Genomic DNA, 54472 nt, shown 5'->3' with positions numbered 1-54472 from the left:
CTGTCAGGCGGAGAACGGCTGAGGGCGGCCCTGGTCTGCGCTATCGGGACAGGCGCCGTCCAGGACGACCGTTCGCCTCAGTTGCTGCTGCTTGACGAGCCCACCAACCATCTCGACCTCGCGGCGATCGAGGCGGTCGAAGGCCTGCTCGTCGCCTGGGACGGCGCCTTGGTGGTCGTCAGCCATGACGAGGACTTCCTCGACGCGATCGGCGTTCAGCGCCGGATTGTCCTGGGTGGAAGCTAGCCCCAAGCTTCCATGGCTCCGGCACGGCGAGCGATCGGCGGGTCGTTCAGCACGGTGCGGGGTTCGGCCTCAGCGCGCCCGAAGAGCCAGCCCTGGGCGTAGTCGACGCCGAGGTCGCGCAGGATGTCGGCCGCCGCCTGGGTCTCGACCATCTCGGCCACGGTCGTCAGACCCAGCGAGCCGCAGAGCTCCACTAGGTGTGCGACCATGGTGCGGGCCCGCGCGTCCTCCTCGAGGCCATGGATCAGCTTGCCGTCGATCTTGACCGTATCGACCTGCAGTTTGCGGATGTAGTCGAAGGACGCCGCCCCCGCGCCGAAGTCGTCGATGCAGACGCGAATGCCGGCCTCTCGCAACAGGGACAGACGGCGATTGGCCTCGGCGATGTCGGCCAGGGCGGCGGATTCCGTGACCTCGACGATCAACCGGCGGCGCAGGTCCGCGCCGTTTGCGGTCAGACGCAGGAGATTGCGGATGTAGGCGTCGTCGGCCAGTGACGCGCCGGAGACGTTCACCGCGATCTTGAGCAGGCCCGAGCCCGGCTGGGTCAGGCGGCGAACGACCTTTTCGAGCACCACCAGGTCGAAGCTTTCGATCAGCGCCAGTTCTTCCGCCATGCGGATGACGCCGGCCGGGCCTTCCGGCGAACGGAAGCGCGACAGGGCCTCGAAATGGTGCACGGCGCCGGTCCGCAGATCGACGATGGGCTGGTAGTGGACCTCGAAGGCGCGGTCACGGACCATGGCCCGGAACGTCTCGGCCTCCTTCACGGCGCGGGACAGGGCGTCGCTGAAGGCCACGCCCGTGGCGCTGAGCCCCCCGTCCTTCAGACAGTTCTCGGCTGCGAAACGCAGGGCGCGCAGCACATTGACCGGCGGGGCGTCCGTGACGTCGGCGCTGGAGGCCGAGACGTCGAGTTCCAGCCCCTCTTCCCGGCCCAGTCGCATGACCTCCTCAGCCAGGTCGCCCGCCGTGCCGCCGTCTCTGAGCAGGGCATAGCGTTCCGGGGCCAGGCGCGCGGCGGAATCGCCGCCGATCGAGGCGGACTGAAGCGCCGCCTCGACCTTCTCGGTGGCGCGTTCGCCGGCGTCGCCGGCCTCGGACAGACCGCTGACGTCGATGAAGTCCACTGCCATCTGGGTGGGCGCCGCATGCTCGCTGATCTGACGCATCTGGGCGATCAGCCCATCCGCATCCAACATCGGCGTCACCGGCGGGGCCACCGCCTCACCCTGCCAGGACAGGGCGCAGGACACCGCCGGAGCCAGATCGGGCAGGCGGAACAGGCTGATCGCGGCCGGGCGGGCGCGACCGTCGCCGGTCAGCATGCGAACCGACAACGGCCCGAGCCGACGACCTTCGCCAAGATCGCCCATCATGGCGCGGAGCGCGCTTCGGTCTGGCGCGACCAGCAGGTCCGGCAACGAGCGGCCGACCAGCCGTTCCGCCGGCGTCTGAGGCGCCGGACCGGCTCCGAGAGCCATTTCGACCCGCCCGTTCGCATCCAGTTCGATCAACAGATCGGACGCCGCGAAGGCCATACCCAGGAATCTTTGACGAGCTGACATCGGCGCAGAATGCGCCTCAATCCCTTAAAACCGTCGATATCGAACCGGTTAACGCCGCCCGGCGGTCAGGCGCTGCGATTCAGGGTGATGGCGGTGCCGTCCGCCGTCGCGGCGTAGCCGGCGGCGCCGTAGCCCGCGCCGGTCGCCCGGGACGCAGCCACTTCTCCGGCGATGGCCTGAACGATGCCTTCGGATATGGTCCGCGCGGCGGTGACGGCGGCGGCGTGAAGCGCCAGCACGGCCTCGAACCGCTGGGTCGCCTTGATCAGGCCCATCCGGTCGGACGCCGACGCATTCGAGGCCAGGGCGGGCTGGGCCTTGAGCAGGGCCGACTCGCGGCGATACTGATTGGCCAGGTCCTGGGTCTGGGCCAGACCCTCGACGATGTCCTGGGGACGGCGCGCGGCGAAGGCCCGGGTTTCCGTCTCCAGACGCCGGGTCAGGGTTTCGGTCAGTTCGGTCAGCCGCCGGACATGGCCCGCCGCCTGGAAGTCTGCGGTGCCCGACGTCATGCGGCGTTCTCCTGAGCCTTCAGCATCTCGTTCATCACCAGGCCGGTCACGCCGATCCCGCCGGCCTTGACCATCTTCTGGGCCATGGCGTCCAGCAGGAAGCCGCGCCAGGTCGCCTCGGCGTCGCCGCCGCCGAACGGGGCCTCGGTCGATACACCCTCGAACATGGGCTTCAGCATCTGCGACAGGAAGGAAGCCTCGAACTGTTCGGCGGTCTTGCGGGCCCGGGCGACCTGGGCCGGATCCGGCGTGGCGGCGATGGCCGTGGCCGTGACGGTTTGGGCAATCATCACATCACCTCGATTTCGGCCTGGAGGGCGCCGGCCGCCTTCACCGCCTGCAGGATGCTGATCATGTCGCGCGGCGACACCCCCAGGGCGTTGAGGCCGTTGACCAGGGTCGACAGCGATTCCGAGCCGCCGACGATCCGCATTTCACGCCCCCGCTCCTCCTCCACGCTGACGTCCGACTGGGGCACGACGGCGGTCTGGCCCTGGCTGAAGGGCGCGGGTTGGACGACCTGCGGGCTTTCCTGGACCGAGACGGTCAGATTGCCCTGGGCGATCGCCACGGTGGAGACGCGCACGGCCTCGCCCATCACGACCACGCCGTTGACCTCGTCGATGATCACCTTGGCCGGCGCATCGACCATCACCGGCAGGTTCTCGACCCGGCTGATGAAGCCGGCCATGCCCAGTTGCGCCGGCGGGCGCAGGGCGATGACGGTGCCGTTCTCGGCCAGGGCGGTTCCCGGATAGGTCTGGTTGATGGCGGCGGCGACCCGCTGGGCGGTGGTGAAGTCCGGATTGCGAAGGGTCAGCCGCGCCTCGTTCATATTGGCGAACTGAAAGCCGGTTTCGCGCTCGACGGTCGCACCGGAGGCGATGCGGCCGGCGGTCGGCACGCCGCGCGTGATCGACGAGCCCGAGCCGCCCGACGCCGAAACGGCGCCGGTCTGGATCGAGCCCTGAGCCACGGCGTAGACCTGGCCGTCCGCGCCCTGAAGGCTGGTGACGAGCAGGGTGCCGCCCAGAAGGCTCTTGGCGTCGCACATCGACGACACCGAGACGTCGATGCGGGACCCCGGCGTGGCGAACGGCGGCAGTTCGGCCGTCACCATGATGGCGGCCATGTTCTTGGAGTTGGCGTTGGAGCCGCGGATGTTGACGCCCAGACGCTCGGTCATCCCTTCCAGGGACTGGCGGGTGAACGGGCAGTTGCGGAGGCTGTCGCCCGTTCCCGCCAGACCGACGACCAGCCCATAGCCGACCAACTGGTTGGCGCGGACGCCCTCGACCGCGGCGATGTCCTTGATGCGCGACTGGGCCTCTGCCGCGCCGGGAACGACGGCCAGAGCCAGTGGAGCGATCAGGGCGGCAAGCAACTTCTGCATCGTCAGGAGGTCCCGAGGCGAATGACCGTCCGCACGAAGCGAGTTTTGTGCCACAAGAAAAAGATCGTTAAATCAATAATCAAGCGATCCCAATCCCCGTCACAGGCGGCAAAAGCTGCCGGGGCGTTAACCAAACGGTGACAGTCCCCGCCCAAGGTCGGATCCTCTGTCGGAGCGCCCCGCATGAAGGTCACCGGTCCCACCGGTCCGAATCTGTCGCCACCGTCCCGCCCGGCCCGTCCGGCGAGCGGCGGCTTCAGCGTGGCGGGCGCGGCCGGCGGCGGAACGGCGGCGCCGGCGATGTCGGCCGGCGCTGCGGGCGGCGTCGCGGACGTTTCGGCCCTGATGGCCTTGCAAGGCGTGGAGAGCGCGACCGAGCGACGACGTCGGGGAATTCGGCGCGGGCGCGGTCTTCTGGATCGCCTGGATGAGCTGAAGCTGGCCATGCTCGCCGGTGAGGCGGGCGAATCAAGCCTCCAACGTCTGGGTCGCGACATCGGAGAGGCGCGCCCCGACGAGGAGGATGCGCAGCTTCGCAGCCTTCTGGACCAGATCGATCTGCGCGCCCGCGTCGAGCTGGCCAAGGCCGAAGTTCGCCGCACCGCAACATAAAGGCCGATTTTATTGAGGAATTTCGTCTCGCCCGACCGGTAGTGAGGACGAAATGTCACGTCGCGCCCAGCCTCGCGCAATCCCGCGATCACGGACGCGCGAACCGCGTTGCTCCGCCCCACCTCTTCCGCCTATAGGCAGGCTGCCCGCAGGGGGGTGTTTTGACTACGAGCGTGAATGCGATGACTGCATCGCCGTCTGCTGTAATCGGGGATCCGGGCGCGTATCGCCCTTCCGACGACGAGCCGTTCATGAATGAGCGGCAACTGGCCTATTTCAAGAAGAAGCTGCTGACCTGGCGCGACGACATCCTGCGGGAGTCGAAGGGGACGGTCATCAACCTCAAGGCCGAGACCGAGAACCATCCGGACCTGGTCGACCGCGCCTCTTCCGAGTCCGATCGCGCGCTGGAACTCCGGACACGCGACCGCCAGCGGAAGCTGATCTCCAAGATCGACGATGCGCTGCGGCGGATCGAGGACGGGTCCTACGGCTACTGTGAGGACACCGGCGAACCCATCGGTCTGGGACGGCTGGAGGCTCGGCCGACCGCCACCCTTTCGGTGGAGGCCCAGGAGCGGCATGAGCGCCGCGAGCGCGTCCACCGCGACGACTGACACAAAAAGCCCGCGCCGCCGATCAGGCCGCGCGGGCTTTTCGTTTGCAGTCTGAAGACCGATCAGGCGTTGCAGGTCGCCAGTTGCTCGGCGGTCAGGGCCTGACCCTTCCACACGAATTCGGTCACGGCGCCGAAACGGGCGACGACGCGACGGCAGGCGCGGGCGGCGGGCTGGCTGGCGCCGCCCGTGGCCGTGCAGCTGGCGCCCTCGCAGCGCCAGGCGGCGCCGTCGATGATGGTGCGATCCGAGGGCGCCTTGGCCGCGTCGGCCAGGACGGCGCGCGTGGCGGCCGGAGCCTGGGCCGAAACGGGGGCGGCGGCGAACAGGGCCGCAACGATCAGAAGGGTGCGCATGGGGAGACCTCCGCAAGGTTGTGGAGCGTCGTGACGCTCCGGCGGCCCCCTTTGTCCGTCCTTATAAGAAACTGTCAAGACACATTAGCGGCGTTCAGTTATCACTGATTATGTCAGGCCGTGCGGCGGATCGTCGCCTGAAGCTGATCGATCGCCTCCTCGACGGTGTTCGCCACCGTCCAGGCGTCGAGGAAGGACGCCGGCGTCATGCCCTCCTCCACGCTGTGCCGCATCAGGGCGAAGAAGGTTTCCCAGAAGCCGTTGACGTTCAGGAAGATCACCGGCTTGGCGTGCAGGTCCAGCCGCTTCCAGGACAGCAGTTCGACGATTTCCTCCAGGGTGCCGACGCCGCCGGGCGCCACGACGAAGGCGTCGGACTGGTCATACATCAGCTGTTTGCGCTCATGCATGGAGGTGACGACGACCGTCTCGACGTCGTCGAACAGCCGCTCGCGGCTGCGCAGGAAGCCGGGCATGATCCCCAGCACGCGCCCGCCCGCCGCATGGGCCGATCGGGCCGCGGCGCCCATCAGGCCGACGCCGCCGCCGCCATAGACCAGACGCCAGCCCGCCTCGGCGGCCGCGGCGCCGAAGTCGTGGGCGGACTGGACATAGTCGCGATGGGCGGCGTCCGAGGCGCCGCAGAACAGGCAGACGGAAGGTCCGTCAAAGGGGGCGATGGCGACTTCGGGCAGGGACATGGTCACTCGGCGACAGAGGGAGACAGAGCGGCGTCGGCCGGTCTATCTGGAACTCCAGCCTTATCCCCGGGACGCTCAGGATGAAACGGTCGATCTGCATCTCCCTGTTCGCCGCCGGCCTGGCCGCGTGTTCGTCGCCGGAGTGGCGGGAGGGCCGCGCGGCCGGGGCCGCCGCCAGCGAATGGGCGGCGACGCCCGCGATCGTCTCGGTGGCGCGATCGGCGCAGGGCGTCCGGATAGGCGGGGTCACCGAGGCGGAGGCGCGGGTGGTGCTGCGGGCCGGCGACGGCGCCGCCTACGCCACCGGCTCGGACGGGGACGGCAGGTTTTCCCTGAACATGCCGGCGCCGGCGATCGACACCCTGTTCGTCGTCGAAGGCCAGAGGGGCGAGACCTCGGTCCGCGCGCCCTATGAGCTGCTGATCGGCGCCGCGCCCGGCGGACCGGCGGCCCTGCTGGCCGACGGGGCGCCGACGCGCCGGATCGACCCGAGCGGCCCGCTGGATGCGCTGGACAGCGACGGGCGGGCCTTGGCGGCTTCGGGCAGGGCCGGGCCGGGGACCGAGGTTCGTGTCCGCATCGACGGCCGCCCGACGATCGTGGCGCGCGCGGGGCCGGACGGGCGCTGGTCGGCGCCGCTGGCGTCCAGCGGCGCCGCGCCCCTGACCGTGACGATCAATGAGCGTCGCTACGTCTATCCCGGCCCCGGCGCGGCCACGGCGCCGTTGCTGGAGCCGGCGGGCGAAGGCTGGCGCGCCGTCAGACGCTTGGGCGACGCCTCCTGGCAGAGCAGCTGGTTGCCCCGCGCCCTGCCCTGACGGGTCAGGCCGGACCCTTCAGGGCCTGATAGGCCGCTGTGAAGGGCGCGTAGAGCACGGCGAGCTGCAGCGCCGACGAGATGGCGTTGATGACGCTGTACGCCACGATCATCGGCCAGGCCTGGGTCAGGATCGCCGTCAGATCCAGCCCGTCAAAGGCGGCCAGGTTCTCCATGCTGCCGAAGATCAGGGTGGCGGGGAAGGTCACGATCTGGATGAGCAGGCTGACGACGAGGGTCATGACGCAGGCCAGCAGCGCCATGCCCAGCAGCGGCCAGAACCGGCCCCTGGTCAGGCGGAATGAGGCGAAGGGGGCGATGCGCTTCTCCGCCACGGTGATCGGCACGGCCAGGGACCAGCGGACCGCCAGCCAGATGACCAGACCGAAGCCGGCCAGGCCGCCCAGCACGATGATCAGGAACATCCACGGCTGTTCCATCGCCACCGCTGCGGCGCCGACCCCCGCCAGGACCGCGTAGATCGCCGTGATGACCGCCGCCATGGCCAGACCCAGGATGATCTGCACGGCCAGAACCCGGATTTCGTCCATGCCGAAACGCACATAGCCCCAGGCGCGGGCTTCCGGCCTCAGCACCGCGCGGGTCACCGCCGCCGACAGCACGGCGCCGAGGATCAGTCCGGCCGGCAGCAGCAGGGCCATCATCGCGCCGAACGCGCTGAAGACCTGGATCACCTCGTCGAAGCTCGGCTCCGTGTTCCCCTCCATGCTGACGCTCAGGGCCATCAGGCTGGCCAGCTGCGGCGCGGCCATGGCCAGCATGATCCCGCCGCCGACCAGATAGACCAGCATCCAGAAAACCAGGCTCAGCGGCGCGCGCCGCACGACGCGAAAGCCCTCGAAGGCGGCGTCGGTCGCGGAAAAGCTCATTGTCATCCTCCCGGCGCGCTGCGGCGCCTCTCAATCCGGTTCAGGTCTAGAGCAAAATCGGACCTGACTGACGCAGTCAGTCGGGGCGTGGATTTTGCTCCAGATTGATGCTGGAGCATTTTTTTGGAATCTGACTGATTCAGTCAGATGCAAAAATGCTCTAGCGCGAAGGTTCGGCCGCGTCTCGCGCGCTTTCGGGCGGCAGGGCGCCGTCCGCCAGTTGCCGCGCCGCCGTGGTCAGCGCCCCGGCCCAGAAGGCGATCAGCCAGCCGGAAAACGGGATCATCACCAGCAGCGCCAGAGCCGCCCAAGGCGCCATCGGTCGAAACGCCTGGAAGACGTCGTCCAGGGTCTGGGGATCGGAGGGCCAGACCCCGCCCGTCGCCAGGAAGACGCCGACCAGCCCGGCCCCGAGCAGGCCGACGATCAGGATTGCGGCGACATAGTAGATCAGGAGAAGCAGCAGGTTCAGGCCGACCAGCTTGGCCGTTCGCCCCTTGCCGATCCTCCAACCCTCCTCGAAGGCGAAGCCGCCCGTGATCATCGCTGCGGGCATCAACAGGCTGAGCCGGGACCAGCCGACCAGAATCACCGCCAGAACGAGGACGCCGTACAGGAAGACGCCGCTGACCGCCGCCGCCTCGCCCATGGCGAAAAGGGCGAAGCCGAACGCCGCGCCCAGGACGGCGACCAGCAGGATGAAGGCGTAAAAGCCGGCGATCAGGGCCACCGCCATCACCCCGACCCGCACCTCGTCCATGCCCGCACGCAGAAACAGGAAAGGGTCGGTTCGGCCGGGCTTCAGCGTCGCGCGCATGGCCGCCGTCCAGACCACGAGCGTGATGGCCAGCTGGGCCAGGTTCAGGGCCCAGATCGCGGCCTGAAAGCCCACCATGGCGTTGATCCGCTCGACCTCCGCCTCCGATCCCATGGTCATGAACGAAATGTCCCGCAAAAACGGGATCAATACGAACCAGGCGCCGAGAGCCAGCAGCATATGCAGTGCGCCCCAGCCCAGCACCGCCACAGGTTGACGCCGGAACAGCCGGAATCCGGCCCCCAGGGCGTCGCCCATCGAGAAGTCCGCCCTCCCCGTCGATCGTTTCGTCATCGTCCCCTCCCCAAGGTTCTGCTTATGGCGCCGGCCTGCCCAGCGCGCGCCAGGCGCGGCTCAGAAATCCCGCCGTCCACGGCGCCTGAACGAGGGCCAGAAGGACGGAGGTCACGGCCCAGGCCCAGAGGCCGCGCCCGCCGAACGTCGCCAGCACGGCCAGCCAGACCAGGGTCGGCGCCGCACAGGCCAGCAGACCCAGCCAAAGGCCCAGCATGGCGCCGTTGGTGGCCCCGGTCGCGGCCAGACTGGTCATCCGCCCCCAGGCCAGGGTCGCCTGGGCGTAGAGGCTGACCCGCACCGCCATGATCGTGGGCAGAGCCAGCAGCAGCAGGGTGATCGTCGCCAGCAGGGCCAGTTTCCAGGCGGGCCCGACCCGGGCCCAGTCGCCGTCGCTGATGGCCGAAGCGTTCAGCCCGGCCGCCCCGAACAGGGCCAGGGCCGCCAAGACGACGATCGACAGGATAATGGTCATGAACAGCCCGACCAATGCTGTCGCCCCCAGCAGCCGCAGCTCCAGCCGTCGAAACTGGAACCCGCCCCGGCCGAGCCCCTGAGCCCGGGCGGCGTCCAGCCCCAGAAGGCCGATGCGCGTGCGCGCCCCGAACGCCGCCAGTCCCGCCACGGCCGCCAGCACGGTCAGGCCGACGCCGGCCAGCCCCGGAATGGCGCGGGAGGCGGTGAACAGGAGCGCCGTCGCCATCAACGCCGGTCCGGCGCCGCGCCACATCTCCGGCAGGCCGCGCGCGGCCTCGACCAGGGCGTCCGAGGCGGAGAACCGGTTGGGCTCGGCCTTCGTCGTCATCGTCTGAACCGTCGATCCGGTCACGCATCCTCCATCGCTTCGCCGCAGCTATAGCGGCTGAACCGACCGCCTGTCGCGGGGTGTCGCCTGACGAAACCCCGTCAATCTCCGTGCCTCCTTGCGAAGGCCGGGATCCGGGAGGGAAACCATCCGCTTTGAAATACTGGAATTGACGATCGGGACTCACCGTCTGGATCCCGGCCTGCGCCGGGATGCACGGTGAGGCGGCCAGAGATCGGAGCTCAATTTCCCCTCGCTGACAGACGCTCAAATGCCTAGAAGGCCCGCCATGAGCACCTCCCCTGCACCCGTACATGTCATCGGCGGCGGCCTCGCCGGTTCAGAAGCGGCCTGGCAGATCGCCGAACAGGGCGTGCCGGTCATCCTGCACGAAATGCGCGGCGTGCCCGGCGTGAAGACCGACGCCCATCACACCGACGGTCTGGCCGAACTGGTCTGTTCCAACTCCTTCCGGTCGGACGACTGGGAGTACAATGCGGTGGGCCTGCTGCACGCCGAGATGCGGGCGCTGAACTCGCTGATCATGGCCTCGGGCGACGCCCATCAGGTGCCGGCGGGCGGCGCCCTGGCCGTGGACCGGGACGGGTTTTCGCAGGCGGTCACGGCGAGGCTGGAGGCCCATCCCCTGGTCACCGTCGTGCGCGAGGAGATCGCCGGACTTCCCCCCGAGGACTGGGACAACGTCATCGTCGCCACCGGACCCCTGACGTCTCCGGCCCTGGCCGAGGCGATCCTGCAGGCGACGGGCGAGGAGAGCCTGAGCTTCTTCGACGCCATCGCCCCGGTCGTCCACGCCGACTCGATCGACTTCGACATCGCCTGGCGCCAGTCGCGGTATGACAAGGAGGGGCCGGGCGGAGACGCCGCCGCCTATGTCAACTGCCCGATGACCAAGGATCAGTACGAGGCCTTCATCGACGCCCTGCTGACCGGGCCCAAGGCCGAGTTCAAGGACTGGGAAAACGTCCCCTATTTCGACGGCTGCCTGCCGATCGAGGTGATGGCCGAGCGTGGCCGCGAGACCCTGCGGCACGGGCCGATGAAGCCGGTCGGCCTGACCAATCCGCGCGATCCGACGGTCAAGCCGCACGCCATCGTGCAACTGCGCCAGGACAATGCGCTGGGGACGCTGTTCAACATCGTCGGTTTTCAGACCAAGCTGAAACACGGCGCCCAGGCCGAGGTGTTCCGCATGATCCCCGGATTGCAGGACGCCCAGTTCGCGCGTCTGGGCGGACTGCATCGCAACACCTTCCTGAACTCGCCGAAGCTGCTGGATCGGCAGCTGCGGCTGAAGGCCCGCCCGGCCCTGCGCTTCGCCGGTCAGGTGACGGGGGTCGAGGGCTATGTCGAGAGCGCCGCCATGGGCCTGCTGACCGGCCGACTGGCGGCCGCCCAGGCGCTGGGCCGCGATCTGGCTCCGCCCCCGCCGGAAACCGCCATGGGCGCCCTGGTCGAACACATCACCGGCGGGCACATGGAGGGGTCGAAGTTCCAGCCGATGAACATCAACTATGGCCTCCTGCCGCCGCTGGAGGCCCCGCGCGTCGACGCCGAGGGAAAGCGCATCCCGCCCAAGGATCGCGGCCGGGCCAAGAAGCGGCTGATGAGCGTCCGGGCGATCGACGCCCTGAAGGCGTGGCGCGACGGGTGACGTCGGCAAGCCCGGTCGACCCTTGAACGGTCAGGGCCGGGCGGGTTCGCCTCGCTCTCAGGCCGGCCTTGCGCCGTGGGCCGATCGGGACCCGCATGTCCGGACAGCGGGGCGATCGTGCGCCGCCGATGCAGCCTGTGCGGCGTCCGGCATGGGCCCTCGGGACAAGCCCGAGGGTGACGGAATTGGGCAAGCGGGATCGGCTTCACGGCGGGGGCCTGAAGGGTGCGGGAGGGGCGGAGCGCCGGGCCTCGCCCGGTCTGTAGGATAGAAGTACCGTTTTCGACGAAGGCCTGATGTCGCTCCGCGCGAGGCCTGGACGGGAGGAGCGACGGGGGGCGCTGATTGGCGCCGGCGTCGAATAGCCCCCCGGCGGGCGGGTCGGCCGGCGCGGCCGATCCCCGGAACGGTCGGGATTTCAACTCCGACCCAGCCTCGGCTCCGAAAAGGTTCCCCTCCGCGGTCGAGGCGGCGAGGCCCGTGTGAACAGACCCCGCCCCCGCTGTCTCGCCTCCACCGCCCGCAGGTCGCCGGCCGACGGCCCTCCCGTGCGGTGAAGCGGGGGTATTATGGACGAGGTTCCACCTGCGCCCGGAAGCGGGCTGCAAGTTTCGGGGAAAGGTGAGGGAAATCAGCGAATCCGGGCGTTGAAGTGTGATGGAAGGAACCCCTGTTCCGACACCCCTCCCTCTCCCGGTTGGGAGAGGGATTGAGGCTCGCAGAGCGAAGCGATGCGCAAGCCGAAAGGGTGAGGGGACAATCGCTGCAGTCGGCGTGAGCCGTGTCACCGCCCGTGCGACGGCTGTCGCCGACTTCGACACCGTCCCCTCATCCGCCCCTGCGGGGCACCTTCTCCCAACAGGGAGAAGGGAGAAGGTCGCCCTCTCTCCCGGTTGGGAAGGAAAGCTGAGGGGCGACCGGGACGCCCTTTCCGTTCAGGAATGGGACGGCGGCTAGCTCTTGACCCGCCAGGTCGCGCCGGTGGGGCCGTCCATGACGACGACGTTGAGCTCGGTCAGGCGGTCGCGGATGCGGTCGGCGGCGGGCCAGTCCCTGGCGGCGCGGGCGGCGACGCGGTCGGCGAGCAGGGCCTCGACCTCGGCCTTGAAGGCCGGATCGCCGCCTTCGAACCAGTCCGTGGGCGACATCTGAAGGACGCCCAGCAAGCCGGCGGCCTCCACGAGAGTCCAGCGGGCCATGGCCAGGTCGCGCGGGTCGGCGTCCGGGTCGTTGAGGGCGTCGCGCAGGGCGTTTCCGAGGGCGAACAGACGGGCCACGGCCTCGGGCGTGTTGAGGTCGTCCTCCAGGGCGTCGAGCACCGGCGCCAGGTCCGCCTCGGCCAGCTCCAGTTCGGCGGCCCGCATTTCAGCGTCGCTGGCCTCCGCGTCGCCCAGGGGCTCGAAGGCGAACCCGGCCAGGGCCGCATCGGCGTCGCGCAGCACGCCGTAGAGGCGGTCCAGGTTCTTGCGGCTCTGGTCCAGCAGGGTCTGGTTCCAGTCCAGCGGCTGGCGGTAGTGGGCGCTGAGCAAGGCCCAACGGACGACCTCGCCCGGCATGTGCTGAACCAGGTCGTGCAGCAGCAGGACATTGCCGATCGACTTGGACATCTTCTCGGCATCGACGGTCAGGAAGCCGTTGTGCATCCAGTAGCGGCTGTATTCCTCGGGCGCGGCGTCGCCATGGGCATGGCCGTGGGCGCAGACGCCCTGGGCGATCTCGTTCTCATGGTGCGGGAAGACCAGGTCGATGCCGCCGCCGTGAATATCGATCGGCAGGCCCAGGGTCTGTTCGATCATGGCCGAGCATTCGATGTGCCAGCCGGGGCGACCGTCGCCCCAGGGCGAGGGCCAGGACGGCTCTCCGTCCCTGGACGGCTTCCACAGGACGAAGTCGTGGGCGTTCTTCTTGTAGGGGGCGACCTCGACACGGGCGCCCGCGATCATGTCGTCCAGGTTGCGGCCGGAAAGGGCGCCGTATTTCGGATAGGAGGAGACGTCGAACAGGACGTGGCCCTCGGCCGCATAGGCGCAGCCGGCGTCGACGATGGCCTGGATCTGGGCGACGATGGCGGGGATATGGTCGGTGACGTGGGGTGCGATATCGGGCGGCGAGACGTTGAGCGCCGTCATGTCGGCGAGATAGGCCGCCTCGTACCGCGCGGTGACCTGGCCGATCGGCACGCCCTCCTTCGCGGCTTTGGCGTTGATCTTGTCATCCACGTCGGTGACGTTGCGGGCGTAGACGACGCTGTCGGCGCCGTAGGTCCGGCGCAGCAGACGCACCAGGACGTCGAACACCACCGGCGGCCGCGCATTGCCGATATGGGCGTAGTCATAGACCGTCGGGCCGCAGACATAGAGGGTCACCCGGTTCGGATCGCGCGGGGCGAAGGCCCGCTTGCGGCGGTGCAGGGTGTCGTGAAGGTGCAGGGTCATCAGGTCGGCGCAGTTCGCTCTGGGTTCGTCCTTTTGGGCAACGCGGTCGCTTGCAGGACGTCGGGGAAGTCCCATATAGCCGCCCAAGCTGATAATGCGTCGTTTCCGACGTACAATTCCGACGTTCAAGGCGAAAGCGTCCCTCCCCCATGACCGCCACCCCGATCAAACCCGTTCTCGTCGCCAACGCCGCCCGCCCGTCGCGCGAGCAGGCGCTGGAGGCCGTGCGGACCCTGATCGCCTGGGCCGGGGACGATCCGGCGCGCCCCGGTCTGATCGACACGCCGAAGCGGGTGGTGGACGCCTATGGCGAATGGTTCGACGGTTATGAAGCCGACGCCGCCGCCGAACTGTCGCGCACCTTCGAGGACGTGACCGGGTACGACGACATGGTCCTGTTGAAGGACATCGAGGTGGAGAGCCATTGCGAGCACCACCTGGCCCCGTTCCTGGGGAAGGCCTCGGTCGCCTATATCCCCGGCGAGAAGGTGGTCGGCATCTCCAAGCTGGCGCGGGTGGTCGAGATCTTCGCGCGGCGGCTGCAGAACCAGGAAACCCTGACCAACGACGTGGTCGCCGCCATCGAATCGCACCTGGCGCCTAAGGGCGTGGCCGTGCTGATCGACGCCCAGCACCAGTGCATGACGACGCGCGGCGTGCACCACCGCCACGTCTCGACGACCACCACGCGATTCACCGGGGCGTTCAAGGACGATCCGGCCCTGGTCGAGCGGTTCCTGAAGCTGGCCAAGGGCTGATATCTCCGGCTGGGACGAAGCGCCGCAGCCCGGTTCGCGGAAGGATTTTGCGCCGGCGACGGGAAAATCCGCGTCACGCGCCGAGACCGCTTTACAATCGCCCGCCGGGACGCCAAGACGGTGCCGAAACCTGAAACGCTGGTCCATTGTACGGACCCTCGACGGAAAGACGACAAGGCATGGGCTCGAAACTTTCAGGACCTCCCGGCTCTTCGGGCGGCAGGACGATCACTCAAAATTCCGACATCAACGTCACGCCGTTCGTGGACGTGATGCTGGTGCTGCTGATCATCTTCATGGTGTCGGCGCCGCTGGCCACCGTGTCGATCAACCTGGACCTGCCGCCGGCCACGCCGCCGCAGAACCCGACCGAGCAGAAAGACCCGGTCTATGTGACCATCCAGGACTCGGGCTCGATCTTCCTGGCCGATCGCCAGACCACCATCGAAACCCTGGCCGCCGACCTGTGCGCCGCCCTGCAGCCCAGCCCGAACTGCCAGGACGAGCGCGTGTTCATCCGCGCCCAGCCGGACGTGACCTACAACCAGTTCATGGAGGTCATGAACGACCTTCAGGGCAACGGCTACTTCAAGGTCGGCCTGCTGAACGAAGACATCGAATAGGCCGTTCAGCCCATTTCACGGATCAAGGCCGCCTCCTCCGGGACGCGGCCTTTTTTCTTTGCCGGAGGGACAGGATGACCCGTGACGAGATCGAGGCGCTGATCCTGGCCCTGCCGGAAGTCGAGCGCGCGGTCACCCATGGCGAGCCGTCGTTCAAGGCGGCGGGCGGCGCCGCGAAGGCTGTCGAAGGCGCATCCACATATCGCGGGTGAAGCGGCCGCTTGACCTGACGTCGCGTCAGTCGCCCATAGTCCATCCTGATTAAAAACGGACACGCGACATGGACGCCATCACCGTCACGGACTTCATGCGACCGGCCGCCGACGGGTTTCCCCTGTCGATGCAGCTGACGACGGCGGCGACGGCGACATCGGCGGTGCTGATCAGTTCGGCCACCGGCTTTCCCAAGGGGTTCTACAACCGGGTGGCGCGGCGGCTGGCGGAACGGGGCGCGGTGGTCCTGACCTATGACTATCGCGGCATCGCCGGGTCGCGGCCGGACGATCTGGCGGCGATGAAGATGGACTATCCCGACTGGGGGCGGCTGGACATGCCGGCGGCGGCGGCGGCGCTGGGCGAGGCCGCGCCGGGGCTGCCGATCCTGCATCTGGGGCATAGCGTCGGCGGTCACTTCGTCGGCTTCATGCCCGAGCCCGGCCTGATCGACCGGCATGCCTTCGTCTCGGTGGGGACCGGATACTGGGGCAGACATCATCGCAGCTACAATCCGGCGGAGCTGTTCTTCTGGCATGGCTTCGGGCCCTGGAGCCTGAAGCGGCACGGCTATGTGAAGGGCGGCGGTCTGTGGGCCGGGACCGACCTGCCGCGCGGGGTGTTCGAGACCTGGCGGCGCTGGTGCCTGGCGCCCGCGTACTTTCGCGACGAACTCGCCGGGCGGCTGCGGCCCCATGCGTTCGACCGGGTGACCGCCCCGATCCGGTCCTGGGTGTTCACCGACGATCCGATCGCGACGCCGACGACGGCGCGGGACCTGCTGGGGGTCTATCCGAACGCGCCGGCCGAGATCGTCGTGCGTCGCCCCGCCGATCAGGGCGTGCGGCGCATCGGCCATGACGGGGCGTTTCGGGCGGGAATGGAGCCGCTGTGGGACGAAATCCACGACTGGCTGGTTGCGGGGTGAGCCGGACGGCCTAGGTAGACGGCTTCTCCCCGCGTGCAGGAGCCGCCCCATGACCGACCAGCCCACGATCCTCCTCGACGGCCACGCCGTGCCCCTGCTGGGCTTCGGCACCTGGCAGCTGGAAGGGGAGGTCGCACGTCGAATGACGGCCGAGGCCCTGCGGATCGGCTATCGCCACATCGACACGGCCTGGATCTATCGCAACGAGAAGGAGGTCGGAGACGGCGTCCGCGACGCGATCGCCGCCGGCCATGTGGCGCGCGAGGACATCTGGCTGACGACCAAGATCTGGGTCGAGCATTTCCATCGCGACGCCCTGCTGCGACAGGCCGAGGAATCGGCGGCCAGCCTGGGGTTCACGCCCGACCTGCTGCTGCTGCACTGGCCGAAGGCGACGCCGGCGCTGGAAGAGACGATCGCGGCCCTGAACGCGGCGAAGGACCGGGGCCTGACCCGGACCATCGGCCTGTCCAACTTCCCCTCGGCGGAGTGGCGGCGGGCCCAGGCCCTGTCGGACGCGCCGCTGGTCACCAATCAGGTGGAGTACCATCCGTACCTCAAGCTGACGAAGCTTCTGGCGACGGCGAAGGATCTCGGCGGATCGATCACGGCCTGGTCGCCGCTGGCGCAGGGCAAGGTGGTCGACGATCCGGTCCTGAAGGAGATCGCCGGCGCCTATGGCAAGACGGTCGGTCAGGTGGTGCTGCGCTGGCTGATCCAGCAGGACGTCATCGCCATTCCCCGCACCACCAAGGTCAGCCGGGCGGAGGAGAGCTTCGCCGTCTTAGACTTCGTCCTGACCGACGAGGACATGGACCGCATCCACGCCCTGGCCCGTCCGGACGGCCGCCTGGGCGACTGGCTGGACGCCGCCTTCAAATGGGATGAAGAATGGGCGTAACGGCGAACGGGGCGTAGGCCCCGCAGATGTGGAGTGGGAGGATGGGTTCGGTTCTCGGCTTTCCCGGCGTCGATCCGCTGGATGCGGCGATCGGCCAACGTCTGAAGTCGTGGCGCGAGAAGCGCGGGGTCTCCATCGAGGACCTGGCCTCGGCGCTGGACCTCACGCCCGAGGCCGCGCGGCGGGCCGAAGCGGGGCGCGCCCACCTCGATTCCTGCCAGATCAACGCCGCGACGATGCGCCTGGCCCTGCCGGTCTGGGCCCTGGTGTCGGACACCCGGGCCTACTGATGGCCCGCGCCTGGCGGGGACTGTTCGGTCTGGTCGGCCTGGCGGCCCTGGCGCTGCAATATGTGCTGATGTGGATCACGCCGCAGCTGGACGCGCTCCAGTTGACGCTGAATTTCTTCAGCTATTTCACTATCCTGACGAACGTCCTGATCATGTCCGGGATGCTGCTGCCCGCCGTCCTGCCGAACAGCGCCGCCGGTCGCGTCCTGGCGAGCCCGCGCGTTCGGGGCGGGGTGACCCTGTATGCGGCGGTGGTCGGGCTGGTCTATCATTTCCTGCTGCACGCGACGTGGGATCCGCAAGGGTGGCTGCTGATCGCCAATGTCCTGCTGCACTATGTGATGCCGGCCGCCATGGTGCTGGACTGGCTGATGTTCACGCCGAAAGGACGACTGGCGCCGGGGCATGCTTTGGCCTGGTTGGCGTTTCCGCTGGCCTACGGCGCATGGACCCTCGCTCACGGACTGACGAGCGGCTGGTGGCCGTACTGGTTCATCAATGTCGACGCGCTGGGCCTGGGGCGCGCGGCGGTGAACTTCGGCGGACTGCTGGTCTTCTTTCTGGGCGCGGGGTTGCTGCTGGTGCTGATCGACGGCCTGATCAAACCGCGACAAAGCGGCGCCGCCGAGGGTTTGGACTTCAGCCCGCCGGATCGATCGCCTATCAGTAAGCCTGACGGTAGCTGACGCTGGCTGGCGACGGGCTTGCCCCGATCGACCCGGCGAGGTTCGGCTTCCTCCCGTCCGCCGGCCTCCGGCGTCGCAGGAGCGGAGAGTATGAGTTTCGACGCGGTCCGATCGCCAGCCGCCCCCGCGCCGAAGCGGATCGACACCGGAATTCGTTGGGAGGTGGCGCGCGGCGGCCGCATGCAGGCGAACGGCACGCTCGTCGTGGAGGAGCCGACCCTGGTCCTGCTGGCGCAGTCCGACGACGACGCGAAAGTGCGCGAAGACCTCGTCCGGATCCGCCTGGGCGGTCAGGTCTGCCGACGGTTTCAGAACCAGAAGGGCGTGCTGGAGGTTCACTGGCAAGGGTTGAAGGTGCACGAGGTCGCCCTGCTTGCCCACGGACCGTTCGAGACCGAGTTCAACATTCGCGAGTTCTATTTTCCATCGACCTTCGCGTTCAAGGTCCGCTTCGAAAGCTCCAGGATCCTGTCCAAGGACCGGTTCAGCGACTTCTCGTCGGAACTGGTGACCCTCGATCCGCCGACTATTGAAGGCGCAGAGGATACGGACCGGGGGGCGGCTGCTCAGCTTATCGCGACCGGCAAGGCCATGGCGGAATCGATGGGCCTGGTCCAGGGGTATATGACCCCCCACCGCGCATTGGCGCTTCAGACCCGGATTGTGAGCGCGCTGCGCGACCGGACGCCCTTTTCGGTTGTGCGGCTAGGCGACGGCGAGGGGCGGCTGCTGGGCTATCCGACCTTCTTCACCGACGTCGAGGTGCTGATCCAGGTGCTCTATTACCACTTCGGCCCGACGTCCGTGGATGAGATGCGGGTCCGTCGCCCCGAAGACTGGCTGGAACACTACGCCGGTCTGCTGAAGGACATGATCTCGGAAAGCGTGAAGAGCGCGGACGTCCTCGGCCTGCCGGTCGCGAATTTTTACTCGCGCCAACCCGTCGCCGCCTACTTCGGCCACGCGGCCTATGCCTGCGCCATGTTCCACGGCCTGTCGCTGGCGCGGCGCAAGGACCCCGAAAGTTTCTTTGGGACCAACATGTTCCAGATTCTGGCGGCGGAGGGGCTGCTGCTGCGCGAGGCGGCCCAGGCCGCCGAGGCGGTTTGCATGGTGGGTCCGTGGCCGATCACCGAGGCGGTCGGTCAGGCGCTCGGACGGGCCGATCTGGAGCATATTCAGGTTCCCGGCCACGCTACCTGGCGGGGCGAATCCGGACACGGGCAGTTCCCGGACCTGTATCTGTATGTCGAGGACCAGATCGTGCGGCGTGGACGACTGGGCGGCCAGCTGTTCCTGATCGGCGCGGGCATTCTGGGGAAATACTATTGCGACCTGATCCGCAAACGAGGCGGCGTCGCCCTGGATGTCGGCTCGGTGCTGGATTCCTGGGCCGGAAGAGGCCTTCCGTACGCCCTGGAGAATGTCGAGGTCACGCTGGAAAAATACGGCTGAAGGCCGAGCCGGGCGGGTGACATGACCCGCGTCCGAGCCTATGCGAGGCGCCGAACAAGACCGACATGGGTCGAGGGTGGCGCAGTCCAACCCGGCTCTGATCTCGGTCCAGACTCATGTCGGAGCCCGCCGAATGGCCTATAAATCCCTTCGCGACTTCATCGACCGGCTGGAAGCCGAAGGGGAGTTGGTGCGGGTGTCGGAGCCGGTCGCCACCCATCTGGAGATGACCGAGATCCAGACCCGGCTTCTGCGCAACGGCGGGCCGGCGGTGATCTTCGAGAAGCCGGTGATGCCGGACGGCGCGATCAGCTCCATCCCTTGCCTGGCCAATCTGTTCGGCACGGTGAAGCGGGTGGCCATGGGCGTCACCCTGGAAAAGAAGGCGCGGACCACCGCGGCGGAGTTGCGCGAGGTCGGGGAGTTGCTGGCCTTTCTGCGCAATCCGACGCCGCCGCGTGGTCTGGGCGACGCCGTGGAGATGCTGCCGCTGATGCAGACCGTCATGTCGATGCGGCCCAAGGTCGTGAAGACCGCGCCGGTGCAGCAGGTGGTGCTGAAGGGCGACCAGATCGACCTGACGACCCTGCCGATCCAGGGGTGCTGGCCGGGGGAGCCGGCGCCGCTGATCACCTGGGGCCTGGTGGTGACCAGGGGGCCGTCGGACGAGCGCGAGGACGACTTCAACCTGGGCATCTACCGCATGCAGGTGCTGGGCAAGGACCGGGCCATCATGCGCTGGCTGGCCCATCGTGGCGGCGCGCAGCACTACGCCCGGCACAAGAAGGCCGGAAAGCTCGAGCCCCTGCCCGCCGCCGTCGTCCTGGGCGCCGATCCAGGCACCATCCTGGCGGCCGTGACACCGGTGCCGGACACATTGTCGGAGTATCAGTTCGCCGGTCTTTTGCGGGGCGCCAAGGCCGAGCTCGTTCCCTGCAAGACCGTGCCTCTGATGGTCCCGGCCCAGGCCGAGATCGTGCTGGAAGGGCATGTCCTACTGGACGAGCACGCGCCCGAGGGGCCGTACGGCGACCACACCGGCTACTACAACTCGGTCGAGACCTTCCCGGTCTTCCAGGTGACGGCCATCACCATGCGCCGTGATCCCATCTATCTGACCACCTTCACCGGCCGCCCGCCGGACGAGCCCAGCGTCCTGGGCGAGGCGCTGAACGAGGTCTTCATTCCCCTGCTGCGCCAGCAGTTTCCGGAGATCACCGACTTCTGGCTGCCGCCCGAGGGGTGCAGCTACCGGATCGCCGTGGTGTCGATGAAGAAGGCCTATCCGGGCCACGCCAAGCGGGTGATGCTGGGTGTCTGGAGCTATCTGCGCCAGTTCATGTACACAAAGTGGGTCATCGTCGTGGACGACGACATCGACGCTCGCGACTGGAAGCAGGTCATGTGGGCGATCTCCACCAAGATGGACCCGGCGCGCGACATCACCCTGATCGAGAACACGCCGATCGACTATCTGGACTTCGCCAGCCCCGAGAGCGGGCTGGGATCGAAGATCGGACTGGACGCCACCGACAAGTGGGAGCCGGAGACCAGGCGCGAATGGGGCGAGGAAATCCGCATGGAGGCGGAGGTCGTCGACCGCGTCTCGGAGATGTGGGACCGCCTGGGATTGCCGGGTGACGGAACGCCGATCTGGAAATAGGCTGAGGCTTCACGCATGGGGGAGCGGATGAGCCAGTTCGACTATTTCGTCAGCTTCTACAGCATCGTGCTGGGCCTTTCGGTGGTGGAGCTGCTGACCGGGGTGGCGCGCACCATCGAGGGGCCGCGTATTCCGCTGAAGTCCACGCGCCTGACGCTGCTTCTGGCGGTGTTCGTGACCCTGGATATCAGCTCCTACTGGTTGCAGGCCTGGATGCTGTATCGCTCGGCGCCGCTGTCGATGAGCGTCATCCTGCATGGACTGCTGGCCGCCGGGTCCTATTTCCTGGCCGCCTATCTGGTGTTTCCGAAACCGGGCGAAACCCGAACCCCTGACGCCCACTTCTGGGCGCGGCGCCGGTGGGTGTTCGGCCTGATCCTGTTCACCAACGTACTGAACGTGGGGACCATAGTGCTGCTCGGCGGCGGTCTGGGCGTCATGGGTTCCGCGCCCTACATAATTTTCGTCTCGACCTTCTACATCGCCTGCGCGGTCGCGGTGGTCACCCGGCGCCGCAGGATGGTGGTGGCGGCGCTTATCTGGCTGGTCGCCTTCTCGCTCCTGGCGATCGGCTGGGAAGCCGCGAACCTGGCCGGGGCCGGGCGCTGGACGCTGCCCGGCGCATCAGGGCCGAACTGACGGGCCAGCACCTGACGAGCGCTGTGCGGAGACTGCGGAACTGGACGGCGCCGGAACCGACAGCAGCGAGCTCGCAGAAGGCATCGCCCCTCTGCGTATCATTCCTGACACAATCACGTCATTTTGTGCACCGCACCATGAAAATGGATGATGACGAAGCCGTAATGTTTGATAGCGTCGAGGGGTTGATCCGTTGTGGGAGGCTCCTCCGTGAAGTCCGCTGCCGTCGTCGCCCTGTCCCTGCTCATCGCCGCGCCCTCCGCTGTCGCCGTAGCGCCCAGCCCGGCCGAGGCGCAGGTGCTGGCCGGATCGAACGCCGCGCGTCGGGTGGCGCCTCGCCGTCCCGGGCTGAGCGATCGTGACCGGGAACGGCTGTACGCCGCCCAAGACCGTCAGATCGAGCATGAAACCAAGATCGCCGAACTGACCGCCATCACCGAGGCCGGCGGAGTCCTGAGCGAACAGCAGACGCGCGAGCTGGCGCAGCTGCAGCGCCGCCTGGCCGACACGGTCGAGGACATCGAGCGCCTTGAAGCCAAGAACGAGCGGCTGGGCGGCTGAGCCGCGTTGCGCCGTCGGGGCCATCTCGACGCGCCCCTGACGTCCGGTCATGACGCAGGGCGGAATCCGCGTTCGAACGCGATCGCCTTCGGACCGATTTCGCTCTAGGTTCGCCTCCGCAATGTCGGGGGCGACGTCGTCTTGAGTGCGTTTGAATACTTCTTCAGCTTCTACGGCCTGCTGCTCGGCCTGTCGGTGGCCGCCGTGGTCGGGGGATTCGCCAACGTCCTGCATGAGCGGGCGCGGGTCCGTTTCGGCTGGCTGACGCCCCTGCTGGCCGTGTTCGTGGCCGTGGACATCGCCACCTTCTGGAGCCAGGCCTGGGTCATCTTCCGGGGGGCGCCGTTCAACCTGGCCCTGCTGGTGGTCGGCCTGACCATCGCCGCCGTGTTTTATGTGGCCGCCAGCATCACCTTTCCGCGCATGTCGGCCGACAGCAGCGAGCGGGTGAATCTGGACGATCACTTCTGGGCGCATCGACGGACGATTTTCGCCTGCGTCATGGCCGCCAACCTGATCGTGGCCCTGTTGCTGATCCCTCTCGCCCTTGTTGACGAAGGATTTGGGCGGGTGGCCCAGTCGGTGAGGCTGTGGGCCGGGCTGACCTTTTTCGTCGGGGCCACGGCGACGGCGGCCTTCTCTCGCCGCAAGCGAGTGGTCAGGGCGGCGCTGGTGCTGCTGGTTCTGTACCACTGCTGGAACGTCGGCCTGGGCGTGATGAGCCTGATCGCTTCCAACGGCTGGTCGCCGCCGACCGCCTGAAGTCCTGAACCCGGGAGACGGCGTTGAGCGCCTTCGATTTCTTCTTCTCCTTCTACGGTCTGATCCTGGGCCTGTCCGTGGTCAGCCTGGCGATGGGAGCCTCACGCGCGTTCAAACACCGACGCACCGTCGCCGTCGGTTGGAAGACGCCCTTGCTGGCCACCTTCGCGGCCCTGGACATCGCCACCTTCTGGGACGCGGCCTGGACGAACTTTCAGCATCTGCCGTTCAGCTATGGACTGCTGGTGGCGGGACTGGTGGTGGCGGGGGTCTATTTCATCGCGGCGAATCTGGTCTTTCCCGAGCCCGAGGATGAGGCGCGCAGTCTGGACGACCATTTCTGGGCGAACCGCCGCGCGGTGCTGTTGCTGCTGGTCCTGGCGAACGTGCTGATGATGGCGGCGGTGGCGTGGGCCAATATGGCCCGGGACGGCGCGGGGGCGCTGATGATGGCCTATGGGCTCAACATGGTCCTGTACCTGGTTCTGGTGGCGCCGGCCGCCCTGTCGAGGCGGGCCTGGGTGATCGGACTGACCTTGGGACTGCACGTCGCCCTCTATCTGGCCATTGCGGTCGGGTCTGCGGTGCAGGCCTCGAAAGCCGCGCCGACGACCCCAGCCGCGGTTGCGGCCGAGGCCGGACGGTGAGCGTCGCCGCCCCGACGACTTGCCGAGGATCGCACATGCGCCCAGTTTCACCCCCCATGCGCCGCCTGTTCCTGCTTTCCGCCGCTGTTTTGTCGCTTGCGAGTCCCGCCATGTCCCAGTCCCCCTCCCCCGTCGCCAACGCCGCGCCGTGGGACCAGCCCTTCCTGCCGCCCGCGCCGGAGTGGGACGGCGCGTCGCGGGCCCTGCTGCGCGACGCCTCGGATCCCTGGGTCACGGCGTTCGAGGCCGATGCGTCGCATGATTTCAGCCCGACCTATGTCGACACCCGCGCCTGGTTCGACCGGCTGGACTCGGCGTCGGACCTGATCCGCATCGAACAGTTCGGCGTCTCGCCGGAAGGACGGCCGATCTATGCGGTGATCGCCTCGAAAGACGGGGCGACGCTCGATCCGTCCAAGCCCGTCGTCCTGGCGCAGGCCGGCATCCATCCGGGCGAGATCGACGGCAAGGACGCGGGCATGATGCTGCTGCGTGACATGGCCTTCTACGGCAAGGACGCCCTGCTGGACCGGGTCAACCTGATCCTGATCCCGATCCTGAGCGTCGACGGACACGAGCGGTCGGGCGCCTATTCCCGGCCCAACCAGCGTGGGCCGCGCATCCAGGGCTGGCGCAACACGGCCACGAACCAGAACCTGAACCGCGACTTCCTCAAGCTGGACCAGCCCGAGATGCGGGCCCTGATGGGGCTGATCCACAAATACGATCCGGACCTCTATATCGACATCCACGTCACCGACGGCATCGACTATCAGTACGACATCACCTTCGGCTTCAACGGCGAGGACGGCGCCTTCACCCGGTCGCCGGCCGTGTCCGACTGGCTGGACGAGGTCTACAAGCCGACGCTGAACGCCGCGCTGGAGGCACAGGGCCATATTCCGGGGCCGCTGGTGTTCGCCATCGACGACCGCGATCCGAAGAAGGGACTTTCGGACGGGGGCCTGGGCGAGCGGTTCTCGAACGGCTGGGGCTCGGCGGCGCACATCCCGACCGTCCTGATCGAGAACCACAGTCTGAAACCCTTTGAGCAGAGGGTGCTGGGGACCTACGTGCTGCTGGAGCACGCCCTCAAGCTGATGGCGGACCAGGGCGAGGCGGTGCGCGCGGCCAAGGTCGCCGACCGGGCCCTGCGTCCGGCGGAGATTCCGGCCAACTTCGTCCCCGAGCGCGAGCCGTCCTCGACCCGCGCATTCAAGGGGATCCTCTACGAGACCTATGACAGCGCGGCCTCGGGCCGGACCGAACTGCGCTGGCTGGGACGCGCCGATCCGGAGATGTGGCAGGTTCCCTTCTACGGTTCGCAGCCGAGCCTGACGCTGAAGCGGCCGAGGGCCTACTGGGTGCCCTCGTACCGCGCCGATGTGATCGAGCGGCTGAGAACCCACGGCGTGGAAATGGAGACCCTGATCGAGGCGCGCACCACGACGGTCGAGATGCTGCGGCTGGACGGCGCCCGGCCGGCGCCGCGACCCAATGAGGGGCATGTGGGGTTCAGCCTGACCGGCGTGACGAGCGAGACGAGTGACTGGACCTTCCCGCCCGGCTCCGTCCGGGAGTCGACCGACCAGCCGATGGGCGACATCGTCGTGTTGCTGCTGGAGCCGCAGTCGTCCGAGAGCCTGTTCGCCTGGGGGCTGTTCCCCGAGGTGCTGAGCCGGGTCGAATATATCGAGGCCTATGCGGTGGCGCCGATCGCCGACCGCATGCTGGCGGCCGACCCCGCGCTGAAGGCCGAGTTCGAGGCGAAACTGGCGGCGGATCCCGCCTTCGCCGCCGACGGCGATGCGCGCCTGTCGTGGTTCTATGAGCGCACGCCCTTCTACGACCAGCGGTACCGCCTCTATCCCATCGCCCGCGAGAACTGAGCCCGACCATGACCGATCTGCAGGCCGCCGCCTTCCATCATGAAGCCATCCAGGCCGTGGCCTTGTGGACCGGGCTGTGTCTGATCCTGCTGCTGGTGCTGACCTATCGGGTGTCGGCGCAGCGTCGGAAGCACCGGGTGTCGCTGGGCGACGGCGGGCATGAGCCGGTGAATGTGGCGGTCCGCGCGTTCGGCAATGCCGTCGAATATATCCCCATGGGTCTGGTCGCGATCACGGTTGTGGCCATGCTGGGCTGGACGGCGGCGGTGATCCACGCCTTGGGCGCCGCCCTGTTCCTGGGTCGCATCCTGCATGCGGTCGGGATGCACAGCGCCAAACAGCCCGCGCCCGGGCGGCTGTTCGGCATGGTGCTGACCTATCTGGTGTTTCTGGTTTCGGCGGTGCTGCTGATCGTCGGAGTGTTTCTGTAGGCTACACGCCCCAGGCGGCGCCGCCGGCGCCGTAGGCGTCGATGGTCTGGAACAGGGCGATCACCAGGTCCTGTTCCTCGGCCGTCAGTTCCGGTTTCCAGACGTCGAAGATGAGGACGATGCGGTCGCGGTCGCTGGTGTTGGCGGCTTCGTGCTCGATCGTGTCGTCGAAGGCCCAGGCCTGGCCATCCCGCCATTCGCGCACGTCGTTGCCGACGCGGAAAACGCAGCCCGGCGGGGTGATGACGGGCAGATGGCAGATCAGGCGGGTGTTGATCAGCCCGTGATGGGGCGGAATCTTCGCCCCCGGCGTCAGGCGCGAGAACAGGATGGACGGCGTCCGGCCGGGGACACGGCACAGCGGCAGGGCGGAAAGGACCTCCATGGTGCGCGGGCAGCGGCGGGCGATGTCGGGCTGTTCCTCGCCGTCCTTCCACAGGAACAGGGCGCTCCAGTCCGGGTTGGCCATCATGCCGGCCTGGTCGGAGTTGGGGCGGTCCTGGCGTGGCTGGATATAGGGCTGGAACAGCCCGGGTTCGGCCAGGAGGGCGTCCAGTTCGGCGCGGATGTCGCTCGCCGCCGCCTCCACGGCCGCCAGCCAGGGCAAGGTCTCGCGCGGCTGGAACTGAACCTGGGGCAGGCCTGGGAAAAGGTAGAAGCGCGGCTGTTGCAGATACAATTTCTTGCGTCCGGCCATCAGATCGAGCGACTGGCCGAACCGTTCGCTGGAGACGGCGGGGTCGAAGCCGGCCTGTCGCATGCCGCCGTCGATATGGGCCTGGAAGGCGTCAGCCTGAGCCTTGAGGGTCGACTGGACCCGCCGGAGTTCAGGCACGATCGAGGGCGCCAGCGGGCGCCCCTGCTGCTGCGCCTGGCCGGCCAGACGCAGGGCGGAGTTGTAGAAGGTGGAGGCCGATCGGGCCTCGCCCAGCGCGGTCAGCGCATCCCCCTTGGAGATCAGGGCCGCCAGATCGGCCGGATCGATCGCCAGCCGGCGGTCCGCCTCGGCCAGGGCGGTGCGGTGATCCGTTGATGCGGCGTTCATGGCCGTGATCCGACTGCGCCGGACGCGCCGGGTCAAGGGGTCGCGCGTTCAAGCTGAACCGTTCGTCAGGTCCATGCGTATTGAGGGTCCGAAGAGGAAGGACACGCCCATGTCGTCGACCGTCGTGACCCAGAAGGCCGCCGCGGACACCGCGCCGCCCGACACCGCGCCCACTGACGTCCAGCCGCGCCACGCGCAGCCTCTCGTGCTGGCGGCGGTGGCCTTCGCCGTGCTGACGCCGCTGATCCAGAATCTGGCGGGACTGGGTCTGACGCAGGCGGAGTTCGCGGCGCGCGGCGATTCGACCTTGAGGGTCGAAGGCTATGCGTTCTCGATCTGGGGGCTGATCTACGCCGGGCTGATCGTCCACGGCGTTCGGCAGGCCGTGCCGGGCCCGGACGCCGCCGGGCTGAGGCGTCGCCTGGCCTGGCCCGCCATCGCGGCGCTGATCGGCATCGGGGTCTGGATCGTGGTGGCGGCAATGGGGCTTCAGGTCGCCAGCGTGGTGGTGATCTTCTTCAGCCTTCTGGTTCTGCTGGTTCCGCTGCTGTCCGTCGCGAAGACGATACGGGGCCTTGGCCTGACGGCGCCGGACCGGTGGGTGACGGTGTGGCCGCTGGCGGGGCTGGCGGGATGGCTGACGGTCGCAGCGCCGCTGAACCTGATCAACGCCGCGACGGCGCTGAACGCCCTGCCCCCGGCCCTGCCGCCGACAGCCTGGGCGTTGACGGCGGTGGCGCTCGCGGCCGGCCTGGCCGTGATCGGGGTCCTGAGCCTGCGAACCCTGGCCTATCCGCTGCCGGTGGCATGGGGGCTGATCGGCGCCTTCGTCGCCGAACAGGCGCGCAATCCCATGCTGGGGTTCACGGCTCTGGGCGTCGCCCTGGTGCTGATCACCGTATCGGCCATCGTCGTGTTCGGGTTTTCGCGCAGGAAAGGCCGGACGCTGAAAGGCGATTCGTCCGCGACCGTCGCGTTTGACGGCGTCACTTCCGCCGGGACGGCTGACACCGGAGCCGAGTCCCGCTAAGAGGCGCGCCCATGAGCGCGCAGCAGAAGTCTATGGCCGAACTGGCCGCCGAATACGGCCTGGCCCCGAACGAGTATCAGGTCGTCCTCGACCGGCTGGGGCGAGAGCCGAACCAGGTCGAGCTGGGCGTGTTTTCGGTGATGTGGTCCGAACACTGCAGCTACAAGTCGTCAAAGATCCACCTGGGCAAGTTCCCGACCACCGGGGATCGCGTGATCTGCGGGCCGGGCGAGAACGCGGGCGTCATCGACATCGACGACGGCGACGCCTGCATCTTCAAGATGGAGAGCCACAACCACCCGTCCTACATCGAGCCCTATCAGGGCGCGGCGACGGGCGTGGGCGGCATCATGCGCGATGTCTTCACCATGGGCGCGCGGCCCGTGGCCCTGCTGAACGCCCTGCGTTTCGGCGATCCGTCGCATGAGAAGACCCGGCGTCTGGTCTCGGGCGTCGTCTCGGGCATCGGCGGCTACGGCAATTGCGTGGGCGTGCCGACGGTCGCGGGCGAGACGAACTTCCACAAGGGTTACAACGGCAACATCCTGGTCAACGCCATGTGCGTCGGCCTGGCCCGGGCCGACGAAATCTACTATTCGGCCGCTCCGGAAGCGGGCCACGCGGTCGTGTATTTCGGCTCCAAGACCGGCCGCGACGGCATCCACGGCGCGACCATGTCCTCGGCCGAGTTCGACGATGAGTCGGACTCCAAGCGCCCCACGGTCCAGGTCGGCGATCCCTTCGCCGAGAAACTGCTGATCGAAGCCACGCTGGAACTGATGGCCTCGGGCGCCGTCGCCGCCATTCAGGACATGGGCGCGGCCGGTCTGACGTCCTCGTCCGTGGAGATGGCGGGCAAGGGCGGCGTCGGCATCGAGCTGGACATGAACAAGGTGCCCCAGCGCGAAACCGGCATGACGGCCTATGAGATGATGCTGTCGGAAAGCCAGGAGCGGATGCTGGCGGTCCTGAAGCCGGGCCGCGAGGCGGACGGCGAGCGCATTTTCCGGAAGTGGGGCCTGGACTTCGCCGTCATCGGGGTGACCACCGACACCGGCCGTCTGGTGCTGAAGCATCATGGCGAGACGGTGTGCGACGTGCCGCTGGCGCCGCTGTTCGACGACGCGCCGCTCTATGATCGGCCGTGGGTGCAGCCGGAGCTGCAGCCGCGCCTGAACCCCGCCGACGTGCCCGCGCCGGAGAACTGGGCCGATGCGGTGATGAAGGTCGTCGCCTGCCCGGACATGGCGTCCAAGCGGTGGATCTGGGAGCAGTACGACCGCCACGTGATGGCCGACACGCTGCAGGACAGCTCGACCGGCGCCGACGCGGGCGTGGTGCGGGTGCACGGCACGGACAAGGGTCTGGCGGTCACCAGCGACTGCACGCCACGCTACGTTCAGAACGACCCCTATGAGGGCGGCAAGCAGGCGGTGGCCGAGGCCTGGCGTAATCTGACGGCCGTGGGTAGCCGCCCCATCGCCATCACCGACAATCTGAACTTCGGAAATCCGCAGCGCCCCGAGATCATGGGCCAGATCGTGCGGGCCATCGACGGCATGGCCGAGGCGTGCCGCGAGCTGTCCTTCCCGGTCGTGAGCGGCAACGTAAGCCTCTATAACGAGACCAACGGCGTCGCCATTCCGCCGACGCCGACGGTGGGCGCGGTCGGCCTGCTGCCCAACTATGACGTGGTCGTCGGCTTCGGCGGGGCGGTCGAGGGCGACGTGCTGGTGCTGATCGGCGAGACGGTCGGCGAGTTGGGCGCCTCGATCTATCTGCGTGAGGTGCTGGGCCGCGAGGACGGCGCTCCGCCCCCGGTCGATCTGACGCTGGAAAAGAAGACCGGCGATTTCATTCGCGACCTGATCGAGGCGGGCGAGATCACCTGCGTCCACGACCTGTCGGACGGCGGCCTGATCGGGGCGGCGGCGGACATCGCCCTGGCCTCGGACGTCGGCATCGCCCTGGAGGCGACGATGGAGAACCCGCACGCCTTCCTGTTCGGCGAGGACCAGGCCCGCTATCTGATCGCCACCGGCGACGCCCCGGCCCTGCTGGCCAAGGCGCAGGAGGCGGGGCTGGAGGCCACCGTGGTGGGCCATGTGAAGGGGGCGGACTTCGCGGCCGAAGACCCGGACGGCGGCGATCTGTTCAGCATCCCCATCGCCCATCTGCGCGAATGGCACGAGGGCTGGATGCCGGGCTGGATCAACAGCGCTGCCTGATCACTCAGCTCGGCCGCGTACCCCGCGGCCGGATGGCGACGGTCGCCAGGGCGCAGCCCAGGCTGGCGATCGCGGCGCAGGCGACGACCAGATTTCGGTCCATGCCCGGCGAGACGAGGCGATAAAGCAGCAGGGCCGCCAGGGCGCCCAAGGCCGTGGCGGCGACCACCCACAGGACGCCCGACCTGACCCTGGGCGAGACCAGTCCGGCGATCAGGCCCGTCAGCAGCGCCATCGGCGCCCCGACGATGTAGGCGACGATCACCGTGAAGAAGCCCGACAGCAGCATCAGGGAACGCATCTTCGGCTCGTCGGCCGGAATCTGGTGGATGGACCAGCCGAGGGCGGCCATGAAGCCGATCAACGGCCCGATCAGGGTGAAGACGGCCGTGACCGCCGCCACCCTGCCCCATTGTATGCGTCGCATGTCCTGGTCCTCGTGAGACAGCAAGGTTAGGACGCATGCCGCAATCTTTGCACCTGACGCCGGCTGACGCTCGGATCAGACGGTCGGCACCGCCTGGCTGAGCCGCCCGCCGACGCGGATCGGTTCGACGCGGGTCGCCAGGCCGGTCCTGTCGTCGGTCTCGACATAGACGCCGCAGATGGTGGCCGGGCCGCTGGCCGGGGTATAGCGCCCCTGGGAGATGCGGGTGGTGAAGCGCCGGAGCGGTTCTTCCTTCTCGTTGCCGATGACGCTGTCGTAGTCGCAGCAGCCGCCGGCGTCGGTCTGATAGGCCGTGCCGCCCGGCAGGATCTGGCAATCGGCGGTCGGGACGTGGGTGTGGGTGCCGACCACCAGGGACGCACGGCCGTCGCAGAAATGGCCCATGGCCATCTTTTCCGAGGTCGCCTCGCAGTGCATGTCGACGATGACCGCGTCGGCGACGGCGCCGAGCGGGGCGGCGTTCAACTCGCGGTCCACCGCGCTGAAGGGATCGTCCATCGGATCCATATGGACGCGGCCCAGCACGTTCATGACCAGAACGGTGCGGCCCGAATGGGTTTCAAACAGATTGGCCCCGGCGCCCGGTGCATCCATCAGGCGCGGATAGTTGGCGGGGCGGATCAGGCGCGGCTCGCGCACGATATAGGTCAGGGCCTCGCGCTGGTCCCAGGAATGGTTGCCCAGGGTCAGGCAGTCGGCGCCCGCCATGAACAGTTCACGCGCGGTGTTCTCGGTGATGCCGAAGCCGCCGGCGGCGTTCTCCGCATTCACCACCACGAAGTCGAGCTTCAGGTCCCGCTTGAGCCCCGGCAGATGATCCGAAAGACCGTCCCTGCCCGACTTGCCGACCACATCACCGAAAAACGCCAGTCTCATGAAAGGTAAGGTCCTGCCGGGCCCGCAGGCCAATCTTCACACCGTAGCCCATCCACCCGACCAAACTCGCGCAGGTTTCCGGTGACGACGATCAAGGCGCGGCTGCGCGCATGACCCGCGATCAGAAGGTCGTTTGCGCCGATCATCAGTCCTCGGCGTTGCAAGTCGGCCTTGATATCGGCGGCATGGTCAGCCGCCGCCTCGTCGAAATCCAGAACCTGCAGGCGATCCAGCAAGGCCTCCACGGCCGCTCGCTGGTCGATTGGTCGTTCAGACATCAGCGCGCCGTGCATCAGTTCGTGACGCACCACCGTCGAGGTGAACAACACCTCCGCATGCGCTTTCAGTTGGGATTCCAGCGTCGCGGCGCGGTTACGCAAAATGCGAACACAGATGTCAGAGTCGAACAGATACACTCACTCGAACTCGACAACGCTGTCGTCGACCACATCCTCGGCGATGCGAATATCGATCCCCGGTCGGGCGAAAAAATCGTCCCAGAGCGCATTCACCGGCACCAGTCGCAGGCTCTTGCCTTCCTTGATGACGCGCAACTCCTTGACGTCGTCGGGAAAGGCGACGGCCTTGGGCAGGCGCACCGCCTGCGAGCGGTTCGATTTGAAGACCGTGGCTTTCAGCGGCGCGCTCATGACGTCGGTATCGGACTCTGCCATGTATATGTCAACGGGATATGCCAGATGACCTGTAGCCCGTCTCGGTCAGAACGCCATGCAACCGGATGTCGTGGGCCTCGATCGGCAGGTGTTCGACCTGCTGCCCCGCGAACGCCAGGCCGATCCGCGTCACGTCCGGTCGGACGGCGAAGGTGCGGTCATAGTAGCCCCCGCCCTGCCCCAGGCGCCCGCCGGCGCCGTCGAACGCCAGAAGCGGCGTGACAACGAGGTCGGGGTCGATGGTCTGAGCCAACGGCAGGGGCGCCGGGCAGCCGGCGACGTCCATCTCCAGCGGCTCTCCCGGAGACCAGACGCGAAAGATCATGGGGGCGTCCCGCTTCAGAACCACCGGCAGGCACAACCGACGCCCGGACGCGGCCAGGGCGAGCGCCAGAGGCTCGGGGTCCAGCTCCGACCCCATGGCGCGATAGACGGCGACGACATCAGCCGGCGGCAGGTCTGCGGCATGGGCGGCGGCGCACCGGGCAGCATCCGGGGACGCCAGGGTCAGGGCCTTCCGGCGAGCCCGCGCGTCCGCGCGTAAAGCCGCCTTGTCCGGGAATTCCATCATCTGCCGCATTGCCAGGACCGGCCGGTGTTCATAGGCCACCGTGCACCCCGGCGAAGGCCGAGGTCCAGAGTGCAAATTCGGCCAGGGGTCGAGTTTCGATGCGCGGCATCCCTCGCGCACAGGTCCTGATCTGGACCCCGGCCTGCGGCGGGGTGCACGGTGGGGGGGGCCGAGCCCTGCACACAAGGCTCGAGCCACCGCACGGCTGGTGATCGCGCGCTGCGCCGCCGCTCAAGCAGCGAGGCTCCGCGAGCCGAGCGGTAGCGCTCTAGGAGAATGGGTTGGCGGGCGCCGCAAGAACCGTGAAGGACGGTTTGAATCCTCTCGAGCCTGGGTAGCCAGGTGGGCTCCGTATACCCGACCCCACGAGGTCAGACAGGGACAGATCCCTTCGAGTGAATTAAGGCCGCGAGGATATGTTGCCTACGACGTGAGCCGCAGCAGACCCGCCAGCGCACAAGATAGGGCTTCAGCCCCCGGCCCACAAGCGGCGGTCTATTCGGCGTCGGGCTGGTGCTCGGCGGCGGTCAGGCGGAAGGCGTCCAGCTTCAGGCATTCGGCCTCAATGGCCTGAATACGGGGCCAGCGCAGTTCGACATTGAACCGTCGCGCATTGGTCATCTGGGGCACGAGGCAGACGTCGGCCAGGGTCGGGGTCGCGCCGAAGGCGAAGGGGCCGGGCGTCTTGGCCAGCAGGGCCTCCAGGGCATTGAATCCGTCTTCGATCACCTGACGCGCCCAGGCCTGCTCATCCTGGCCGAAGTCCTTGATGCGGCGCAGGATCTTGAGGTTCTGGATCGGATGGATGTCGGCGGCGACCACCAGGGCCGCAGCGCGAATCCGCGCGCGGTTCGCGGGATCGCCGGGCAGCAGGGGCGGCTCCGGCGCGATCTCGTCCAGATATTCACAGATGGCCAGGGACTGGGTCAGCACCCGGCCGTCGTCGGTCTGAAGCGCCGGGACCAGACCCTGCGGATTAAGCGCCAGATAGTCAGGCGCGCGCTGCCCCCCGTCGCGCAGGTGATGCGGAACCTGATCCGCCGTCAGCCCCTTGAGCGCGAGGACGATGCGCACCCGCCAGGCCGCCGAGGACCGCCAGTAGCCGTGCAGGATCATGCAGGTTCCCCTCGTCTCAGGCCGGATCGCCGATGGTGACGGTCAGGGTCTCCAGACCGTCGATCGTCGCCACCAACACGTCGCCCGGAACCACCGGCCCGACGCCCGCCGGGGTGCCGGTGTAGATCAGGTCCCCGGGTTCGAGCCGATAGAGGCCGGACAGGTAGGCGATGACGTCGACGACCGGCCAGATCTGATCGGAAAGATCGCCCGTCTGTTTCGTCTCGCCGTTGACGGTCAGGGCGATGGCGCCGACGCCGGGATCGAAACCCTCGGCCGGTCGCAGGAGACCCAAGGGCTTGGACTGTTCGACATTCTTGCCCGTGTCCCAGGGGCGGCCGGTCTTCTTGGCCGCGCCCTGAAGGTCGCGCCGGGTCATGTCGAGGCCGACGCCGTAGCCGTAGACGTGGTCCAGCGCGGCGGCGGGGTCGATGTTTCGTCCGCCCCTGCCGATGGCCACGACCAGTTCGACCTCGAACTGATAGTCCTTCGTCGCCTGCGGATAGACGATGGTCGTTCCGGACGGCACGACAGCCTCAGCCCAGGCGGTGAAGAAGAAGGGCGGTTCGCGGTCGGGATCGCTACCCATCTCGCGCGCATGGTCGGCGTAGTTTCGGCCGACGCAGAAGACCCGGCGCACGGGAAACCGCTCGCCGTTGGACACGGCGGCCAGGACAGGCTCGGGCGCGGCGAAGGCCAGGGTCATGGGATCAGCTCTCCACGGCGGGTTCGGCCGCCGCCTCGGCGGCCCTGGCCTTCAGGTGCTTGTCCAAATCGGCGGTCCAGGCCTTGACCTCCTTGGCCGAGGCGCCGCCCAGGACGGCGATGGACTCGCGCATCCGCTCGCGGGCGATGTCGCGGCCCATCAGCTCCATCGAGCGGAACAGGGGCAGGGACTGTGGCTTGCCGGTCATGACGATGAACATGTGCCGCACCAGATCCTTGAACTTGGCGCCGGTCATTTCGGCCACGGTGCGCAGGACGCCCTCGATGGCCGCCTGCGTCCAGTCCGCCTCGCGCTCGAAGCCGATCGAGGCCAGGTTCAGGGCGCGATTCAGGGTCGGCTGGTCCAGCTTGCCGTCCAGCAGGGTGGCCAGCGACGGCTCCAGACGGCCGGCGAAGAGGAAGCTGGTCGCGGGGCCGAGGTCGGATAGGCGGGTGACCCGCGACTGGGCCATGTCCGCGACCTCATTGAGATAGGCCGGTGTGATCCAGGCGTTGACCGCGGCGCGGAAGCCCTCGGGCGACAGCACCTCGCGCAGCCAGCGGCCGTTCAGCCAGTCCAGCTTGGAGATGTCGAAGATCGGCCCGCCCAGCGAGATGTTCGACACGTCGAACCGCGACTGAAGCGTTGCGAAGTCCATCAGTTCGTCGCCGTCCGCCTGGCTGACCGCCGACAGGCCGAGGAAGTTGGTCAGGGCCTCGGGCAGGTATCCCATCCGCTCGTAGAACAGGACGCTGGTCGGGTTCTTGCGCTTGGAGAGCTTGGACTTGTCCGGATTGCGCAGCAGAGGCAGGTGAAACAGCTGCGGCATGTCCCAGCCGAAATAGCGATAAAGCAGCTGGTGCTTGGGCGCCGACGGGATCCACTCCTCGCCGCGCAGGACGTGGGTGATGCCCATCAGATGGTCGTCGACGACATTGGCCAGATGATAGGTGGGGAAGCCGTCCGACTTCATCAGCACCTGCATATCGACCGAGTCCCACGGGATCTCGATGTCGCCGCGCGCCATGTCGTTGAAGACGCAGACGCCTTCCGACGGGACCTTCATGCGCAGGACGTGCGGCTCGCCGGCCGCGACGCGCGCCTCGGCCTCGGCCGCCGGCACGTGCAGGCAGCGGCCGTCGTAGCGGGGCGGCTGACCTTCCGAAGACTGGCGGGCGCGCAGGGCGTCGAGGCGCTCGGGCGTGCAGAAGCAGCGGAAGGCGTGGCCGTCAGCCAGCAGCTGATCGGCGTATTTCGCATAGATGTCGCTGCGCTCGGACTGGCGATAGGGGCCGTTGGGGCCGCCGACGTCCGGACCCTCGGACCAGGACAGGCCCATCCAGGTCAGGGCCTTGAGGATGACCTGCTCGGACTCCAGGGTGCTGCGCGCCCGGTCGGTGTCCTCGATGCGCAGAATGAACGTGCCGCCATGCTGTTTGGCGAACAGATAGTTCATCAGGGCCACATAGGCGGTGCCGACGTGGGGATCGCCGGTGGGCGACGGCGCCACGCGCGTCTTGACGGTCATTGCAGGTAACTCCGAAGTCCGGGGGCGAAATCGGTCATGCCGTCGGTACGGCGGGGCTCAGATTTCGCCAAAATCAATTTGCTGCGCGTCCTATAGCCCGCGCGGCGGCGGTCTCAAGCACGGATTGGGGACTGAGCCCCGCCTCGCGCATGTCGCGCAGGGAGGGAGAGCCCAGACGCTTGGCCAGGCGACGGCCGTCGTCGTCAACGACGAGAAGGTGGTGATCCCAGACCGGCACGTCGAGCCCCAGCAGGGCCTGCAACAGCCGGTGGGCGGGGGTGGAGGACAGAAGGTCCTCGCCGCGCGTCACCCGGACCACGCCCTGGGCTGCGTCATCGACGGTGACCGCCAGGTGGTAGGAGGTGGGAGTGTCCTTCCTGGCCACGACGAAATCGCCGAGCGCCGACAGGTCGACGGCGAAGGTTCCGTGGGTGACGTCGGTCCAGGTCAGGGGGCCGCTCAGGTCGAGAGCCCGTCCGCCGTCCAGCCGTATTGCATAGGGGTCGCCGCGACCGATCCGGTCCTGACGCTCCATCGCGGACAGATGGCGGCATTTGCCGGAATAGACATGGCCGACGTGATCCTGGGGCGCCCCGCCCATCGCCTCGATCTCGCGCCGGATGTCGGCCCGGGTGCAGAAACAGGGATAGAGGACGCCCTGTCCGTCCAGCCTCTCCAGCGCCTGTCGATAGACGACCATCCGTCCGGACTGACGCCAGACCTCGCCTTCGGAGACCAGGCCCAGCCAGGCCAGGTCTTCCAGATTGCGGTCGATGAACTCCGGCCGGCTGCGGCCCCGGTCGATGTCCTCGATACGGATGAGGAACCGCGCGCCGAGATCGCCGCCCCTCTGCGCCGCATAGCCGGCGGAGAAGGCGTGGCCCAGGTGCAGGTCGCCCGTGGGGCTGGGGGCGAAACGGACGGCCGGGGCATTTCCTGTAGAGCCAGACTCGATCGACATCCGCTCGCTATCCTTGAACATCCCAACACCGTGCACCCCGGCGAAGGCCGGGGTCCAGATGGCGTATCCGGTCGAGTCCGATTCTGGCCGGTGCGACATGGCTTATGCCGAAAACTCTGATCTGGACCCCGGCCTTCGCCGGGGCGCACGGAAATTGGGCTGACCCGTCGCCAGAACCGATGCTTTTCATGACACCGGTTTCCGCTGATAGTGGTCTCAACAAGAACCGGGAGGACGACCATGGATCGACGCCAGCTTCTGACGGCGGGGGGCGGCCTGGCCCTGACCGCCGCCCTGCCAGGTTGCGCCACCCTGAAGCCCGGCGCGACGCCAGGGCAGACGGTATGGACCTTCGACCGGCTGGAGGCCATCGGCGGGCGCGCCACGACGGTTGAAGGGGCGCCGGTGCTGATCGACACGCCGCTGGGCAAGGCGGTGAAGTTCGACGGCGCGGACGACGCCCTGTTCATCGACAACCATCCGCTGGCCGGCGCCGAACGGTTCACCTTCGAGGCGGTGTTCCGCCCCGACGGCGGCGCCTTCGAGCAACGCTGGTTCCATCTTCAGGAAGCCGACGAGGTCAGCGCCGCCCAGGGGCAGCCGCCGGGCACTCGTTTCCTGTTCGAGATCCGGGTGGAAGGTCAGGAGTGGTGGCTGGACGCCTTCATCAAGGGGCCGGGGTACAATCAGGTGCTGATCTTCCCGGAGAAGCGCCATCCGGTCGGCCGGTGGTTCCACGTAGCCCAGACCTATGACGGCGCGACCTATCGCAGCTATGTCAACGGCGTGCTGCAGGGCGAGGCAGCCGTGACGTTCAGGGCCCAGGGCGCAGGCCGGGCTTCGGTCGGATGCCGCATCAACCGCGTGAACTATTTCAACGGGGCGGTGCGCGAGGCGCGTTTCACCCCGGAGGCCCTGCCGCAGGAGCGGTTCACGCGCCACACCTGAGGCCCTCCGTGCATCCCGGCGAAGGCCGCGATCCAGATCGAGGCTGCGCCGACTGAAACGGACGACCCGAAAGGTCGGCTGGGCCTGTCGTCTGACCGACATGTCTCAAGCACGGGTCGCCATCTGGACCCCGGCCTTCGCCGGGGTGCTCGGTGATATTGCGGGCCAAATACAGAAAAAAGGCCGGCGTCCCGAGGGGCGCCGGCCGGTAGTTCCAGGAGTAAACTTGGGACTTAGAACTTGTAGCGGATGCCGGCGAACACCTGACGGCCGGTGTGGTGGTAGACGTAGGTGCTGTCGCGGTTGCCGCCCAGATCGCCGTGATACTGGCGGTTGGGTTCGTCGGTCAGGTTGATGCCCTCGATCGAGATCGAAGCCTTGTCGGTCAGCTGGTACGAGGCCGAGGCGTCGATGCTGAGCGTCTCGGTCTTGCCCTGCACCGGGATGCCACGGTTGCCGCCGTTGCTGCCCGGGACGTTCTGATAGTAGCCGTCGCGGTAGGAGGCCGAGACGCGGGCGTTCAGCTTGCCGTCGTCATAGTAGAGGGTGGCGTTCCAGGCGTTCGGCGACAGATTGACCAGATCTTCCGTCACGATGACCGCACAGCTCGAGGTGGTGCAGTAGTCGATCTGGGATTCGACGTGGGTGTAGTTCAGCTGGGTGCCGAGGTTTGACAGGAAGCCCGGCAGGAAGCGGAACGGCTGCTGATAGCTGATTTCCCAACCCTTCAGCGGACCACCCTCGGTGTTGGTCGGGGTGGAGTAGATATAGGTCAGGCTCGGATCACGGTCAGGGCTGACCGGGAAGGCGACCGGGTTGAGCTCGGTCAGCTGGGCATAGGTCAGCGTCTGCTGGGTCGTCTGCACATAGGTCGAGATGTCCTTGTAGAAATAGGCGAAGGACAGCAGGGATTCCGGTGCGAAATACCATTCGACCGACAGGTCGTAGGTCTTCGCGCGATAGGGCTCCAGCTCGACGTTGCCCAGCGAGGCGCTGGGGTTCGGCGCGTTCAGGGCCGACAGGCTGAACACCGGGATCAGGCTGGTGACCGGCGGACGCGACATCACCTTGGCGGCGGCGAAGCGCACCATCAGGTTCTCGACTGGCTCGATCGACAGGTTCAGCGACGGCAGGGTGTCGTCATACTCGTTCTCGCCCGGCGTCACCCGAGCGACACCGCCGACGTTCGAGAAGCCGACGGCGTCGATCTCGGTCTTGACCTGACGAACACCGACGTTGCCGCGGAACGGCATGGAGCCGAGGGTCACATCCCAGTCCGCCTGGACCCAGAAGCCGGTGTCCTTTTCGGTCACTTCACGGAAGCTGCTGAACGCCGAAGGGTTGTCGAGGCCCAGCAGGCGGAAGTCGCCGCCGGCCACGCCGGTGTCGCAGTTGCAGTCCCACTTCCACAGCTGACGCAGGGCCTCGAGATCGGGGATGACCCACGAGGTCGCCGATCCCGCGGGCAGGTCCAGATTGCGGCCGAACCCGGTCAGCAGGCCGGTGACCGAGGCCATGGAGGTGCCGGCAGGCAGCGCCGGGGCGGTGTTGTTGAGGCGCGCCAGACCGGAGCCGATGGAGGAGTATTCCTTGTAGCTGGCGCCGCCCTTGAGGGTCAGGTTGTCGTTCAACGTCCACTCCAGACCGCCTTCGGCCGTGGTGTAGATGTTGGTCTGCTGGCTGGAGCTCAGGCGCAGTTCCGTCCTGGGCTGGAGGCCTGCCGGGCCGGTGAAGGTCCAGCTGTTCGGATCGGCGACGTCAAAACCATAGACGATCAGGGGCAGGTCGCGGTTCTGGCGGAAGTCCCAGCTGTAGCCGTCGGTGTTCTGGCGATCGATGATCGCATTGACCTGCAGCGGGTTGGCGAACTCCGACTTCGAACGACCGATGGTGCCGCTGAACTTCAGATTGTCGGTGAACTCGTGCTCGACCGCCAGGGTGACCTGGGTGAACTCGGTTTCCAGGGCGTCGAACCGGCTTTCGGTCCGCAGGTCCATGTCGTCGAGCTTCATATAGACCAGTTCGCCCGTTTCCGGATCGGCGATGGCGTCAACGATGTCCACCTCGGGCTTGCCGCCCGCTGAGGCGTTGCGGCTGAGCGACCAGGCTTCCAGGAACTGCTCGTTGCGGGTCGAGTCCAGCTTGGAATAGAGGGCGTCGAAGGTGAACAGGGTGCGGTCGTTGTTCGGACGCGCCTGCAGCGACAGGGTGCCGCCCAGACGTTCCTGGCCGTGAGTCAGGCGGCCGTAGCGCGGGATACGCGGGTGGAACAGGCCTGCGGCGGCGCCCGAACCGCCCGGCAGGGCCGCCGGGTTCTGGAAGCCGTTGTCGCCGTTGGCCGGACCCCAGCGCACGGACGAGAAGCCTTCCTCGATCGAGTCCTTGTCGCTGTAGGCCACCGAGGCCAGGGCGCCGAGGCGACCGTCCATCCAGGTGCGTGAGATCAGTCCGGCGTAGCGCGGGCTCCACTCCTGGGACAGGTCGTTGTAGCCGTACTGGGCCGAAAGGACCGTCTGGCTGGCGCCGCCGCTGTCGAACGGACGGCTGGTGCGCAGGTCGACGGTGGCGCCGAGCGAACCTTCCTCGACTTCGGCCGAGGCGGTCTTGCGGACCGTGATGTTGTTGAAGAGCTCCGACGCGAAGACGTTGAAGTCGAAGCCGCGGCCCCGGTTCACGCTGCCCGAGGAATCGGTGGCGCCCGTGGTCGCCTGGGCCTCGATGCCGTTGATGCGGGTGCGGGTGAACTCCGAGCTCAGGCCGCGCACGGTGATGGTGCGGCCTTCGCCGGCGTCGCGGTCGATCGAGACGCCCGGAATGCGCTGGATCGATTCCGCCAGGTTGGTGTCGGGGAAGTCGGCGATGTCCTCGGCCGAGATGGCGTCGACCACGCCGGCTTCGCGGCGCTTGATGTTCAGGGCGTTGGCCAGCGAGGCGCGGAAGCCGGTGACGACGATCTCGTCGACCTGAGTGGCTTCAGGATCCTGATCGGCAGCGTCCTGGGCGGCCGCCGGCGAGGCGGCGAGCGCCAGGGTCATGGCGGCGAAAGATGCGGTGGCGGTCAGCGCGAGACGCGCCGAGGGCGTACGAAAGTGCATGATGGGTCTCCTCCCTGTTGCGTTGTCGAGGGTCTTTCGCCCTCTGTTCTCCCTCGACCGCCCGTTGGCGGCCGACACCGGTGTCAGGATGGGTTTGCCAAATCTCTGCTACCGGTGTCATAGTTCTTACGCACAGTTTGGCTGATGTGGCAAGAAGGTGGCCGGTCCGATTTCCAGTCCGCCTTCGCAGCAGACTGACGACCGTGGCGCAGCCGCGACAGAAATCAGACCGGGCGCGAAACGACGCCCGGCGGGAGGGACAAGATGACGATTCGCAGCCTGTTGCTGACCGGCGCCGCCCTGACTGTTTGCCTGGGAGGCGGGGCGTCGGCCCAGTCCGCCGATCCGGGCCTGCTGTTCCGGCTGTCGGCCGATTCGTCGCTGACGGCGGACCAGGCGGCGGGTCAGGCCCAGCCCACCTTCGCCGACCGCGCCTCGATCCAGCCGGGCGGCGTCGCCGGCGGCTATCTGAAGGCCGAGGATGATCAGGTCCTGGCCTGGTCGGCGCCCGGCAACATCCAGGCCCAGCGCGGCACGGTCTCGTTCTTCTGGCGCGCACGCACGCCGCTGACGGCCAATCAGTTTCCGCTGTTCCGCGTCAGCTACGCCAACCATTCGAGCTGGGACATGGTGTTCCTGCGAATTGACTGGAACGGCGAAGGTTTCGACGCCTTCGTGACCGACGCCAACCTGGCGCGGGTGCGGGTATCGTGGAAAGCGCCGCGCATTCCGGCGGCCGACGAATGGACCCACATCGCCTTCGCCTGGGACGAGGACACAGGCGTGCGGTTGTTCGTCAACGGCCAGCTGGCCGAACGCAAGGATCGGTCGGCCGTGCTCGACGCCGGCCTGGACCAGTTCGGTCCGCACAGCCGGATCATCAGCCCCTATCAGGTGCAGAGCCGATACAACTTCCTGCGCGGCGGTGATCTGGACGAACTGCGCATCTATGACCGCGCCCTGGACGCCGCGGGCGCCGCCGCCCTGTCGCGCAACGCCGAGCCCGCGGTCGCCGCTGCCCCCACGGCTTCGGACCGCGCGTGGACCCGCCGTCTGGGCTTTGACGGGCCTCCCCCGCCCTATCTGGCCGACGAACACACGGCGATCCGCCGCGTTGAATTCACCGACCAGCGCGACGTCGCCCAGCGCATGTGGAAGGGCAACGACGGGATCCGCGAGACGACCTGGCCCGGCGTCTACAACCGTTCGCGGCTGGAGGGACGAAGCGACTACTTCATCCTGCCGGACTGGAACGTCTATTCGGGCGGGGGCAAGGCCGGGACCTGGTATCTGCCGTCCGAGCCCTGGAACCAGGTGGAGGTCCAGGGCGCGGCCCATGGCCGACTGACCGCCGTCGACGCCTCCGAGTCGCCCGCCGGATCGGCGCAGGTGACAGACGAGGGCGCGCTTCTGGCGCGACGCGTTCAAGGCGCCGAGCGCACCACCACCCGCCTGTCCGCCGATCGGACGGGCGGCGCCGTGCGGTTCCTGAACGACGCCCAGGAAACCCCGATTCAGGAGATCGGCGTCTATCGCGTCTCCGCCGGTCGGGCGCCGACGGGAATCGGCCGGTTCGACATGGTCGTTCGCCCCGAGGCGGCCGTCGACTTCCCCAGCGTCCAGGACCTGACCGGCTGGATCGCGGGGCGTTATCCGGCCGAGGAGAGGACGACGGTCGTGGCCACGCCGAACGGCGCCGCCACCCGCCCGCGCGCGGAGACGGCCGCCGGCCCCGCGCGGCCTCTGGTGCATGTGATCATCCCGCAGGACAGCCGGACCCAGCAGCCGGGCCTGCCGCTCAACCGGGGCGCGACCTTCGGCTTCGAGAATTTCGGCGGCCTGGACGGACTGGAGCTGACGATCCCGGCGCTGGACCTGGCGGCCGGACCGGGCGGACTGATCCCTCTGAACATCCGGGTGAAAGACCCGATCGCCCCCGAGCGCGACCTGATGGACGTCAATGTCTCGGTCAAAGCGGGCGAGGCGCGGACGCTGTGGCTGGATGTGCGCGACCGCATTCTGCCGAGCGGCAAGCCGATCTATCTGACCCTGGCGTCGTCGGTGCAGGGCTTCGGCCCGGCCAGCGTCTCGGGGGCCCGGATCGGTCTGGTGTTCAAGAGCCGCGAGGAGGCGCGCGTCGAGCATGAGCACGATCGCCACCAGCAGATTCGCGACAACTACGGCTTCCTGGTCGAGGAGCGGCAGTCGAACCGCGACCTTCGCCTGTTCGCCCGCTTCTACGCCGATCTGACCGACCTGTTGCGGGTGAACCCCGAGCATCCGGCAGGCGTCGCCTACTGGTCCGAATGGAATCCCCAGCAACCCCTGCCGCCGGTCGAGATCGCACCCGCGCCCCCCGGGGTCCCGGCCTGGGCGTGGGGTCAGACGCAGGCGCTCAAACAGGCCGGCGACTTCGTCGACTGGTGGATCGACCGTCGCCAGGTGGACGGCGAATTCGGCGGCGGCCTGTCGGACGACACCGACCTGACCAACCAGTGGCCCGGCCTGGCCCTGATGGGCGTCAGGCCGGACAAGCTGAACGCCTCGCTGGAGGCGATGATCGCGGCGACCTATCGCAACGGCATGTGGAAGGACGGCCTGGGCGCCATCGTGACCGATGAACTCCACGTCTATGAGGAGGGCGTCAACGCCGTCAGCCAGGTCTCCTATCTGTCGCCGTCCGATCCGAGGACCGTCGAGCGGCTGATGGAGACGGCGGCGCGCTATGAGGACCTGACCGAGGTCAATCCGCTGGGCCGACGTCTGTTCGTCAGCAACTATTTCGGCGGCGACCACATCGTGCGCGAAGACCCGTGGCAGTGGTCCAAGCCCTATTCCTATCTGATCCTGCATCCCGGCATCCGCCTGGTGGACTGGAACGGCGCGCCGGAGGTCCGGAAACTGCTGCTGGAGCTGGCCGACGGCTATCTGGCCCACGGGACCCAGGACGCAGAAGGCCGCTGGACCTATCCCAGCGAGATCAACTGGCCCGACAGCGCCACGCGCGGAAACGCCGGGCCGCAGCAGACGAACCTGTTGATGTGGGCCGCCTGGCGCTGGACCGGGGATGCGAAATACCTGCGGCCGATCGAGCAGGTTCTGCGCGACGGCGGGCCGTCCGCCCTGATCGGCACGATCAACGGCGACCTGTCGGCGGAGCTGAACCGGCCGGAGTTCCGTCAGGCCTGGGCCGAGGCCGGGCGGTCGCCCAACGCCAATCCGATGGCCCTGCACAACGCCTGGCTGGCGACCGGAGACAAGACCTTCCTGGAGCGAGCCTATGACGCCCAGAGGCGCGCCGCGACCCTGCGCTGGGCGATGATGACCGACGACCAGTGGTGGGTGGATCGGGTCGAGATCCCGACCCAGGAATTGCAGCGCCAGCGGCTGGGCGGCGTCGCCCTGTGGCGCAACGCCATCGTGCAGGGAAATGCGGTCAGCTGGCGCTTCGCCGACGAGGCCCAGGCGACGGACCTCGCGGTGCTGGTGCGCGATCCGGCGCGCAACCGTCTGAAGATCATCGCGCACAATGTGTCGAGCCGGCCGGTGATCGCGACCCTGACCGGGGCGCAGATCGCGACCGGGCGCTGGACCCTGACCCAGGGAGCGGATGCGAACGGGGACGACGCCATCGACGGAAACGGGGCGTCCCGCCCCGTCGAGTTCGGCCGCGATCTGGGAATCGAAATGACGTTCGCGCCCGGCGTCACGACAGTGATCGACCTGGCCCTGGACGGCGCCGAGGCGGACGTTCGCGACCGGCCGGACCTGGCCCTGGCGGCGCGCGACATCGCGTGGCGCGGCAATGCGCTGGACGTCACGGTGCATTCGCTGGGATCGCGCGACGCCGGCGCGGCCCGGCTGGTGCTGCAGTCCGCCGACGGACGCGTGCTGGCCGAGGCGTCGATCCCCGCCCTCGCCGCGCCCAATGATCTGAAGCCGAAGACGGCGACCGTCCGCCTGACGCCGCCGCGCGGCGCCGATCTGGCGGGCGCCTGGGTGCGGATCGTCTCGGATGAGCCGGAGATCACCGGGATCAACAACAGCGCCGCCGTGCCGCCGCGCGGTCGCTGAGGAGGATGGACATGATCGATCGTCGCAAAGCCCTGGCGTCCGGCCTGGCCGCCGCCGTCTTCGCCTCGCCCTCCGTCGCCCAGAGGCGTGCGGGAGCGACCGCCGACCCGCGCGTCCAGACCCGGCACGGACCCGTCACGGGAACCCGCAACGACGGCGTGGCCGTGTTCAAGGGCGTGCGCTATGGCGCGCCGACGAAGCGGTTCATGCCGCCGGAGCCGCCCGCGTCGTGGACTGATACGCTGCGCGCCGTCGACTATGGCGCGGCCAGCCCCCAGCGCGGCGGCGGGGAGGCCCAGAGCGAGGACTGCCTGTTCCTGAACGTCTGGACGCCCGCGACCGACGCCGGGAAGCGGCCGGTCATGGTCTATATCCACGGCGGCGCCTATTCATCGGGATCGGGCAGCCATCCGCTGTACGAAGGAACCCGGCTGAGCCGCCGCGGGGATGTGGTGGTGGTGACGGTGAACCACCGGCTGAACGTCTTCGGCTACGCCTATCTGGCGCCCCTGGTCCCGGGTCTTGAAGACAGCGGCAATGTCGGTCAGCTGGACCTGATCCTGGCGCTGCAGTGGGTGCGCGACAACATCGCGGCCTTCGGCGGGGACCCGTCGCGCGTCATGGTGTTCGGCCAGTCCGGCGGCGGCGCCAAGATCGCCACCCTGATGGCCACGCCGGCCGCTTCCGGCCTGTTCCACAGCGCCGCGACCATGAGCGGGCAACAGGTCACCGCGTCCGGCCCCATCAACGCCCGGCGGCGGACCGAGACCTGGCTGGCGGCCATGGGGCTGACGCCGGATCGCGCGGCCGAGACCCTGACGGCGCCGATCGAGACGCTGCTGGAGGCCATGTCGGCCGAGGACCCCATTCTGGGTTTCGGAGGTCTGTATTTCGGGCCGGTGCTGGATTTCCGCAGCCTGCCGCGACACCCCTTCTATCCCGACGCCTCGCCGGTGGGCCGCCACATTCCGATGATCATCGGCAATACGCGCGAAGAGACCCTGGGCTTCATGGGCAATGACCCGGCCAATGCGAACCTGACCTGGGACACCCTGCCCGCCCGGCTGACGCCCGGCGTCATGCGGATCGACATCGACCCGGCGCCGATCATCGCCGCCTATCGCCGGATGAAGCCCGACTGGACCCCTGACCAGGTGCTGATCGGGGCGACCACGGCCGGGAGATCCTGGCGCGGCGCCGTGATCGAGGCCGAGGAACGGGCGAAGGCGGGATCGCCCGCCTGGGTCTATCAGCTGGACTTCCCCGGCGAGATGCCGTCGGGACGCAGGGGCGCCTTCCACACGGCGGACATTCCGCTGGTGTTCGACAATGTCGACATCCCGGCCTCGAGGGTGAAGGGACCGGGCGCGCAGGGGGTGGCTGACCGTATGAGCGACGCCTTCATCGCCCTGGCCCGGACCGGCGACCCGAACCATCCCGGCCTGGCGCGCTGGGACCGCTATGAGCTGCCGCGCCGCCAGACGATGCTGTTCGATGTCGACAGCCGCATGGCCGACGATCCGCGCGGCGACGAACGGGCGTTCTTCTCGATGATCCCGTACGTCCAGCCGGGGACGTAGCCGATCCTATTCCTCCCCCACTGGGGGAGGTGGCGCGGCGCGCCTTCGCGCCGTGACGAAGGGCGCCTTATCCAGACTCCGACGTGCGCGGTTGGCCCCTCCACCGCTTGGCTGCTGCGCGCCGCCCTACGGGTCGCGGTCCCCCTCCCCCGGTGGGGGAGGAATGCGGCTACGCCCGCACCGCCCCCCGCGCCGCGTCCACGCCCAGCGCCGCCAGGGCGGAGGCCGCGATCTGGTCGGCGTTGAGGCCGGCGGCGGCGTACATGGCGGCCGGGCTGTCCTGATCCTGGAAGATGTCGGGCAGCGTCAGGGTGCGGATCTTGAGCCCGGCGTCGAGGGCGCCCCTTGAGGCAAGCAGTTGGAGGACGAAGGCGCCAAAACCGCCCATGGCGCCCTCCTCCACCGTGATCAGGGCCTCGTGCTCGCGCGCCAGACGCAGGATCAGGTCGGCGTCCAGGGGCTTGGCGAAGCGGGCGTCGGCGACGGTGGCCGAGACCCCGCGCGCGGCGAGAAGGTCAGCGGCCTTCAGCGATTCCTGAAGGCGCGTCCCCAGCGACAAGATCGCGACCGAGGTTCCCTCGCGCACGATGCGGCCCCTGCCGATCTCCAGCGGCGCTGCCAGTTCCGGGATTTCGACCCCGACGCCGTCGCCGCGCGGATAGCGGAACGCGCTGGGCCGGTCGTCGATTTCCAGTGAGGTCGCGATCATGGCCGCCAGTTCGGCCTCGTCCGAGGCGGCCATCAGCACCATGCCCGGCAAGGCGCCCATGAAGCCGATGTCAAAGCTGCCCGCGTGGGTCGCCCCGTCGGCGCCGACCAGTCCCGCCCGGTCCATGGCGAAGCGCACAGGCAGGCTCTGGATGGCCACGTCGTGAACCACCTGGTCGTAGCCACGCTGGAGGAAGGTCGAATAGATGGCGCAGACCGGCTTGATCCCGTCCGCCGCCAGACCGGCCGCGAAGGTCACCGCATGCTGTTCGGCGATGCCGACGTCATAGGTGCGGTCCGGATAGGCCTGGCCGAACAGGTCCAGTCCCGTGCCCGAGGGCATGGCGGCGGTGATGGCGACGATGGAGGGATCCAGCGCGGCGCGCTTGATCAGTTCCGTCCCGAACACCTTGGTGTAGCTGGGGGCGTTGGAGACGCTCTTGGCTTGCTTGCCCGAGACCACATCGAACTTGACCACCGCATGCAGCTTGTCGGCGCTGCTCTCGGCCGGCGCATAGCCCTTGCCCTTCTGGGTCACGACATGGACCAGCACCGGACGGTCGGTGATGGCCGCCGCGTTCTTCAGGATGGGCACCAGATTGTCGAGGTCGTGCCCGTCGACCGGACCGACGTAGTAGAAGCCCAACTCCTCGAACAGGGTGCCGCCCACGACCATGCCGCGGGCGTATTCCTCGGCCTTGCGCGCCGCGTTGCGGAACGGACGCGGCATGTGCTGGGCCACCTTCTTCCCGAACTTGCGGAAGTTCTGGTAGGCGCCGCCCGAGACCTGTTTGGCCAGATAGGCGCTCATTCCCCCGACCGGCGGGGCGATCGACATGTCGTTGTCGTTGAGGATGACCATCAACTGGCCGGCCGTCTCGGCGGCGTTGTTCATCGCCTCATAGGCCATGCCCGCCGACATCGAGCCGTCGCCGATCACGGCCACCACCTTGTTCGACCCGCCCTTCTGCTCGCGCGCCGCCGCGAAGCCGAGCGCCGCCGAGATGGAGGTGGAGGCGTGGGCCGCGCCGAAGGGGTCGTATTCGCTCTCCGACCGCTTGGTGAAGCCCGACAGGCCGCCGCCCATGCGCAGGGTGCGGATGCGGTCGCGCCGCCCGGTCAGGATCTTGTGCGGATAGCATTGGTGACCGACGTCCCAGATCAGGATGTCGTTCGGGGTGTCGAACACATGGTGCAGGGCCACGGTCAGCTCGACCACCCCCAGACCCGCGCCCAGGTGGCCGCCGGTGACCGACACGGCGTCGATCGTCTCGGCGCGCAACTCCTCGGCCAGCTGTTTGAGCTGGGCGGCGTCGAAGCCCCGCATGTCGGCAGGCAGCTTGACCGTATCGAGGAGGGGAGTGTGGGGCATCAACAACTCAAATCAGACCTTTATCCTTCTCCCCTCGGGGGAGAAGGTGGGCCGCGAAGCGGCTCGGATGAGGGGGCGGCGTCTGCAGGCTGGCTGCATGACGACGGATCGCGGCGAAGAGATGGTTCGGATTGCTCAAAAACGCTTCATTCGCCGAACGCAAGACCGTGAATCCGGCTTCACGCAACCTAGCGTCGCGCAGATCATCTTGTTCCGGTCGTAAACGGTGCACGCCACCATCCAGTTCGACCACCAGCTTCAAATCCGCGCAGACGAAATCGCAGACTGCGCCGGCGACAGGACTTTGGCGCCTGAACTTCCATCCATCGAAGCGGCGATCACGGACATGGCTCCACAGGATCGTCTCCGCCTTGGTGACGGCCGCCCGAAGCCGTTTTGCGCGTTGCGTCTCCTTCGACGATTGCCACATGGGCCGACAGCCCCCTCATCCGACCCTACGGGCCACCTTCTCCCCCGAGGGGAGAAGGAGCGTCAACTACGGCGGTTTAGCACAAAGTCCACGCTCAACCTGAGGATTTCCGCGTCCGGACCGAACGGGGCCAGCCGGGCCCGGGCCTGATCGGCCAGATGCGCGACCCTGTGACGCGCCTCTTCCAGCCCGAGCAGGGTGACGAAATTGGTCTTGCCCAGCGCCGCATCCTTGCCGCCCGCCGCCTTGCCCATCTCCTCGGCCGAACCCTCGACGTCCAGCAGGTCGTCAACGATCTGATAGGCGAGGCCGATGTCATCGGCGAAGCCGGTCAGGGCCGACCGGGCCGCCGGATCGGCGCGGGCGATGACCAGGGGGATTTCGAAGGCATGGCCGATCAGGGCGCCGGTCTTCAGCCTCTGCATGCGGGCGACGCCGTCCAGGTCGTCGCGCACGCCGAGCAGGTCGACCATCTGGCCGCCCGCCATGCCGAGCGCGCCGGACGCCCGCGCCAGACGCAGGCCCAGTTCGGCGCGGATTTCGGCGTCCTCGTGGGTGGCGGGATCGAGCACGATCTCGAAGGCCGCGCTCTGTAGGGCGTCGCCGGTCAGGACGGCGGTCGCCTCGTCATACTGGCGGTGGACGGTCGGGCGGCCGCGACGCAGGTCGTCGTCGTCCATGCAGGGCAGGTCGTCATGGACCAGCGAATAGGCGTGGATGCACTCCAGGGCGCAGGCGGCGCGCAGCACGGCGGTTTCATTCGCGCCCAGCACCCGGCCGGCCTCGATCGCGAAGAAGGGCCGCAACCGTTTGCCGGGACCCAGGGCGGCGTAGCGCATGGCGTCCGTGAGGCGAACCTCCAGGCCCTCGCCGGTCGGCAGCAGGCGATCCAGCGCCCGCTCGACCTGATCGGCGACCTCGGCCACACGGGCCTGAACGGGACTCAAAACAGCCTCCCGCCGACGACGGCGTCGCGATCGACCCCGACCAGCACCACCTCGCCGTCCGCGTCGGGAAAGCCCAGCGTCAGCACCTCGGACATGATCGGGCCGATCTGGCGCGGCGGGAAGTTGACGACGGCCGCGACGAGCCGCCCGTCCAGTTCGTCCAGGGTGTAGTGGCGGGTGATCTGGGCCGAGGACTTCTTCACCCCGACCGTCGGGCCGAAGTCGATCGTCAGCTTGTAGGCGGGCTTGCGCGCCTCCGGGAACGGCTCGGCCTTGAGGATGCGGCCGACGCGGATGTCCACCTTCATGAAGTCGTCGAAGGCGATCCGGTCGGACGCTGGCGCGTCGATAAGCGGCGTCATCAGCCGAACTCGGCCGGTTCCACGCCCCTGGCCTGGCCGTCGGGACCGACGAGGATCTTCTCCACACGCAGCTGGGCGGCCTTCAGCCGGGTTTCGCAGTGCGCCTTGAGCCTGGCCCCCTCCTCATAGAGGGTGATCGATTCCTCCAGCGGCGCCTGGCCGGACTCCAGGCGCGAGACGATGATTTCAAGCCGCGCCAGGGCGTCTTCGAAGCTGAGGGAGGACAGGTCGGCGGGGGCGTCGGTCATGGCGCGGAACCTAGGCGCGAGAACCAGCGGGTTCAACGCCTATCCGCAGGGCCGGACGTGATGTCAGTCCGGGTCTGCCGTGACCCTGCGCGCCGAGACGATGCGGATGCGCGGCTCCAGCATCTGACCACGCATGGACCCTTCGCCCTCGGTCGGAGAGGTCGGCGAGGTCATGATCCCCCGGACGATGTCCATGCCCTGGACCACCCGGCCGAAGACGGCGAAGCCGGGGTCGCCCGGGGCGCCGCGCCCGGCGTCCAGACTGCGCACATCGCCGACGATGATGAAGAAGTCTCCTGTCGCCGAACCGGGATCGAAACGCGCCATGGAGACCGCGCCGTCGACATGGCTGAGGCCCGTCTCGCTGGTCGGCTCATGGGCGATGGGGGGCAGGATGCGATCGGGGGCGTTCTGGGTTCCGCCCTGGATCAGGCCCATGGTCGGAGTGATCTTCATCGCCCGATAGAAGTCCACGCCGTCGAGCCGCTTTTCTTCGACATATCGCAGGAAGTTGGCCGAGGTGACGGGCGCCGCCGGGTCGAGGGCGATGACGATTGCCCCCGCGCTGGTCTCCAGCACGACCTGATCGCGCGGCGCGGCATCGGCTGTCGGTGACGGCGCGGTCTGGGCCAGGACCGATGACGCGCACAGGACTGTCGCGAGAACCAGGGTATGGAAGAGACGACGATCCATGCTCGGCTCCTGATCTCTTCAGCCGGCCTCGAAACGGCGCTGGGACCAGTATTTGAAGCCCTGGTTCTCCGCCAGCCGCCAACCGCGCGCCTTCAGGCGGACGCCGACCATGTGGTTGAAATAGCCGTGGGCGAAGACCACCACATCCCTGCCCCCCGCGGCCGCATCGATCAGAAAGTCGGCGGCCTGGCCCGCGCGGGCCTCGGCCTGGGCTCGGGTTTCCTGGCCGTCGTGGTGGTTGAAGACATGCCACCAGAAGCGTGACACCACGCCCCAGAAGCGCGGCGAGAGCTTGATCCACTCCGGTACCGGCGGGGGCGGCAGGGCGGCCTCGATGAACAGCGGATCGACGCGAACGTCCCGGCCGGGCGCGGCCAGGTCCGCCGATTCCCGGGCGCGCGGCCGCGTGGACGAGATCAGAAGGTCCGCACGCTGCGCGGCGTCGGCCAGGGCGGCCGGGGCGGATTGTCCGGGGAAGAGGCCCAGCCGCTCATACTCGGCCCACCAGCGGCCGTAACCCTGAGCGGTCAGGAGGCATTTGCGCGACAGGGCCGGCTTGCCGTGCCGGGTCAGGGTGATGGCGCCCGGGCGTCCAGACGCTGTAACGGGCTGATCTTGTGCGAGGTCAGAGGCGGGAACAGTCATGGCGCGAGGGGGCTGTCGACGGGTCGGTCGGCGGCTTTCCTCAATCCTCCCCGTTTCCCCACGACTCGAACACCTTGGGCCGCGCCCTCGGCAAGGGTGGTAAAGGTCGGCGCGGGCCGACACAAGCCGCCACGATGGATGCGACGCCCGCCGACCCGCCTTCGACCTCGCCGATGACGGCGACCGCGAGCCGGTGTATCGGCGGCGGATGACCACCCCGCTGATCCGCCCTGCCCGCCCCGAAGACGCCCCGACCCTGTCCGACATGGGCTGGCGGTCGTTCCTCGACACCTTCGTCGAAGGTTTCGGCATCCCCTATCCCGCCACGGACCTGGCGCGCTTTTTCGAGGAGTCCTGGAGCGCTCCGGCCTTCGCGCGAAAACTGCAGGAACCGGGGGCGGCGTGGTGGGTGGCGGAGCGGGACGGCACCCTGCTGGCCTTCGCCAACGTCGGGCCGAACGGTCTGCCGCATCCGGACGCGAAAGCCGGGGAGACGGAGTTGCGTCGCCTGTATGTCGACAAGGCCGCGCAGGGACTGGGGCTGGGTACGGCGTTGCTGAAGCTGTCTCTGGACTGGATGGCCGCCAACACCACCGGCGCCCTGTGGATCGGGGTCTGGAGCGGCAATCTGAAAGCACAACGCCTCTACGCCGCCCATGGGTTCGAAAAAGCCGGCGAATATCAGTACCAGGTGGGCGACTGGCTGGACGACGAGTTCATCTTGCGCCGGGGATAGACTATGTTGGCGCCATGACCCGCGCTGAACTGCTGGAAAAGCTGCGCGAACTGAAGCCCTGGCTGGCCGAGCAGGGGATCGTGAACGTGCGCCTGTTCGGCAGCTATGCGCGCGACGAGGCCGGGCCGAACAGCGACGTGGATTTGCTGGTGAACGCGTCCAGGCCGCTCGCCCGCCGCTGGGGCAGTTACGATGTTGAAGATGCGCTCGCCGCCAAGCTCGGGGTCAAGGTCGAGTTGGTCGTCGAAGCCGCTTTGACCAATCCTTACATCCGATACACGGCGGAGCGCGACGCACTTGTGGTCTGAACCGCGAGACGCAGCTCATGTCTTCGAGATGCGACGGTTGATCGCGGAAATCGCGCGCCTGATCCAGAATGAGCAGGAGGACAGTTTTCTTACGGATTTGGCCAAGCCTCACGCGCTGGCGATGTATTTCCTCCGTCTGGGCGAGTCCGCCAACAAGGTCAGCAGATCGACCCGAGAAGAACATCCGGAAATCGCCTGGCAGAAGATGGCGAACCTTCGACATTTGATCGCACACGAATATCGACAGATCGATCACGCCGAGTTGTGGAAGCTGGCAACGATCGACATCCCAATCCTGGCTCAAACCCTTCCTGTGCCTCCGCCTCCCGAAGACATCCTGTAAAGACAATGCTCCTGCCCTTCTTCACCGCCCTGAAGGACGCCAAGGTTCCGGTGTCGATGAAGGAATGGCTCCATCTGATGGAGGCCATGGACAAGGGCGTGACCGACCGCCGGGTCGAGGACTTCTATCACCTGTCGCGCGCGGTGCTGGTGAAGGACGAGAAGCATTATGACCGGTTCGATCAGGTGTTCGGCCAGGTGTTCAAGGGTGTCGAGACCGTCGGCGCCGGCGAGGCGGTGTCGGCGGACATTCCTGAGGACTGGCTGCGCCTGCTGAACGAAAAATTCCTGACCGACGAGGAGAAGGCCCAGATCGAGGCGCTGGGCGGCTTCGAAAAGCTGATGGACACCCTGCGCCAGAGGCTGGAGGAACAGCAGGGGCGGCACGAAGGCGGAAACAAATGGATCGGGACGGGCGGAACCAGTCCGTTCGGCCACGGCGGCTATAACCCCGAGGGCGTGCGCATCGGCGGACCGGGCAAGCAGGGGCGCGCGGTCAAGGTCTGGGAAAAGCGCGAATACCGGAACCTGGACGACTCGGTCGAGCTGGGTACGCGCAACATCAAGGTGGCCCTGCGCCGCCTGCGTCGCTTCGTCCGTCAGGGGGCACCGGACGA

Annotated in this window: 57 protein-coding genes and 1 other RNA gene (2 of these 58 only partly in view); 29 read left to right on the top strand and 29 right to left on the bottom strand. The window is 67.9% G+C overall.

The window, feature by feature from the left end:
• On the top strand, positions 1-246 hold the end of the coding sequence (locus ACO2Q1_RS13355; RefSeq protein ID WP_423329967.1) for an ATP-binding cassette domain-containing protein. Its footprint begins 1350 nt before the window's first position; only the last 246 of its 1596 coding nucleotides appear in the window; the start codon falls outside the window, past its left edge; it ends in the stop codon at positions 244-246.
• On the opposite strand, the gene ACO2Q1_RS13350 is transcribed toward ACO2Q1_RS13355, so the two are convergent.
• From ACO2Q1_RS13350 to ACO2Q1_RS13335, 4 genes are all read right to left on the bottom strand, one after another.
• Positions 243-1787 (bottom strand): EAL domain-containing protein, encoded by a 1545-nt coding sequence (locus ACO2Q1_RS13350; RefSeq protein WP_423329966.1) that lies wholly within the window; start codon positions 1785-1787, stop codon positions 243-245. The genes ACO2Q1_RS13355 and ACO2Q1_RS13350 overlap by 4 nt on opposite strands.
• A 92-nt stretch (positions 1788-1879) precedes the next feature.
• Positions 1880-2326, bottom strand: a complete 447-nt coding sequence (locus ACO2Q1_RS13345; RefSeq protein WP_423329965.1) for a flagellar basal-body protein FlbY — start codon at positions 2324-2326, stop codon at positions 1880-1882.
• A complete protein-coding gene (locus ACO2Q1_RS13340) occupies positions 2323-2616 on the bottom strand; it encodes a rod-binding protein (protein WP_423329964.1) in 294 nt (97 codons plus the stop codon). The genes ACO2Q1_RS13345 and ACO2Q1_RS13340 overlap by 4 nt, the downstream gene beginning before the upstream one ends.
• Positions 2616-3719, bottom strand: coding sequence for a flagellar basal body P-ring protein FlgI (locus tag ACO2Q1_RS13335; RefSeq protein ID WP_423329963.1), 1104 nt, complete (start codon positions 3717-3719; stop codon positions 2616-2618). Before ACO2Q1_RS13335 ends, ACO2Q1_RS13340 begins: the two co-directional genes overlap by 1 nt.
• A gap of 183 nt (positions 3720-3902) precedes the next feature.
• Between ACO2Q1_RS13335 and ACO2Q1_RS13330 the strand changes: the two genes are divergently transcribed.
• Positions 3903-4331 (top strand): flagellar assembly protein FliX, encoded by a 429-nt coding sequence (locus ACO2Q1_RS13330; RefSeq protein WP_423329962.1) that lies wholly within the window; start codon positions 3903-3905, stop codon positions 4329-4331.
• Positions 4332-4513: 182 nt separating this feature from the next.
• A complete protein-coding gene (gene dksA / locus ACO2Q1_RS13325) occupies positions 4514-4948 on the top strand; it encodes an RNA polymerase-binding protein DksA (RefSeq protein WP_423329961.1) in 435 nt (144 codons plus the stop codon).
• Positions 4949-5010: 62 nt separating this feature from the next.
• On the opposite strand, the gene ACO2Q1_RS13320 is transcribed toward dksA, so the two are convergent.
• Both ACO2Q1_RS13320 and ACO2Q1_RS13315 read right to left on the bottom strand, forming a co-directional pair.
• The gene (locus ACO2Q1_RS13320) at positions 5011-5304 is read right to left on the bottom strand and encodes a CC_3452 family protein (protein WP_423329960.1); all 294 of its coding nucleotides are present in this window, start codon (positions 5302-5304) and stop codon (positions 5011-5013) included.
• Between the two features lie 113 nt (positions 5305-5417).
• Positions 5418-6005, bottom strand: a complete 588-nt coding sequence (locus ACO2Q1_RS13315; RefSeq protein ID WP_423329959.1) for a TIGR00730 family Rossman fold protein — start codon at positions 6003-6005, stop codon at positions 5418-5420.
• Positions 6006-6085: 80 nt separating this feature from the next.
• Between ACO2Q1_RS13315 and ACO2Q1_RS13310 the strand changes: the two genes are divergently transcribed.
• Entirely contained in the window at positions 6086-6823 is a 738-nt protein-coding gene (locus tag ACO2Q1_RS13310) for a hypothetical protein (RefSeq protein WP_423329958.1), read from the top strand.
• A gap of 4 nt (positions 6824-6827) precedes the next feature.
• Here the strand turns inward: ACO2Q1_RS13310 and ACO2Q1_RS13305 are convergent, their stop codons facing one another.
• From ACO2Q1_RS13305 to ACO2Q1_RS13295, 3 genes are all read right to left on the bottom strand, one after another.
• Positions 6828-7712, bottom strand: a complete 885-nt coding sequence (locus tag ACO2Q1_RS13305) for a hypothetical protein (protein WP_423329957.1) — start codon at positions 7710-7712, stop codon at positions 6828-6830.
• Positions 7713-7872: 160 nt separating this feature from the next.
• On the bottom strand, positions 7873-8823 hold the full coding sequence (locus tag ACO2Q1_RS13300) for a hypothetical protein (RefSeq protein ID WP_423329956.1): 951 nt from the start codon (positions 8821-8823) through the stop codon (positions 7873-7875).
• A 22-nt stretch (positions 8824-8845) separates the two neighbouring features.
• Positions 8846-9652, bottom strand: coding sequence for a hypothetical protein (locus ACO2Q1_RS13295; protein ID WP_423329955.1), 807 nt, complete (start codon positions 9650-9652; stop codon positions 8846-8848).
• 265 nt (positions 9653-9917) lie between these two features.
• Between ACO2Q1_RS13295 and trmFO the strand changes: the two genes are divergently transcribed.
• Positions 9918-11303 (top strand): methylenetetrahydrofolate--tRNA-(uracil(54)-C(5))-methyltransferase (FADH(2)-oxidizing) TrmFO, encoded by a 1386-nt coding sequence (trmFO, locus tag ACO2Q1_RS13290; protein WP_423329954.1) that lies wholly within the window; start codon positions 9918-9920, stop codon positions 11301-11303.
• A gap of 953 nt (positions 11304-12256) precedes the next feature.
• Here the strand turns inward: trmFO and cysS are convergent.
• Positions 12257-13738 carry a cysteine--tRNA ligase gene (gene cysS / locus ACO2Q1_RS13285; protein ID WP_423329953.1) on the bottom strand — a complete coding sequence of 494 codons (1482 nt, stop codon included), beginning with the start codon at positions 13736-13738 and terminating at the stop codon, positions 12257-12259.
• Positions 13739-13887: 149 nt separating this feature from the next.
• Here cysS and folE point away from each other — a divergent pair, with 149 nt between their 5' ends.
• The 15 genes from folE to ACO2Q1_RS13210 all read left to right on the top strand — a co-directional run bounded on the left by folE (position 13888) and on the right by ACO2Q1_RS13210 (position 26184).
• The gene (folE, locus tag ACO2Q1_RS13280) at positions 13888-14496 is read left to right on the top strand and encodes a GTP cyclohydrolase I FolE (protein ID WP_423329952.1); all 609 of its coding nucleotides are present in this window, start codon (positions 13888-13890) and stop codon (positions 14494-14496) included.
• 179 nt (positions 14497-14675) lie between these two features.
• Positions 14676-15119, top strand: coding sequence for an ExbD/TolR family protein (locus tag ACO2Q1_RS13275; RefSeq protein WP_423329951.1), 444 nt, complete (start codon positions 14676-14678; stop codon positions 15117-15119).
• Positions 15120-15193: 74 nt separating this feature from the next.
• Complete coding sequence (locus ACO2Q1_RS13270; protein WP_423329950.1) at positions 15194-15331, top strand: hypothetical protein; 138 nt, start codon at positions 15194-15196, stop codon at positions 15329-15331.
• A gap of 68 nt (positions 15332-15399) precedes the next feature.
• Entirely contained in the window at positions 15400-16260 is an 861-nt protein-coding gene (locus tag ACO2Q1_RS13265; RefSeq protein WP_423329949.1) for a serine aminopeptidase domain-containing protein, read from the top strand.
• Between the two features lie 49 nt (positions 16261-16309).
• A complete protein-coding gene (locus tag ACO2Q1_RS13260; RefSeq protein WP_423329948.1) occupies positions 16310-17161 on the top strand; it encodes an aldo/keto reductase in 852 nt (283 codons plus the stop codon).
• Positions 17162-17202: 41 nt separating this feature from the next.
• Entirely contained in the window at positions 17203-17451 is a 249-nt protein-coding gene (locus ACO2Q1_RS13255; RefSeq protein WP_423329947.1) for a helix-turn-helix domain-containing protein, read from the top strand.
• Positions 17451-18137, top strand: coding sequence for a Pr6Pr family membrane protein (locus ACO2Q1_RS13250; RefSeq protein WP_423329946.1), 687 nt, complete (start codon positions 17451-17453; stop codon positions 18135-18137). Before ACO2Q1_RS13255 ends, ACO2Q1_RS13250 begins: the two co-directional genes overlap by 1 nt.
• A 90-nt stretch (positions 18138-18227) precedes the next feature.
• Positions 18228-19592, top strand: coding sequence for a hypothetical protein (locus tag ACO2Q1_RS13245; protein ID WP_423329945.1), 1365 nt, complete (start codon positions 18228-18230; stop codon positions 19590-19592).
• Between the two features lie 133 nt (positions 19593-19725).
• Complete coding sequence (locus ACO2Q1_RS13240; protein WP_423329944.1) at positions 19726-21255, top strand: UbiD family decarboxylase; 1530 nt, start codon at positions 19726-19728, stop codon at positions 21253-21255.
• A 27-nt stretch (positions 21256-21282) separates the two neighbouring features.
• Complete coding sequence (locus ACO2Q1_RS13235; RefSeq protein WP_423329943.1) at positions 21283-21894, top strand: hypothetical protein; 612 nt, start codon at positions 21283-21285, stop codon at positions 21892-21894.
• A gap of 210 nt (positions 21895-22104) precedes the next feature.
• A complete protein-coding gene (locus ACO2Q1_RS13230; RefSeq protein ID WP_423329942.1) occupies positions 22105-22455 on the top strand; it encodes a hypothetical protein in 351 nt (116 codons plus the stop codon).
• 141 nt (positions 22456-22596) lie between these two features.
• Positions 22597-23217, top strand: coding sequence for a hypothetical protein (locus ACO2Q1_RS13225; protein ID WP_423329941.1), 621 nt, complete (start codon positions 22597-22599; stop codon positions 23215-23217).
• Between the two features lie 23 nt (positions 23218-23240).
• Positions 23241-23864 (top strand): hypothetical protein, encoded by a 624-nt coding sequence (locus ACO2Q1_RS13220; protein ID WP_423329940.1) that lies wholly within the window; start codon positions 23241-23243, stop codon positions 23862-23864.
• 110 nt (positions 23865-23974) lie between these two features.
• A complete protein-coding gene (locus ACO2Q1_RS13215) occupies positions 23975-25753 on the top strand; it encodes a M14 family metallopeptidase (protein WP_423329939.1) in 1779 nt (592 codons plus the stop codon).
• A gap of 8 nt (positions 25754-25761) precedes the next feature.
• Positions 25762-26184 (top strand): MAPEG family protein, encoded by a 423-nt coding sequence (locus ACO2Q1_RS13210; protein WP_423329938.1) that lies wholly within the window; start codon positions 25762-25764, stop codon positions 26182-26184.
• Position 26185: 1 nt separating this feature from the next.
• Here the strand turns inward: ACO2Q1_RS13210 and ACO2Q1_RS13205 are convergent, their stop codons facing one another.
• Positions 26186-27229 (bottom strand): aspartyl/asparaginyl beta-hydroxylase domain-containing protein, encoded by a 1044-nt coding sequence (locus ACO2Q1_RS13205; RefSeq protein ID WP_423329937.1) that lies wholly within the window; start codon positions 27227-27229, stop codon positions 26186-26188.
• Positions 27230-27338: 109 nt separating this feature from the next.
• Between ACO2Q1_RS13205 and ACO2Q1_RS13200 the strand changes: the two genes are divergently transcribed.
• Both ACO2Q1_RS13200 and purL read left to right on the top strand, forming a co-directional pair.
• Positions 27339-28259 (top strand): hypothetical protein, encoded by a 921-nt coding sequence (locus ACO2Q1_RS13200; RefSeq protein ID WP_423329936.1) that lies wholly within the window; start codon positions 27339-27341, stop codon positions 28257-28259.
• A gap of 11 nt (positions 28260-28270) precedes the next feature.
• Positions 28271-30487, top strand: a complete 2217-nt coding sequence (gene purL, locus ACO2Q1_RS13195) for a phosphoribosylformylglycinamidine synthase subunit PurL (RefSeq protein WP_423329935.1) — start codon at positions 28271-28273, stop codon at positions 30485-30487.
• Positions 30488-30491: 4 nt separating this feature from the next.
• Here the strand turns inward: purL and ACO2Q1_RS13190 are convergent, their stop codons facing one another.
• The 10 genes from ACO2Q1_RS13190 to gluQRS all read right to left on the bottom strand — a co-directional run bounded on the left by ACO2Q1_RS13190 (position 30492) and on the right by gluQRS (position 37367).
• Positions 30492-30914: a hypothetical protein gene (locus ACO2Q1_RS13190; protein WP_423329934.1), complete on the bottom strand. Its 423-nt coding sequence runs from the start codon at positions 30912-30914 to the stop codon at positions 30492-30494.
• 75 nt (positions 30915-30989) lie between these two features.
• Positions 30990-31811 carry a TIGR00282 family metallophosphoesterase gene (locus tag ACO2Q1_RS13185; protein ID WP_423329933.1) on the bottom strand — a complete coding sequence of 274 codons (822 nt, stop codon included), beginning with the start codon at positions 31809-31811 and terminating at the stop codon, positions 30990-30992.
• Positions 31808-32227 (bottom strand): type II toxin-antitoxin system VapC family toxin, encoded by a 420-nt coding sequence (locus ACO2Q1_RS13180; RefSeq protein WP_423329932.1) that lies wholly within the window; start codon positions 32225-32227, stop codon positions 31808-31810. Before ACO2Q1_RS13180 ends, ACO2Q1_RS13185 begins: the two co-directional genes overlap by 4 nt.
• On the bottom strand, positions 32228-32461 hold the full coding sequence (gene vapB / locus ACO2Q1_RS13175; protein ID WP_423329931.1) for a type II toxin-antitoxin system VapB family antitoxin: 234 nt from the start codon (positions 32459-32461) through the stop codon (positions 32228-32230).
• 31 nt (positions 32462-32492) lie between these two features.
• Positions 32493-33095 (bottom strand): 5-formyltetrahydrofolate cyclo-ligase, encoded by a 603-nt coding sequence (locus tag ACO2Q1_RS13170; protein WP_423329930.1) that lies wholly within the window; start codon positions 33093-33095, stop codon positions 32493-32495.
• A gap of 245 nt (positions 33096-33340) precedes the next feature.
• Positions 33341-33503: non-coding RNA, 6S RNA (gene ssrS / locus ACO2Q1_RS13165), on the bottom strand.
• Between the two features lie 48 nt (positions 33504-33551).
• On the bottom strand, positions 33552-34172 hold the full coding sequence (gene maiA, locus ACO2Q1_RS13160) for a maleylacetoacetate isomerase (protein ID WP_423329929.1): 621 nt from the start codon (positions 34170-34172) through the stop codon (positions 33552-33554).
• 16 nt (positions 34173-34188) lie between these two features.
• Positions 34189-34878 (bottom strand): fumarylacetoacetate hydrolase family protein, encoded by a 690-nt coding sequence (locus ACO2Q1_RS13155; RefSeq protein ID WP_423329928.1) that lies wholly within the window; start codon positions 34876-34878, stop codon positions 34189-34191.
• A gap of 4 nt (positions 34879-34882) precedes the next feature.
• Entirely contained in the window at positions 34883-36406 is a 1524-nt protein-coding gene (gene gltX / locus ACO2Q1_RS13150; RefSeq protein ID WP_423329927.1) for a glutamate--tRNA ligase, read from the bottom strand.
• A 73-nt stretch (positions 36407-36479) separates the two neighbouring features.
• Positions 36480-37367 carry a tRNA glutamyl-Q(34) synthetase GluQRS gene (gene gluQRS / locus ACO2Q1_RS13145; protein ID WP_423329926.1) on the bottom strand — a complete coding sequence of 296 codons (888 nt, stop codon included), beginning with the start codon at positions 37365-37367 and terminating at the stop codon, positions 36480-36482.
• 240 nt (positions 37368-37607) lie between these two features.
• Here gluQRS and ACO2Q1_RS13140 point away from each other — a divergent pair, with 240 nt between their 5' ends.
• The gene (locus tag ACO2Q1_RS13140; protein WP_423329925.1) at positions 37608-38315 is read left to right on the top strand and encodes a LamG domain-containing protein; all 708 of its coding nucleotides are present in this window, start codon (positions 37608-37610) and stop codon (positions 38313-38315) included.
• A 233-nt stretch (positions 38316-38548) separates the two neighbouring features.
• On the opposite strand, the gene ACO2Q1_RS13135 is transcribed toward ACO2Q1_RS13140, so the two are convergent.
• Positions 38549-41410: a TonB-dependent receptor gene (locus ACO2Q1_RS13135; protein WP_423329924.1), complete on the bottom strand. Its 2862-nt coding sequence runs from the start codon at positions 41408-41410 to the stop codon at positions 38549-38551.
• Between the two features lie 264 nt (positions 41411-41674).
• Between ACO2Q1_RS13135 and ACO2Q1_RS13130 the strand changes: the two genes are divergently transcribed.
• Both ACO2Q1_RS13130 and ACO2Q1_RS13125 read left to right on the top strand, forming a co-directional pair.
• Complete coding sequence (locus tag ACO2Q1_RS13130; RefSeq protein WP_423329923.1) at positions 41675-45484, top strand: LamG-like jellyroll fold domain-containing protein; 3810 nt, start codon at positions 41675-41677, stop codon at positions 45482-45484.
• Positions 45485-45495: 11 nt separating this feature from the next.
• Positions 45496-47064, top strand: a complete 1569-nt coding sequence (locus ACO2Q1_RS13125) for a carboxylesterase/lipase family protein (protein ID WP_423329922.1) — start codon at positions 45496-45498, stop codon at positions 47062-47064.
• Positions 47065-47233: 169 nt separating this feature from the next.
• Here the strand turns inward: ACO2Q1_RS13125 and dxs are convergent, their stop codons facing one another.
• The 7 genes from dxs to ACO2Q1_RS13090 form a co-directional block, all read right to left on the bottom strand.
• Positions 47234-49147 (bottom strand): 1-deoxy-D-xylulose-5-phosphate synthase, encoded by a 1914-nt coding sequence (gene dxs, locus ACO2Q1_RS13120; protein WP_423329921.1) that lies wholly within the window; start codon positions 49145-49147, stop codon positions 47234-47236.
• A gap of 4 nt (positions 49148-49151) precedes the next feature.
• Positions 49152-49574, bottom strand: a complete 423-nt coding sequence (locus ACO2Q1_RS13115; RefSeq protein WP_423329920.1) for an endonuclease domain-containing protein — start codon at positions 49572-49574, stop codon at positions 49152-49154.
• A gap of 62 nt (positions 49575-49636) precedes the next feature.
• Positions 49637-50521, bottom strand: a complete 885-nt coding sequence (locus ACO2Q1_RS13110) for a polyprenyl synthetase family protein (RefSeq protein ID WP_423329919.1) — start codon at positions 50519-50521, stop codon at positions 49637-49639.
• A complete protein-coding gene (locus ACO2Q1_RS13105) occupies positions 50518-50883 on the bottom strand; it encodes a tRNA-binding protein (protein WP_423329918.1) in 366 nt (121 codons plus the stop codon). The genes ACO2Q1_RS13110 and ACO2Q1_RS13105 overlap by 4 nt, the downstream gene beginning before the upstream one ends.
• Positions 50883-51131, bottom strand: a complete 249-nt coding sequence (locus ACO2Q1_RS13100) for an exodeoxyribonuclease VII small subunit (RefSeq protein ID WP_423329917.1) — start codon at positions 51129-51131, stop codon at positions 50883-50885. The genes ACO2Q1_RS13105 and ACO2Q1_RS13100 overlap by 1 nt, the downstream gene beginning before the upstream one ends.
• A gap of 63 nt (positions 51132-51194) precedes the next feature.
• Positions 51195-51824 carry a peptidylprolyl isomerase gene (locus tag ACO2Q1_RS13095; protein ID WP_423329916.1) on the bottom strand — a complete coding sequence of 210 codons (630 nt, stop codon included), beginning with the start codon at positions 51822-51824 and terminating at the stop codon, positions 51195-51197.
• Positions 51825-51842: 18 nt separating this feature from the next.
• Positions 51843-52469 carry a histidine phosphatase family protein gene (locus tag ACO2Q1_RS13090; RefSeq protein ID WP_423329915.1) on the bottom strand — a complete coding sequence of 209 codons (627 nt, stop codon included), beginning with the start codon at positions 52467-52469 and terminating at the stop codon, positions 51843-51845.
• Between the two features lie 208 nt (positions 52470-52677).
• On the opposite strand from ACO2Q1_RS13090, the gene ACO2Q1_RS13085 reads away from it, so the two are divergent.
• The 4 genes in view from ACO2Q1_RS13085 to ACO2Q1_RS13070 are tightly spaced (at most 37 nt apart) and all read left to right on the top strand, a layout consistent with a single transcriptional unit that may run on beyond the window.
• Positions 52678-53205: a GNAT family N-acetyltransferase gene (locus ACO2Q1_RS13085; RefSeq protein WP_423329914.1), complete on the top strand. Its 528-nt coding sequence runs from the start codon at positions 52678-52680 to the stop codon at positions 53203-53205.
• Between the two features lie 14 nt (positions 53206-53219).
• Positions 53220-53513 (top strand): nucleotidyltransferase family protein, encoded by a 294-nt coding sequence (locus tag ACO2Q1_RS13080; RefSeq protein WP_423329913.1) that lies wholly within the window; start codon positions 53220-53222, stop codon positions 53511-53513.
• Between the two features lie 37 nt (positions 53514-53550).
• Positions 53551-53856 (top strand): DUF86 domain-containing protein, encoded by a 306-nt coding sequence (locus tag ACO2Q1_RS13075; protein ID WP_423329912.1) that lies wholly within the window; start codon positions 53551-53553, stop codon positions 53854-53856.
• Positions 53857-53861: 5 nt separating this feature from the next.
• Positions 53862-54472, top strand: partial view of a vWA domain-containing protein gene (locus ACO2Q1_RS13070; RefSeq protein WP_423329911.1) — the 5' portion only. 568 nt of this gene lie beyond the right edge of the window; the window shows 611 of its 1179 coding nt (coding positions 1-611); its start codon is at positions 53862-53864; the stop codon falls past the right edge of the window.

It is taken from the genome of Brevundimonas sp. VNH65, assembly GCF_049445955.1.
Lineage (GTDB): Bacteria > Pseudomonadota > Alphaproteobacteria > Caulobacterales > Caulobacteraceae > Brevundimonas.
The sequence above is the reverse complement of the archived record's forward strand: the minus strand, read 5'-3'. Positions and strand labels throughout refer to the sequence as shown.

Excerpts from the sequence above, each read along its gene's own strand:
- cysS (WP_423329953.1), bottom strand. The coding sequence starts at position 13,738 with ATGACCCTGCACCTTCACGACACCCTGCACCGCCGCAAGCGGGCCTTC.
- ACO2Q1_RS13275 (WP_423329951.1), top strand. The coding sequence starts at position 14,676 with ATGGGCTCGAAACTTTCAGGACCTCCCGGCTCTTCGGGCGGCAGGACG.
- maiA (WP_423329929.1), bottom strand. The coding sequence starts at position 34,172 with ATGATCCTGCACGGCTACTGGCGGTCCTCGGCGGCCTGGCGGGTGCGC.
- ACO2Q1_RS13190 (WP_423329934.1), bottom strand. The coding sequence starts at position 30,914 with ATGCGACGCATACAATGGGGCAGGGTGGCGGCGGTCACGGCCGTCTTC.
- ACO2Q1_RS13140 (WP_423329925.1), top strand. The coding sequence starts at position 37,608 with ATGGATCGACGCCAGCTTCTGACGGCGGGGGGCGGCCTGGCCCTGACC.
- ACO2Q1_RS13200 (WP_423329936.1), top strand. The coding sequence starts at position 27,339 with ATGTCGTCGACCGTCGTGACCCAGAAGGCCGCCGCGGACACCGCGCCG.
- ACO2Q1_RS13350 (WP_423329966.1), bottom strand. The coding sequence starts at position 1,787 with ATGGCCTTCGCGGCGTCCGATCTGTTGATCGAACTGGATGCGAACGGG.
- gltX (WP_423329927.1), bottom strand. The coding sequence starts at position 36,406 with ATGACCGTCAAGACGCGCGTGGCGCCGTCGCCCACCGGCGATCCCCAC.
- ACO2Q1_RS13105 (WP_423329918.1), bottom strand. The coding sequence starts at position 50,883 with ATGACGCCGCTTATCGACGCGCCAGCGTCCGACCGGATCGCCTTCGAC.
- ACO2Q1_RS13135 (WP_423329924.1), bottom strand. The coding sequence starts at position 41,410 with ATGCACTTTCGTACGCCCTCGGCGCGTCTCGCGCTGACCGCCACCGCA.
- ACO2Q1_RS13310 (WP_423329958.1), top strand. The coding sequence starts at position 6,086 with ATGAAACGGTCGATCTGCATCTCCCTGTTCGCCGCCGGCCTGGCCGCG.
- ACO2Q1_RS13100 (WP_423329917.1), bottom strand. The coding sequence starts at position 51,131 with ATGACCGACGCCCCCGCCGACCTGTCCTCCCTCAGCTTCGAAGACGCC.
- ACO2Q1_RS13260 (WP_423329948.1), top strand. The coding sequence starts at position 16,310 with ATGACCGACCAGCCCACGATCCTCCTCGACGGCCACGCCGTGCCCCTG.
- ACO2Q1_RS13185 (WP_423329933.1), bottom strand. The coding sequence starts at position 31,811 with ATGAGACTGGCGTTTTTCGGTGATGTGGTCGGCAAGTCGGGCAGGGAC.
- ACO2Q1_RS13215 (WP_423329939.1), top strand. The coding sequence starts at position 23,975 with ATGTCCCAGTCCCCCTCCCCCGTCGCCAACGCCGCGCCGTGGGACCAG.
- ACO2Q1_RS13210 (WP_423329938.1), top strand. The coding sequence starts at position 25,762 with ATGACCGATCTGCAGGCCGCCGCCTTCCATCATGAAGCCATCCAGGCC.
- gluQRS (WP_423329926.1), bottom strand. The coding sequence starts at position 37,367 with ATGTCGATCGAGTCTGGCTCTACAGGAAATGCCCCGGCCGTCCGTTTC.
- ACO2Q1_RS13245 (WP_423329945.1), top strand. The coding sequence starts at position 18,228 with ATGAGTTTCGACGCGGTCCGATCGCCAGCCGCCCCCGCGCCGAAGCGG.
- ACO2Q1_RS13330 (WP_423329962.1), top strand. The coding sequence starts at position 3,903 with ATGAAGGTCACCGGTCCCACCGGTCCGAATCTGTCGCCACCGTCCCGC.
- ACO2Q1_RS13250 (WP_423329946.1), top strand. The coding sequence starts at position 17,451 with ATGGCCCGCGCCTGGCGGGGACTGTTCGGTCTGGTCGGCCTGGCGGCC.
- ACO2Q1_RS13080 (WP_423329913.1), top strand. The coding sequence starts at position 53,220 with ATGACCCGCGCTGAACTGCTGGAAAAGCTGCGCGAACTGAAGCCCTGG.
- ACO2Q1_RS13115 (WP_423329920.1), bottom strand. The coding sequence starts at position 49,574 with ATGTGGCAATCGTCGAAGGAGACGCAACGCGCAAAACGGCTTCGGGCG.
- ACO2Q1_RS13345 (WP_423329965.1), bottom strand. The coding sequence starts at position 2,326 with ATGACGTCGGGCACCGCAGACTTCCAGGCGGCGGGCCATGTCCGGCGG.
- ACO2Q1_RS13320 (WP_423329960.1), bottom strand. The coding sequence starts at position 5,304 with ATGCGCACCCTTCTGATCGTTGCGGCCCTGTTCGCCGCCGCCCCCGTT.
- ACO2Q1_RS13090 (WP_423329915.1), bottom strand. The coding sequence starts at position 52,469 with ATGACTGTTCCCGCCTCTGACCTCGCACAAGATCAGCCCGTTACAGCG.
- ACO2Q1_RS13335 (WP_423329963.1), bottom strand. The coding sequence starts at position 3,719 with ATGCAGAAGTTGCTTGCCGCCCTGATCGCTCCACTGGCTCTGGCCGTC.
- ACO2Q1_RS13240 (WP_423329944.1), top strand. The coding sequence starts at position 19,726 with ATGGCCTATAAATCCCTTCGCGACTTCATCGACCGGCTGGAAGCCGAA.
- ACO2Q1_RS13155 (WP_423329928.1), bottom strand. The coding sequence starts at position 34,878 with ATGACCCTGGCCTTCGCCGCGCCCGAGCCTGTCCTGGCCGCCGTGTCC.
- ACO2Q1_RS13085 (WP_423329914.1), top strand. The coding sequence starts at position 52,678 with ATGACCACCCCGCTGATCCGCCCTGCCCGCCCCGAAGACGCCCCGACC.
- trmFO (WP_423329954.1), top strand. The coding sequence starts at position 9,918 with ATGAGCACCTCCCCTGCACCCGTACATGTCATCGGCGGCGGCCTCGCC.
- purL (WP_423329935.1), top strand. The coding sequence starts at position 28,271 with ATGAGCGCGCAGCAGAAGTCTATGGCCGAACTGGCCGCCGAATACGGC.
- ACO2Q1_RS13265 (WP_423329949.1), top strand. The coding sequence starts at position 15,400 with ATGGACGCCATCACCGTCACGGACTTCATGCGACCGGCCGCCGACGGG.
- vapB (WP_423329931.1), bottom strand. The coding sequence starts at position 32,461 with ATGAGCGCGCCGCTGAAAGCCACGGTCTTCAAATCGAACCGCTCGCAG.
- ACO2Q1_RS13130 (WP_423329923.1), top strand. The coding sequence starts at position 41,675 with ATGACGATTCGCAGCCTGTTGCTGACCGGCGCCGCCCTGACTGTTTGC.
- ACO2Q1_RS13125 (WP_423329922.1), top strand. The coding sequence starts at position 45,496 with ATGATCGATCGTCGCAAAGCCCTGGCGTCCGGCCTGGCCGCCGCCGTC.
- ACO2Q1_RS13305 (WP_423329957.1), bottom strand. The coding sequence starts at position 7,712 with ATGAGCTTTTCCGCGACCGACGCCGCCTTCGAGGGCTTTCGCGTCGTG.
- ACO2Q1_RS13095 (WP_423329916.1), bottom strand. The coding sequence starts at position 51,824 with ATGGATCGTCGTCTCTTCCATACCCTGGTTCTCGCGACAGTCCTGTGC.
- ACO2Q1_RS13315 (WP_423329959.1), bottom strand. The coding sequence starts at position 6,005 with ATGTCCCTGCCCGAAGTCGCCATCGCCCCCTTTGACGGACCTTCCGTC.
- ACO2Q1_RS13205 (WP_423329937.1), bottom strand. The coding sequence starts at position 27,229 with ATGAACGCCGCATCAACGGATCACCGCACCGCCCTGGCCGAGGCGGAC.
- ACO2Q1_RS13300 (WP_423329956.1), bottom strand. The coding sequence starts at position 8,823 with ATGACGAAACGATCGACGGGGAGGGCGGACTTCTCGATGGGCGACGCC.
- dksA (WP_423329961.1), top strand. The coding sequence starts at position 4,514 with ATGACTGCATCGCCGTCTGCTGTAATCGGGGATCCGGGCGCGTATCGC.
- ACO2Q1_RS13255 (WP_423329947.1), top strand. The coding sequence starts at position 17,203 with ATGGGTTCGGTTCTCGGCTTTCCCGGCGTCGATCCGCTGGATGCGGCG.
- folE (WP_423329952.1), top strand. The coding sequence starts at position 13,888 with ATGACCGCCACCCCGATCAAACCCGTTCTCGTCGCCAACGCCGCCCGC.
- ACO2Q1_RS13270 (WP_423329950.1), top strand. The coding sequence starts at position 15,194 with ATGACCCGTGACGAGATCGAGGCGCTGATCCTGGCCCTGCCGGAAGTC.
- ACO2Q1_RS13235 (WP_423329943.1), top strand. The coding sequence starts at position 21,283 with ATGAGCCAGTTCGACTATTTCGTCAGCTTCTACAGCATCGTGCTGGGC.
- ACO2Q1_RS13340 (WP_423329964.1), bottom strand. The coding sequence starts at position 2,616 with ATGATTGCCCAAACCGTCACGGCCACGGCCATCGCCGCCACGCCGGAT.